Here is a 54,730-nt window from a genome sequence, read left to right as displayed (position 1 = left end):
GGCGTCATGGTGGGCACGAGAACCGGTACGATCGTGGAAAGGCTGGCATTCTGGGGGATCCCGCTCGCCTTCGGCGTCATGGGCCTGAAGATGCTTGCCTGGTGGGTGACGGGCTCGGTGGCGCTGCTTTCCGACGGGATGGAATCGACCGTTAACGTAGTTGCGGCCCTCATTGCCTATTTCCTGATCCGCTATGCCGGGCGGCCTGCCGACGAGGATCACCAGTTCGGCCACCACAAGGCCGAGTACATCTCCGCCGTGGTAGAGGGGGTGCTGATCGTCGTTGCCGCACTGCTGATCGTGCAGGAAGCCTGGGGCGAGCTGCTCGCGCCGGGGCTTCTCGAAGCGCCGGTTCTCGGACTTGCCATCAACGCGGCGGCGGGTGTCATCAACCTGATCTGGGCCCGCGTTCTCATCCGGGCCGGACGGCGACATGCGTCCCCAGCGCTTGCCGCGGACGGGCAACATATCATGTCGGATGTCGTCACGTCCGCCGGAGTCTTCATCGGCCTAGTTCTGGCAGTATCGACCGGCTATGCGATCCTCGATCCGCTGCTGGCGATCGTGGTGGCGATCAACATCCTCTATCAGGGTTACAAGGTGATCTCGCACTCCCTCGGCGGTCTGATGGATCGCGCGGTGACGGCGGAGGAGGAGGAGGCGATCCGTTCCGCAATTACGGCCAATGCGGCGGGGTCGCTTGGGGTGCATGACCTGAGGACGCGGCGGGCCGGTTCGGCCGCTTTCATCGATTTTCATCTGGTGGTGCCGGCGGGCATGCCGGTCGGTGAGGCGCATGAGATCTGCGATCGCCTTGAAGACGCCATCAAGGGCGTCATACCCGGCGCTAGTCTCGCCATCCATGTGGAGCCCGAAGGGGAGCGCGCGCATGGCATCAAGGTCAAGGTAGAAGGAACATAAGAATGAGCATGACGGACGTATCGAGCCTCTCCCAGCTCGGCCGGCAGGTGGAGGCACCGCAGAACCCGGAAGAGGCGGTTCTGGAAAAGGTGCCGAACGGCAATCAGGGGACGGATTACGTCGTGCGCTTCACGGCGCCGGAGTTCACGTCGCTCTGCCCGATGACGGGGCAGCCGGACTTCGCCCATATCGTGATCGACTATATTCCCGACGCGCATCTGGTGGAATCGAAGTCGCTGAAGCTCTTCCTCCACTCCTTCCGCAATCACGGCGCTTTCCACGAGGATTGCTCGGTCTATATCGCCAAGCGGCTGGTGGAACTGCTTCAGCCGAAGTGGCTTCGGATCGGGGCCTACTGGTATCCACGCGGTGGCATTCCGATCGACGTGTTCTGGCAGACGGGAGAGGCGCCGAAGGGTGTGTGGCTGCCGGAGCAGGGTGTCGCGCCCTATCGCGGCCGCGGCTGATCTGCGATCGCGTCGCTAGATCAATAAAGGGCACTGCTTCGGTGCCCTTCATGCCGTGAGGCTCAGCCGAAGGCGAGCGACAGGCCGGCAAGCGCGGCGAGGCCGCCTGCCAGACGGGCTGCCCAGGGGGCGAAGCGGCCGATGCCAAGCCCGAGGGCGATGCCGCCTGCATGCAGAAGGGCGGTTGCGATCACGAAGCCTATGCCAAACTGCAAGGCACCTGCCGAGCCGAGTTCGCTGCCGTGAGCGTGGCCGTGGAAGAGAGCGAAGATGGCGACCACCGCCGCCGAGGCGGTGACCGGCAGTCGCACTGCCATCGCCACCAGCAGGCCGAGCGCCACGACGGACGCAAGGATGGCAGGCTCGACGAAGGGTAGACCCAAGCCAGCGACCGCGGCGAGGAAGCCCAGCGCCATGGTGCCGACAAAGGCTGCCGGGACGATCCAAAGGGCGTTGCGCTTGCTAGAGCCCGCCGCGATCTGGCTGGCCCAGAGCCCGACTGCCACCATGGCGAGGATATGATCGACGCCGAAGAGCGGATGCGAGACGCCGGCCATGATGGAGCCGTGCGCAGTGGGGTCAAGATGTGCAACGGCCGGCGCTGCGGCAGTGACGGAAATGGCTGCGGCGATGGAAAGACGTTTCAACATTTTTTACCCCTCTGTAAGACGCATCGAACCCTCGCGGGCGCCGAGGCTGTAATATCGGCGGCAGGATAGGACAGGGCAGCGGCGCCTGTCCATGGCGGAACAAGGCAGGAGAGGTGCTGCGGCTACGTCATTCACCTTAGTCCGCAGACTGCATTGTTTTACGGCCACGAACGCATTATGTCGGTCAGGACAATTCCATACTGGAGATGCTGATGAACGACGAAAACGACGACGACAAGGTCAAGGAATTGCCGCTCGGCAAGGAAACGGAAGCGAACCTCTTCAAGTCGCGTTCGATCTTCATCTATGGTCCGATCACCCAGGAACTGGCGCAGAAGGTCAACACGCAGCTCGTGGCGCTTGCCGCGGCCAGCGACGAAGACATCCGCATCTACGTCAATTCGCCTGGTGGTCATGTGGAATCGGGTGACTCCATCCACGACATGATCAAGTTCATCAAGCCGAAGGTATGGATGATCGGCACGGGTTGGGTCGCCTCCGCCGGCGCGCTGATTTATGTGGCAGCTCCGAAGGAGCGTCGTATCGCTTTGCCGAACACGCGCTTCCTCTTACACCAACCGTCCGGCGGCACGCGCGGCATGGCCTCCGACATCGAAATCCAGGCGCGCGAGATCATCAAGATGAACGAGCGGCTGATCAAGATCTTCGCCAAGGCCACCGGCCAGACCGAAGAGAAGATCGCCAGGGACATCGACCGGGACTACTGGCTTTCGGCGGAAGAAGGCGTGGCCTATGGCTTGGCTTCCCGCGTCGTCGTGAACCAGTCCGAGATCGGCTGACACTTCTGCCTCAGATGCAGACCTTGGGCTCCGTCGGCCTCCGCTGACGGGGCTTTTCATTTGCCGGTGACCTCACAGCTGACGGAGCCGAACGGCTCGTGAGCCGGGATGACTTGCAAAGGCCCGTCAGCTTTGCTCGATAAGCGTGTTCTTCAATCTCTTTTCCTGAGTCCCTCATGCTCAAAGACCTTTCGCTGCAGAGCTTCTTCATGGGCTGCCTGACGGCCTTCGTCGGCTTTGCCAGTTCCTTTGCGGTGGTTCTCCAAGGGTTGAAAGGCGTCGGTGCCACGGATTACGAGGCGGCCTCAGGGCTGATGGCGCTTTCGGTTTCGATGGGCGTCTGCGCGGTCGTTCTCAGCGCTTGGACGAAGCTGCCGGTGTCGATTGCCTGGTCGACGCCCGGTGCCGCGCTGCTGGTCAGCGCGGGAGGCGTGGAGGGCGGCTTCCCGGCCGCCGTCGGCGCCTTCCTCGTCTGCGCAGCGCTGATCGTCTCTGCCGGCCTGTTCAGGCCGCTCGGCCGGGCTGTGGCGTCCATTCCTGCGCCGCTCGCCAATGCCATGCTTTCCGGCGTCATCCTCGGCCTCTGCTTTGCGCCCTTCAAGGCGATTGCCTTCAATCCGCTTCTCGGGCTGCCGATCCTTGTTGCATGGGCGGTGGTGCTGATGGTGAAGCGGCTCTTTGCCGTTCCGGCAGCGCTTGCAGCCTTCGTCGCGGTGATGGTTTTTGGTGTCGAACTGCCGGAAGGGGCGCTGGCGCAATGGTCGCAATCGCTGGCGCCGCCGATTGAATTCGTGGCGCCGCTCTTCACGCTGCCGGCGCTGATTTCGATCGCGCTGCCGCTCTTCATCGTCACCATGGCGTCGCAGAACATCCCGGGGATCGCGGTGCTGAAGGTCAATCACTACAGCCCTGATCCTGGTCCGCTGTTTGCCGCAACCGGCGCCTTTTCAGCCCTGTCTGCACCGTTCGGTGGGCATGCGGTCAACCTCGCGGCAATCACGGCGGCGATGTGCGCCGGCGAGGATGCGCATCCGGATCCGGCGAGGCGCTACTGGGCGGCCATCATCGGTGGGGCAGGCTACATCGTGCTCGGCTTGCTTGCCGGTGCTGTGACAGCCTTCGTGTCACTGGCGCCGCCGATCCTCATCCAGGCGGTGGCGGGACTGGCTCTGATCGGCGCGTTCTCAGGCTCGGCTGTTGCGGCTTTCAGGGAGCCGGAAACGCGTGAGGCAGCAGCAGTCACCTTCCTAATCACGGCCTCCGGCGTGTCCTTCGCCGGCATCTCCGGCGCCTTTTGGGGACTGGTCGCCGGCGGGCTGATGATGGGGCTGCAGCGGGTGGTGCGCAGAGGGTGAGCGTACGGGCGTACCGCATTGGCTTCGTCAGCCTTGTCACGGCCATACTCTGCGGCTATAGCTTCGATCATGACCATGACAGGCGCGATCATGTCTGACCGTTTTGCCACCCGCTGCACCGCAGCCGGGGCGATGGTTTTCGCGCCTCTCTCGCTTCTTAGCCTCGACCTTACGCGCGGTTGCCGGGTCCGATGAGGAGCGCCCGGCGGCCGAAAAGCCTGCCGGCGTAAGAGCTCCTCTCACAATCGTTCAAGATGAGACCAAGAAGACCTGCTAGGGTCCGCGCCTGCGACGGCAGATCATGCTGTGGCGCGTGAAGCGAGAAGAGACGACGACCATGGACGCAAAGACCTTTTCCTCGAAGAACGGCATGCCCGATGCATCCGTGAAGTACCGGCCCTATCCGCAGATCGACATTTCCGACCGCACCTGGCCGAGCAAAACCATTACCGAAGCACCGATCTGGTGCTCAGTGGACCTGCGCGACGGCAACCAGTCGCTGGTCAACCCGATGGGGCATGATCGTAAGGCGCGCATGTTTCAGCTGCTGCTCGACATGGGTTTCAAAGAAATCGAGATTGGCTTCCCGTCGGCCTCGCAGACCGACTTCGACTTCGCCCGCTGGTGCGTGGAGGAGGGGCGCGTTCCTGCCGATGTCTCGCTGCAGGTGCTGGTGCAGTGCCGGCCGGAGCTGATCACGCGTACCTTCAAGGCGCTGGAGGGTGCTCACCGACCGATCATTCACTTCTACAATTCGACGTCTGAACTGCAGCGCCGAGTGGTGTTCGGCAAGGACGTCCACGGGATCAAGCAGATCGCCGTCGACGCGGCGAAGATGATCACCGACATGGCAGCCAAGGCGGGCGGCGGGTACCGCTTCGAATATTCGCCGGAAAGCTTCACCGGCACCGAGCTGGAAGTGGCGTTGGAGATCTGCAACGCAATCATCGCCGAAGTGAAGCCGACGGCGGACAACAAGCTGGTCCTGAACCTGCCTTCGACCGTCGAGATGTCGACGCCGAACATCTATGCTGACCAGATCGAGTGGATGTGCCGCAATATCGACAACCGCGAGAACGTGATCATCTCGCTTCATCCGCACAATGACCGCGGCACAGGCATCGCTGCCACGGAACTGGGCTTGATGGCGGGTGCGGATCGTGTCGAAGGCACGCTGTTCGGCAATGGCGAACGGACCGGCAATGTCGACATCGTGACGCTGGCGCTCAACATGTACACGCAGGGCGTCGATCCGAAGCTGGACTGTACCAACATCGAGCGGATCAAGGCCGTTTACGAGTACTCCAACGAGATGCTCATCCCGGAGCGTCATCCCTACGTGGGCGAACTGGTCTATACCGCCTTCTCGGGCTCGCACCAGGACGCCATCAACAAGGGCATGAAGGCGATCAGACAAGCCAACTCGCCCGTCTGGGAAGTGCCTTACCTGCCGATTGACCCGCAGGATGTCGGACGCACCTACGAGGCGATCATTCGCATCAACTCGCAGTCCGGAAAGGGCGGCATCGCCTACATCCTGCAGGCCGATTACGGCATCAACCTGCCGCGCAACCTGCAGGTGGAGTTCCGCGAGGACATCCAGCGGATCACGGACGAAGAGGGCGTGGAGCTTCCGTCGAAGCGGATCTACCAGCGCTTCATGGAGCGTTACGTGGAGCAGCCCGGCGCGCGGCTGAAGTTCGTTGACCACCACACCTATCCCGCCGGGACCGAACACAAGGGCGTGCGCGTGGTTGCGGCGGAGATCACCGACCGGGGCGAGACGAGGCGGATCGAAGGCAAAGGGACCGGGCCGATCGACGGCTTCGTGAACGCGCTGTCCAGCTATCTCGAGATTGAGATTTCGGTGGCGGATTATTCGGAGCATTCGCTGCAGCACGGCTCAAATGCCGCGGCAATCGCTTATGTCGAGATGGAGCATCCAGGCGGCAAGCTGTTCGGCGCCGGTGTCAATACCAACATCGTGACGGCGTCGCTCGAAGCAATCGTCTCGGCCGCCAATCGGGTACTCGACGAAAAGAAGGCCTGATCCGTCAGATCAGGCCGGCTGCCTTCGCCGCGACCTCGTCTAAGGAAGCGGCGGAGGAGGGGCCGACGGCGACATAGGTGGCCGTGGCGCTCTTCCAGGAGATTAGAGCGATGTTATCGCGGATCAGCTCGGAGAAACCGTCGTCATCCGGCCGGTTCTTGCGAAACAGGATCGAGATCACTTCGCCTTCCGCCGAAGTGTAGATCAACTCGCCGACCGGCTGGCCGCCGGCGGTAAACAATCTTGCACCCTCGAAGGTGAGGCCGTTCTCGCTCAAATCCGGGATCCGGAAGTTTATGCCGGTGTTGCCGAGAAGCCATTCGACGATGGCGGCTGAATCTGTGGCCGGCATCTCTACGAGGTGGCCAGGCTGGCGGGAGAACATCCGGTAGTGCGCCACTAGGTCGTCCAGCCAATCGCCACTTTCGATCACCAGCGCTTGGCTCGGCATAGAGACCTGCTGACCCGCCATGAAGCCCAATCCGCCGCCCAGCGCCAGAAGCAGGACGCCGCCCAGCACCGCCTGCATGGGGCTCGGGCGGAAGGAAAGGCTGGAGCGCTCCTCTGCCGGCAGCCGGACTGCCTTGCGTGGCGGGGGTGCGGTCTTGATGATGCGGACGAGGTCCAGCGGGACGGGCTCCTTTAACAGGTCGTCGAAGATCTCGCGACCGCGGCTGTTGCCGTGTCCCAGGATGTCATGGGCGGCTCGAGCCTGCGCATCCTCCTTCAAAAGGCCCTCGAGCTCCTGCTGTTCTTCAGGCGGCATTTCGCGGTCGAGCAGCATGCTGAGGCGCATATCGAGCTTGTGGTTGGTGCCGGCCATCAGGCTCTCCGCTCGGCGGTGGGAGCGGCGATGGCGGCAAAATTCGTGCGGGCCTCACACAATCGCGCGACAAGGCTTTCAGAGCTGACGTCGAGGATGTCGGCAGCTTCCGCATAGCTGAAGCCTTCTATCTCCACGAGCAGGAAAGCGCTCGCCTGGCCTGTCGGCAGCCCAAGGACGATCGCCTGCTGCTCGGTCGCAGGTGAGCGAGCGGCATTTGATAAGGCCGGAAGTTTTTTTGGCTTGGCCGTGGTCTCCAAGGCTGCGCTGCGCACGAGCTTGAAAAGCCACGGGGTGACGGGGTGGTCGCTGGAGGGGCACTGGCCCTTTATGATCGCCTTCGTGCAGGCCAGGCGGACAAGTTCATCGGCTGCGTCGACACTGGTGGACAAGGTCAGCGCGAACCGCCGCAGACGCGGCAAGAGCGAAACGAAATCGCGCCGGATATCGAGCGGTGCGCCGGATGTCGTGGTCAAATCAGTAGGCCTTATCGATGATTGGATACTGCCCCTATCGCCAAGGTATGAAGCGAATGTGGCGATTCCACAAGTTTTCGGCCTAAATCATCCGCGCCGCTTCCTGGACTGACAGTGAGCCAGGGTCCTCGCCATAGAAGACGTGGCTATCGTGGAGTTCCACGCCGTCGCCGGCTTCAGTAAGGGCATAGCGGTCGCAGACGAGGTTCCAGGTGCCGGGGCTGCCGGAGACGCGGAACAGGTTGTAGGCCGCCCGCGGCTTGGATCCGCCGGGACCCTGTGATGCGGAGGCAATACCGATCACCGGAACCCGCCCGTGGTGGCTTCTCAGCCAGTAGACGGTGTTGAGATGGGTATGGCCATGTAGCACCAGCTCTGCACCGCCGGTTGAAATCGCTGCAGCGAACCGCCGGATGCCAATCATCCGTTTGTGGGAGGAGGCGGCGCCGCGGATCGGCGGATGGTGGATCAACACGACGCGGAAGAGCCCCTCTTCGCCCGCCTTCTTCAGGAGGTTAACCGTCTCGCGCGCCTGGCGCGGGCTGAAATAGCCGGAGGCGGAAAAGGGAGGGGTGGCGACCGAGGTCGAGCAGCCGATAACGGCAACCGGTCCTCGCCGCCGGATGGTGGGGAAGACTTTTGTTTCGTCGGACCAGTCGCGCGTGCCCTCGTCGCCGATGATGTAGGGGTACCATTCGGCGACTGAGCGTTCATGCGCACCGGGTACATATGCGTCGTGATTTCCGGGCACGACAGTCGTGTCTTCCGGTTCTCCCACCGACTGCAACCATTCACCGGCAAGCTTGGTTTCGATGCTTGTCGCAAGGTTGACGAGATCGCCGGTGATCATCAGGTGATCCGGTTCGCGGGTCTTCATGTCGCTGATCAGGAGGTCGAGCGTGTTGACGAAAAGGTGCTTGCGCCGATTCCTGTGCCAGTTCACAAAGCCGGTGATGCGCTTCGACATCAATTCGCGGAGCGTGAGCTTCGGCAGCGGTCCGAGATGGATATCCGAGATATGGGCAAATTTGAACATGGCGGAGACATAACGCACAAAGCCATGATTGGTTATAGAAAATCCTTCGTGTCCCGGAGCTTTTGCTGATGGCGGCTGGCATTCCCGAGGTCGGGGGCCTGCGCAGCCGCTTGGCCCTATGGATCTTCCACCGCTATTTCATCCTGACGAGAGGGATGACGCTCGGCGTGCGGGCCGCCTGCTTCGATCGGGAAGGCCGGATCTTCCTCGTCCGCCACACCTATGTGCCCGGCTGGTACCTGCCGGGCGGCGGTGTCGAACGGCACGAGACGGTGGGCGAGGCGCTGGAGAAGGAACTGCGGGAAGAAGGCAATCTAGTGATGACGGCGGCGCCGTCGCTGTTTCACGTCTACTTCAACAGCCGCATTAGCAAACGCGACCATGTGGTGCTCTACCGCGTCGAGGTGGAGCAGACGGCGCCGCGCACCTCGGATCGGGAGATCGCCGAAGCGCGGTTCTTCCACCTCGATGATCTTCCGGAGGATACGACGACCGCGACGCTCGCCCGCGTGAAGGAGTTACGGGGCGAGAGCCCACCCTCCGACCTTTGGTAGCTTTCGGCCAATCCGTCAGCCGCCGATATGCTCTCGCCCGTGCGGGGCCTCGAGATCCATCTGAGGTCCAACCGGAACGACGCCGGTGGGATTGATGGTCGGGTGGCTGCGGTAATAGTGCTGCTTGATGTGATCGAACTGCACTGTCTCTGCGACCCCTGCCGTCTGGTACAGGTCGCGTAGATAGCCGCTCAAGTTCGGGTAGTCCGCGATGCGGCGGATGTTGCACTTGAAGTGGCCCACATAAACCGGATCGAAGCGCACCAGCGTGGTGAACAGGCGCCAGTCCGCCTCCGTCTGCCGGTCGCCCACGAGATATCGGCTCCTGCCGAGCCGCTCCTCCAGCATGTCGAGCGTCCGAAAGAGGGCGAGCACGTTCTGCTCGTAGGCTTCTTGCGTGGTGGCGAAGCCGGCCTTGTAGACGCCGTTGTTGACGGTGTCGTAGACAATGGCATTGATCTCGTCGATTTCCTTGCGCAGAGGTGCGGGATAGTAGTCGGCGCTCTCGCCGGTCAATCCGTCGAAGGCGGAATTGAACATGCGGATGATTTCCGCACTTTCGTTGGAGACGATCGTCTGCTGCTGCTTGTCCCACAAGGCGGGCACCGTCACCCGACCGGAATAGTTGGGATCGGCCTTCAGGTAGACTTGATAAAGATAGTCCGAGCCGAACAGGTGATCCTCTGTCGCGCCATCCGTGCCGCCGAACTCCCAGCCGTTCTCCAGCATCAGCGGGTTGACGACCGACACCGAGATAAAATCCTCCAGACGCTTCAGCTTGCGGAAAATGAGCGTGCGGTGCGCCCAGGGGCAGGCATAGGAGACATAAAGGTGGTACCGCCCGGCCTCCGCCTTGAAGCCGCCGTTGCCGCTTGGCCGCGGCGATCCGTCTGCCGTTATCCAGTTTCGGAACTGCGACTGGGATCGCTTGAAGTGACCCTTGGTCGACTTGGTGTCGTACCAGACGTCTTGCCACTTTCCATCGACGAGCATGCCCATGCGGTTCTCCTTTCGACCTGTGCTCTACTTACGGCAGGCGACTGCAAATGCGAGACTGCGATTTTGCGAATACTGCGTTTTTTTGGTTGGCGGCAGATTTCTTTCCTGATAATGCGGCTCAACACCGTGGATTGATTTCATGACCGAAGCACGAGCATTGCGACGACGCTGATCTGACGAAACGATGCCGAACGGCATCGATGAGATCTCATTGTCCTGTCTGCTCTCTTTCTACGGCTTCGGTTCACCATGGCTCCGCAACTTCTCCCCAAGCACGACCTCGTCTACATGACCGAGGATGCCTCGCATGACGACGTCATCGAACTGATCAATGCCGAGGCCTTCGGTCCGGGCCGGCATGCGCGGGCGGCGGCACGTATCCGCGAACAGGGGCCGCACGACCGTAGCCTGTCCTTTGTCTGCGCCGACGATGGGGAGATCATCGCTTCGGTGCGCATGACGCCTGTCATGGCGGGGGAGGTTCGCGGCCATCTGCTGGGCCCGCTAGCTGTCCGGCCGTCCCACAAGAACCAGGGCATCGGGCGGGAACTAGTGCGGATCGCGATCGAGGCGGCGCGACGGGCAAGTTCCGAGGCCGTGATCCTAGTCGGTGACCCGCCGTACTACATGCCGCTCGGCTTCGAGAAGGTCGCCTACAATGCGCTGGCTTTTCCAGGTCCTGTCGACCCGGGGCGGGTTCTGGTGGTGACGCTTGGTCACAATGTGCATCCGCGGATCACTGGAACAATCCACTGGCGCAGCTAGGCCAAGTCCTCTAAGCAGGCGATGGGGTTACCGCCTCTCGGCGGCGTCTTCCTATATCGCGGGGGAAGTGGAATGGCGACAATAACGATCGACGAGGCGCTGGACCGGGCAGGTGCCGGGTCCTACCAGAAGCGACTGATCGGCATCTTCGGGCTTGTGTGGGCCGCTGACGCTATGCAGGTCCTGGCCGTCGGCTTCACCGCTGCCTCGATCGCTGCCTCATTCGGATTAACGGTGCCGCAGGCACTGCAGACCGGGACGCTGTTCTTCCTCGGAATGCTGCTTGGGGCGCTCGGCTTCGGACGTCTTGCGGACAGGATCGGGCGACGCAATGTGCTGATCGTCACCGTGTCGTGCGATGCGGTGTTCGGAATTCTGTCCGTCTTCGCGCCCGACTTCACCATACTCCTGCTGCTGCGCTTTCTTACCGGGGCTGCCGTCGGCGGTACGCTGCCGGTGGACTATGCGATGATGGCGGAGTTCCTGCCGTCGAAGAACCGCGGGCGCTGGCTGGTGCTGCTGGAAGGTTTCTGGGCGGTCGGAACGCTTGTGGTGGCACTTGCCGCCTGGATTACCAGCCTCGCCGGCGTGGAAGACGCGTGGCGTTATATCTTTGCTGTAACCGCCGTCCCCGCCCTGATTGGCGTTGGCTTGCGCTTTCTCGTTCCGGAATCGCCACTCTACCTCGTCCGCTCCGGACGCAGCGATGAGGCGAAATCAATCCTCGACCAGATCCTCGTCGTCAATGGAAAGCTGCCGCTGCCTTCCGGCTACCAGCTGGCATCGCCGCCGCCGATCGACGAGGTGCGCATCTTTTCCGGTGCCTTGCGCCGGCGCAGCCTCATGATCCTTGCGATCTGGTTCCTCGTCTCGGTGTCCTATTACGGCGTCTTCGCCTGGATTCCGCCGCGGCTAGCGGGCGAGGGGTTCGGCTTCGTGCGCGGCTACGGCTTCCTCGTGCTGATCGCACTCGCCCAGCTGCCCGGCTATGCGCTCGCCGCCTACGGAGTGGAGAAATGGGGACGCCGGCCGACGCTGATCGGTTTCTGCCTCTTGTCTGCGGCCGGCTGCACGCTTTTCGTCATCGGCGGGAGCGCTGTCATGGTGGGCGGGGCGTTGCTGCTCATGAGCTTTGCGCTTCTCGGCACCTGGGGCGCTCTCTATGCGTTCACCCCTGAGCTTTATCCCACCGCCTCGCGGGCGACCGGCATGGGGGCCGCGGGCGCAATGGCGCGCTTCGGCGGACTGCTTGCGCCGTCGCTTGTCGGCCTGATCGTCGCGCAGAGCTTCGGGCTCGCCGTCGCCATCTTTGCAGCGCTGCTGGTGCTTGCTGCTATTGCCGGGTTCCTGATCGACACGGAAACGCGGCAGGTGTCGCTGGCGTAACAGCGCCAGCGCGCATGACGGACCTACTTGATCTTCAGCAGGTGGATCTTGCCTGCCATGGTGATTGCGTGCGGCGACTGGTCGGGGTCCAGCTCGGGGTCTACAGGCTGAAGGAAGCCGTGCTGTCGCAGCTCGTTCAGGGTCGCAGTCGTCATTGACTTGATCTTTTGCGGGCGTTCCTTGAAGCGGTCATTGCGGGCATAGGTGACCTGCGCATTAAGATGCGTCCACTTCTTGCCCTCTTGCGGATGGACGTCGCCATCCTTGGCAAGCTTCAGGGCTCTCACCTGCGTCGGCGTCAGTTCTGTCATTTTCGTGTTCCTGGTCGTGGTGTTGTTGCACCGCTCGACTGCGCGGCAGCCGAACGGGCGCCTAGTTTCTAGCGCTGACGTGCCTTGCGGGCCGCATAACGGCGGTCGCGCTCTGCTTTCCGTGCAGCTTCGTCTGCAATGACGCGAGATACGCGGTCCGCGATCTCAGCCTGCCGGGCGTCTGCCTCGGCACGCTGCTCTGCCTCAGCCGCTGCCGCCATTGCAGCCGCCTCTGCGAGGATCCCTTCGCGTTCTGCCTGCTTTTGGGCTTCGCGCTCGGCGCGGCGTGCTTCACGTGCCTGCGCTACGGCTTCCCGCGCAGCGAGCTTCTCCTGCATCTCAGGATCGGTCGGCTTCGGCGCCGATGCGAATTTTTCCAGTAGTTTCCGCTTGGCATCCGCCGCGGCCGTGCGGCGGTCGGCAAAGCCGTTGTCGCTGGGGTGTCTCAATTGGTTTCCTTTAGGATCTGAGGCTGGCCCATAGAGCAGCCAGCGCAACGCAAGAAAGGCCAGACGTTATGCCTGGCCCTTCAGAACTTATCGCCGCAATGCCAGTACATCCGTGGTCATCGGCGGCTGGAAGTGTCAGGCAGCGCGAAGCTGACCGGCGGACATCTTGCCCGACTTTTTGTCGCGCTCCAGTTCAAAGCCAAGCTTCTGGCCTTCGACGATCGAGCTCATGCCGGCGCGTTCGACGGCCGAGATGTGAACGAAAACGTCAGCGCTGCCGTCGTCAGGCTGAATGAAGCCGAAGCCTTTTGTGGTGTTGAACCATTTTACTGTGCCAGTGGTCATAACGAACCCTTTCCTAGCGAGATTGATCACCGCCGGGCGACGCACGGCGGGGTTTCGACTTTTGAAAGAGGGAAGTTCGTCTAGAAGCGCGAGGCGCAGCAAAAACAAATATCGGCAGACAAAGTATCGATGGCACCTGATACGCGATTTATGGCGGGAAGTCAACTTCTTGTTTGGTTCAGCGTCGCTTGCAGCCCATAAGTGGTGACTGCGGAAAAACCGCGCCGCCGCTGTCTGCCCCGTCTAGAGCGAGAATGGCTTCTTCAGCCAGGTGATGGCGTGACCGCCCTCAAGGTCTGCAAGCTCGCCAATGACGCTGTAGCCGAGCTTTATATAGAAGTCGCGCGCCTGCGGGTTCATTGTGTCCAGATAAGCGCCGCGGCAGCCGCGGGCTTTGGCTTCCTGTTCCGCCATGGCGAGGAAGCGGGTCGCGATGCCGTGTTTGCGAAGGTGATCCGGGACGAACAGCATCTGGACATAAAGCCAGCCTCGGTCGGTCCGCCCGATCAAGGCCACCCTCCGGCTCTTCATCCTTGTTGCGCAGGATGATGGCGATGTCCTTGCGGTCCATCGGGCCGAAGCGATCGACGTTATAGGCGACCAGATGGTCGAGGATCGCCTTTTCTTCTTCAGGGGAGCAGGTATCGACGAGTTCGAGTTCTGGATGCATCCCCCTCTCCTTGCTTAAAGAGAGGGAGCGATAACAGGCATGCCGATGTGCGGAAACCCTGCCTAGCGTCCTTCGCGCCACCACATGGCGGCCACGGCAAAGAGAAGCACCGAGAGGCCTGCGAAGCCGGCAAAGAGCGGGATGGTGTTCACGCCGCGCAGCACCGTCTCGTCGGTCAGGCGGATGACCATGCGGTCCGGATCGTTGATGCGCACTTCGCCACGAATTGGCAGGATGTTCGGCAACCGGATGCTATTAACATCTGCGATGCGGGTAACGATTCCCTTCGTGCGTTCCGCATAGGGCGCAAGCGTCTCTTCCGTCGAGATCATGGCGGTGAATTCAGGGGCGTCGACGGCTCCGACATGGACGAGCGTGGTGAAGTCGCCATTTGCGATCTCGAACAAACCCGTTTCTTCCATCCGCCGATCAAGGCGGTAGAGGCCAGGACCTGACTGGGTGAGGGGGACCGTTTCTGTCCGGCCGGACGGGTAGGTGATGGTCGCAGGGCCAGGATCGTCGCCGATCGTCTGACGGGTCACTTCGAGCGTTCGCCCGCTGGCCCGCGCCGTCAGCGCTTCTTCCTCCAGATCCGGCTCCTTCATCAGCCAGTGGGCGATGCGGCGATAAAGCCCCACATGCGGCCCGCCGCCCTCGAAGCCGCGCGCCCAGAGCCAGCCGTGGTCGGAGAGCAGCATGGCCACGCGGCCTTCCCCTTCGCGGTTGAGCACCAGAAGCGGGCGGTTGTCGTCTCCGAGCATGACCGTCTGGCCTTCCGGCTGCGGGACGTCAATAGAACGGAACCAGCGGCCCCAGGCCGGCGGCTCCTGGCCCGACCCATCGAGTCCGCGAGTGACGGGATGCTTCCGACCGTCCTCGGACAGGCGCGGATAGAAGCCTGCATCATGGACCTCCCCTGTGGGGACGGCGGGCAAGACCTGCGCGAGGGGAGTAGTCGCAATTGAGCTTTCGCCGGCATATTCGGGTCCCGCGGCGATCAGCAGCGCCCCGCCCTTCTGCACATATTGCGATATGTAGTCGTAGTAGAGGATCGGCAGCACGTTGCGATGCGTGTAGCGGTCGAAGATGATGAGGTCGAAGTCCTCGATCTTCTCGACAAAGAGTTCACGCGTCGGAAAAGCAATCAGCGATAACTCGTTGATCGGCGTACCGTCCTGCTTCTCCGGGGGGCGCAAAATGGTGAAGTGGACGAGGTCAACGGAAGCGTCCGACTTCAGCAGGTTGCGCCAAGCGCGCTCGCCCGCATGCGGTTCCCCCGAGACGAGCAGGACGCGCAGGTTCTGGCGGATGCCGTCGATGACGTGGACGGCACGGTTGTTGACCGGCGTCACCTCGCCGGGCACCTCGGCTACCGCGAATTCCATTACGTTGTTGCCGCCCCGCGGGACGGTGAAGGAGAAAGGCGTGCCGACGCCCGGGGCTGCCTGCAGTGTTGCCAGCGGTTCGCCGTTCATGCTGACCGCCACTTCGGTCGTGCCTCCGGCGCTGCGGCCGTCGTCAAAGACGCGGAAGGTGAGCTGTTGCTCCTCTCCGACAATGCCGAAGCGAGGGGCTTTGACGATCTGCACCCGGCGGTCGAACTCATCCGGCTGCCCCGTGATGAGCCCGTGCACCGGTGCGTCGAAGCCAAGGTCCTGGTTGACGCCGGGCAGGTCGTGGATCTGTCCGTCCGTCAGGAAGACTGCGCCGCCGATGCGGCCGGGCGGAACGTCAGAGATTGCGGTGGAAAGGGCGGAGAAGAGCTTGGTAGACGGGGTGTCGGTATCGGTATTGTCGTCGACCTCGACCACGCGGGTCTCGATGCGAGGGAAGCGGGAAAAGCGCTCCTCCAGGCCTGCCAGCGCCTGATCGGTCTGAGCACCGCGACCGGCCGTCTCCTGGCTCTGCGAGCGGTCGACGACGATCGGCACGACAGTCGTCAGCTGCTCGCGGTCCTCCTGGGTCAGCAGCGGGTTTGCAAGCGCCAGAAGCATGGCCGCGAGAGCCACCGTGCGAAGAAGTGCGCCGCGCACCCCGCGCCAGAAGCCGAGCGCGGCGAGGATCGCTGCCAGAACGGCAAGAACCGCCATGACGGTCCAGGGAAAGAAGGGTGAAAACTCGATGGTCATGCCGTCGCGTCCTACTGGCCGAGCCGCTCGAGGAGGGCGGGGACATGCACCTGGTCAGCCTTATAGTTGCCAGTCAGCATGTACATCATGATGTTGACGCCCGCGCGGTAGGCGTATTCCCGCTGCATGGCGTCGGAAGGGACGGTCGGCAGGACGGGAGAGCCTTGGGCGTCTATCGCCCATGCCCCGGCGAAGTCGTTGGCGGTGATCAGGAGTGGCGTCACGCCATCGCCGGACGAGGAGAGCTCGCTGCCGGACTGCGTTGCTTCCTGTCGGGCCTCGACCCAAAGCGGGCTTCCGGCGTATCGACCTGGAAAGTCGTTCAGCAGGTAGAACGAGCGGGCGAGCACATGGTCTTCCGGCGTTGGCTCCAGCGGCGGGATGTCGATGTTGGCGAGGATCGCCTGCAGCCGCTCTCCGTTCGGTGTCGTTGCGCCGGAATTGTCGAGGCTGGAGAACTGGTCGCGCGTGTCGAAGAGAACCGTGCCGCCGTTGCGCATATAGGCGTCGATGCGGGAGATCGCAGCGGGCGAAGGCATCGGTGCATCGGCCGAGATCGGCCAATAGATGATTGGATAGAAGGAGAGCTCGTCGGTTGCGATGTCGACGCCGACGGGCTCCCCGGGCTCAAGGGTCGTGCGGTAGGTGAGGAACTGGGTAAGCCCCTGCAGGCCCTGTTCCGAGATCCGGTCAACCTCGTCCTCGCCGGTCACAACATAGGCGAGGTGGGTGGTGTCGAGGCGGTCCATGATCACCTCGTCGCCGGCCTTGGCATCCTGCGCTTGGCTGAGGCCCGGCTGCAGGACGAGGGTAAGGGCAGCGATCGCGGCAATACCTGCGGTCGCTGACTGGCTCGGGCGGGGCAGGCGGGAGAAGGCACCGTTCATGAACAGGACGATGAGGCTGTCGAGAAGGATGAGGGCGAAGGCTGCGGCAAACAGGAACGGGCGCAGGGAACGTGCTTCCTCGCCGATTAAACCCTCGCGCGCCACGTTCATGTCGGCGGCGCTCGCGTCGAACGGCTGCAGCTCTGTTCCCGGTGCCAGAAGATTAACGGCGGTGAAGCCGTCTTCGGTCCCGTAGAGGCCGGGCGGGTGATCGAAGGCGGCCACCGGTGTTTCCCCCGCCTCGATTGCAATCGGCTTGGCGATGCCGGTTTCCGTGGTCAGTGAACCGTCGGCAGTCAGGAGCCGGTAGGGCGGCAGGACGGCTGCACCCTCGGCGCCGTTTGCCGCGCTCGCAGCGCCTCCGGCCCGTGCCATCTGGACGAGCCGGCGCAACATCTCGACGAAGGTTCCGGACAAGGGCATGTTCGACCACGTGGCTTCGGCGCTGGTGTGGAAGAGAACAATGCGCCCGTTCTCCTGTTCCCGCGTGGTGACCAACGGTGTGCCGTCTTCAAGGCTTGCCCATGTGCGTTCGGCCAGATCCGGGGTCGGTTCCGCCAGCACCTGGCGGGCAATGGTGATGTCGTCGGCCGGCGGCAATCCGTTAAATGGGCCGGTCGGCGGGAATGGGGCGAGCGACTGCGGATCGGACCACGACATAGCGCCGCCGAGTGCGCGCTCGCCCTGACGAAGGACCACCGGCACCAGCGGATCGTCGGCGGGCGCTGCGGCAAGGCGAGGACCCGCAAAGCGGATCAGCGTGCCGCCGCGCGAGATCCACTGCTCAAGCGGCTCGTAGACCTCAGCCGGCAGTCGGCCGACATCGGCCATCACCATGGCGGAGGGGTTGCTCTGCAGGATCTGCGGGATCGAGACAGCAAGATCTGCAGTCGTCGGTTCGATGAGGTCGGCATAGGGCTGGAGCGCCCGGCTGATGTAGTAGAGCGGCTGCAGCAGGGGCTGGAAATCGCTGCCGCTGTCGCCGGCGATCAGGGCGACGCGGCGCCGCTTGAAGCCGTCGTCGAGAAGACGCACCGAACCCGCGGTTGCCCTGTCTGCGATCTGCAGGCGGGCGAAATCATTGCGCAGCTCAAAGGGCGCCGAGATCTCGGCCGTCGCCGCGCCGCTGCCGGGGGAGAAGCTGAGGGTGCCGGATGCCAGGGAGCGTCCCTGGGTGTCGACCGCGTTGACAGAAAGACTCTGGGCGGAGGCGGTGTTCAGTCGCGTGGCCATCACGGACATGGAGTCTGCATTGTTGACTGCTCCGCTGAGGGCGACCGTTCCTGCGCCGTCGCCCTCGATGATCCTCATTTCGGCAGGTGCGAGAGAGGAAAGCGAGGCGAGAGCCGCCTCATCCGACGCGCCTGATATGCCATCGGTCAGCAGCACGAGGCTGCCGGGCTGTGTACCGTTCAGCGCTTCCGTCACGGCTGCTGCCGCACGCTGCCGATCGGGAACAAGCGGCTCAGGACGCGCCGCAGCGAGCTTTTCGCGCGCTGCGGCGGCGCTGCCGGGGATGGCGCCGTAGCTTGTCTCTGCCGTGAAGACGATGGAAACGGGAATGCCGGCATCCTCCGCGTCGCCGATCAAGGCTTCCGCCGTGCGGACGCGGCGGTCCCAGTCGGGAGCGGTCGCCCAACTATTGTCGATCACCAGGACGAGGGGACCGGCGGTATTCAGCGAGTTGGCGCGCGGGTTCATTACCGGGTTGGCGATGGCGAGAATGATCGCCGCGGCCAGTGCCATGCGCAGCAGCGTCAGCCACCACGGGCTCTGCGCCGGTGTTTCTTCCCGCTTCAGGACCGTTGCGAGGATACGCAGCGGCGGAAAGACTTCCGTCTTCGGGCGCGGCGGCGTCAGCCGCAGCAGCCACCAGATGATAGGAAGGGCGAGCAGGCCGAGAAGGACGGCGGGGCTTGCGAATGCAAAGGCGCTCATGAGCGGCCTCCGTAGCCTGTGACCGGCATTCCGGAGAGATAGCCGTGGACCGCGACCAGCGCCTCGGAGGCAAGATGATCGGTACGATGGAAGGCGAAGCTCCAGCCGAGGCGCCGCAAGGCTTCGCCCAGTGTCTCACGGCGCAGCAGGTAAGCGCGCCGATACTCCTCCCGCACGGTCTCCGCACGTCCGGAGACGAGCTTTTCGCCGGTTTCGGGGTCGGTAAATTCGGTGCGGCCGGTATAGGGGAAGGTCTCTTCCGCGGGATCGGCGACCTCGACGACATGACCGCGCATCCCGCGGCGGGCGAGCGGTGCGATCCGCTCCATGATGCGGTCGGCCTCGTCAAGGAAGTCGCCGATCAAGACGATATCGCTGTTGCCGCGGATCATCGCCGTGTCCGGCATGCCGCTCGTCTGCGGAGCGTGCATGATCGCCGTCGCTAGCCGTTCTGCGGCATTGCGGGACGATACCGGCTCCATGACGCCTGGGCAGCCGATGCGCTCGCCGGAGCGCGCCAGGATCTCGGCCAGCGCCAGCATCAGGACGAGCGCGCGGCTTTCCTTCGAGACGCTGCCGAAGGTCGACTTGTACATCATGGAGGGGGAAAGATCGGCCCAGAGCCAGACGGTATGGGCCGCTTCCCATTCGCGGTCACGCACATAGGTGTGGTCGTCGCGGGCAGAGCGGCGCCAGTCGATGGCGGCGAAGTTTTCCCCTTCGGCATAGGGGCGGAACTGCCAGAAGTTCTCGCCGATGCCGCGCTTGCGGCGGCCGTGCCAGCCGGCGATGACCGTATTGGCGATGCGCTTGGCCTCGACCATGCAGTCGGGCACCAAGGCTGCGCGCGCTTGCGCACGCGACAGCACCTCGCTGCCTGAAGTCTGCTGCACGATCTGGCCAATGGATGCCACGCAGGGTCCTTTCTAGGGGCGCAGCCGCGTCAGCCGCGGGCCTGTTTGACGAGCCCGCCGATGACGTCGCGCACCGACATGCCTTCGGCACGCGCTGCGAATGTCAGCGCCATGCGGTGCTGCAGCACCGGCTCAGCGAGCGCGTAGACGTCGTCGAGCGACGGCGCCAGGCGGCCCTCGTAGAGCGCACGGGCGCGGGCGGTGAGCATCAGAGACTGCCCGGCGCGGGGACCGGGGCCCCAGGCGACGTTCTTGTCAGTGGTGGCGTTCCCATGGCCGGGGCGGGCGGAGCGGACGAGCGCAAGGATGGCGTCGACCACCTTGTCGCTCACCGGCATCTGGCGCACCAGGGACTGAATTTCCTGTAGCCGATCCGCCGCTATGACCTCCCGTGGCTTCGCCTCGGACCGCCCGGTGGTCTCGAGCAGAATCTGCCGCTCGGCATCCAGCTCCGGGTAAAGCACGTCGACCTGTAGCAGGAAGCGGTCGAGCTGGGCTTCCGGAAGGGGATAGGTGCCTTCCTGCTCCAGCGGGTTCTGTGTGGCTAGCACATGAAAGGGCGCCGGCAGGTCGTAGCGCTGGCCGGCGATTGTCACGTGATATTCCTGCATCGACTGCAGCAAGGCGGACTGCGTGCGCGGCGAGGCGCGGTTGATCTCGTCGGCCATCAGCAGTTGCGCGAAAACCGGACCTTTGACGAAGCGGAACGACCGGCGGCCGCTCTCATCCTGGTCCATCACTTCCGAGCCAAGGATGTCGGACGGCATCAGGTCGGGGGTAAACTGGATGCGGCTGGAGTGCAGGCCGAGCACCGTGCCGAGCGTGGTCACCAGCTTCGTCTTCGCCAATCCCGGAACGCCGACGAGCAGCGCGTGGCCGCCCGACAGCAGGGCGAGCATGGTGTTTTCCACCACCCGCTCCTGGCCGAAGATCACCTTGGCCACTTCGCTGCGCACGGCGGCGACATCGGCAAGCGCACGTTCCGCTGCGGCCACGACGGCCTTTTCGTCGAGAACGGTATCGGTGGAATTCATCAGTCCCATTTCGCGCTCTCCATCAGGCATGGCTCCCGACCTCATGCCGGGACTGCGAATCGCTGCACTGCTGCATACGCTTCTTTCAAACCAACTTATTGCCACCACAGCGGCTGACAAGCACGCTGCGAATGACTATCTCGTGACACAGATGTGCTTAGAGCGGAAGCGGGACTGAAAGATGGCAGAGGACACCATTCAGACAGCGACGGATGCCGCCGGACTGGCTGCCATGATCTCCCGTGCCGCGGAGCAGAAGGCCAGCGGAAAGCCTGGCCTTCCGCCGGTCGAGAAGTGGAACCCACCCTTTTGCGGCGATCTTGACATGAAGATCCGAGCCGACGGGACCTGGTTCTACATGGGAACCCCGATCGGACGGCAGCCGCTGGTGCGGTTGTTTTCAACCGTCCTGCGCAAGGATGAGGACGGAAAGACGTATTTGGTCACGCCTGTGGAAAAGGTCCGAATCGAAGTGGAGGATGCGCCGTTCCTTGCCGTGGAGATGAACGTGTCGGGGCAGAACGGGCAGAAGGTTCTGACCTTCCGGACGAATGTCGGCGATGTCATCGAAGCCGGGCCAGACCATCCGCTTCGCTTCGAAATGGCGGGTGGCCATTCGGAGCTGAAGCCCTATCTCCTGGTGCGCGGAAGGCTGGAGGCGCTGGTTTCGCGAGCGGTGATGTACGATCTGGTGGCGCTAGGTGAAACAGTCAGCATTGACGGAGAGGAAATGTTCGCCGTTCGCTCGGGTGACGAGATCTTCCCGGTGATGCCTGCGCGGGAGCTGGATCAGCTGTCGCAATGAGTGAAACAAGCCCATTTTCCGCCGAGGACTTTCGCACGCGGGCGCTCAATCAGGCTGGGGCGCCGGTGGAGGAGGCATGGCGCGACCATGGCGACCACCTGCTCAATCCGGAATGGATGACGATGATCGAGGGGCTGCATCTGCGCGATGCGGCGGTTTTGGTGCCGGTGATCGATGACGGCGACGAGGCGAAAGTGATTTTCACCCAACGGACGGCGACGCTGCGAAAGCATTCCGCACAGATCGCATTTCCGGGCGGTGCCATAGATCCGGAGGATGGCTCGCCCGAAGAGGCGGCGCTGCGCGAGGCGGAGGAGGAGATTGGCCTGGCACGGCATTTCGTTGAGCCGGTTGGGCGCTTGCCGCAATACCTGGCAGGGACCGGCTTCCGGATCACACCGGTTCTCTCCGTTGTCCGGCGCGGCTTCGACCTTCGGCTAAATCCGCACGAAGTGGACGATGTCTTCGAGGTGCCGCTCTCCTTCCTCATGGAGCCGAAGAACCACCAGCGCGGCAGCCGCATTTGGAACGGTGCGGAGCGGCATTTCTACCAGCTGCCCTATCAGGAGCGGAACATCTGGGGCATCACTGCAAGCATTGTCAGGACGTTGTACGAAAGGCTTTATGCATGACTTCAGTGGCGCAGGAGGCCTGGTTCACTGAGCCGGCACTGACGCGGATCCTCTCCGTGCTCAACAGGGACGGTGGCCAGGCGCGCGTGGTCGGCGGTGCCATCCGCAACACACTGATGGGCCTGCCGGTCGGGGACATCGACATCGCGACCACCCTCCTGCCGCAGGATGTGATCGAACGCGCTAAGGAAGCAGGCGTCAAGGCTGTTCCGACCGGCATCGAGCACGGCACGGTGACGTTGGTCATCGATGGGCGCGGCTATGAGGTGACGACCCTGCGGCGCGACGTCGAGACGGACGGACGGCATGCGCGGGTTGCCTTCGGCACCGACTGGACGGCCGATGCGGAGCGGCGGGACCTAACGATCAACGCGCTCTATGCGAGTGCGGACGGGAATGTGATCGATCTCGTCGGCGGGCTTGCGGATCTCGAGACGCGCACCGTGCGCTTTATCGGGGATGCCGCGACGCGGATCGCAGAGGATTATCTGCGCGTGCTGCGCTTCTTCCGCTTCTTCGCCTATTACGGCAGCGGGCGTCCCGATGCTGATGGCTTGCGGGCATCCGCGAGGGCGAAAGACAAGTTGAACACGCTTTCTGCGGAGCGCATCTGGGCCGAGACGAAAAAGCTTCTGGCCGCAGCGGACCCGTCGCGGGCGCTTCTGTGGATGCGGCAGACCGGCGTGCTGACCGAGATCCTGCCGGAAACGGAAAAGTGGGGCATCGACGCCATCCATGGCCTGGTGCAGACGGAGCAGGCGCTCGGCTGGACGCCGGACCCGCTGCTGCGGCTTGCCGCAATGGTGCCACCGGATGCGGAGCGGCTGGACGGGATGGCGAAGCGGCTGCGGCTCTCGAATGCCGATGCTGCGCGCCTGCAGGAATGGGCAAAAGCGCCGGTACTGCCGGACGAAGTGACCGATGTCGGCTTCGATCGTCTCTTGTACCAGCACGGTGCGACCGGTTTGTCGATGAGGATACGTCTGGCACTCGCCGGGGCGAGGGCCGCAGCCGAAGGCGATCCGCTTGCCATGCGCAAGGTGGCAAGGCTCACCGTCCTGCTTGAGCGGTGCGACCGTTACAGGAAGCCGGTGTTTCCGATGAGCGGCGCAGACGTGCTTGCCGCCGGCGTGCCGGCGGGCAAAAGGGTGGGGGAAGTACTTGCGGCGCTCGAGACGTTCTGGGTGGAACGCAATTTCTCGCTGGACCGGGCGGCACTCACCATCCGGCTCGAGGAACTGGCTCGGAACAACTCTTAGGTGGAGAGATCAGGCTGCGGCTGCGTCGTCGCGGATGCGGGCCTTGATGTTCTCCACCATGTTTTCGCGGATGATGTCTTCCCCATGGGCCGTGCGCATGTGCTCGACGGCACGACGCACCACCTCCGCATCCTCATTGGCCCGCGTGTGCCACGGGCAACCGGGAACAAGGGTACCGCATTCGAAAAGTCTCATTGCATCCTCCTTTGGCGTCACGGGCGAGGATCGTCTGATCCGCGCCCGTCTCGGTTAACAAGAGAGGTCTTGAGGGGTTCCGGCCTTTATTCGCGCATTGCCCAGGCGCGGAACACGGAAGCCGACTGGAGCGGCATTTTGCGCGTTCCAAGGATCTGTTCCCGGGCGGTCGCCCCGGACAATCCGCTTCTTCCGGCCAACTGGCGCCGGACCTGTTCAACATAGACTTCGTGGGGCAGATCCGGATCGCTGCGGAGACGAAGCTCCTTGGCGAGCCTTTCGACCAGTTCAGGCCGGTCGATCCTGCGAGCCCGCTCCGAACCTCCTTCGGGCATGGGCTTTTGAGGCACTGGCATGTCATTCGACGCTATCATCGCGTTCCTCCTCCGGTGCTATGGAAGTGACGCTAGCATCAAAGAACGGACTTGGATATGCCAAATGTTAGCAATGTGACATATTGCGTTACGGGAACTCTCAGGGCCAGCGAACGACGGGCGGTAGAGAGGATAAGATCGACTCAACATTGCCGCCGGTCTTCAGGCCGAAGATCGTCCCGCGATCGTAGAGAAGGTTGAATTCGACGTAGCGTCCGCGGCGGATCAGCTGTTCGTCGCGGTCGGCTTCCGTCCATGTTTCGTTGAGGTTTGAGCGCACGATGCGCGGGTAGACCATGCTGAACGCGCGCCCGACATCCTGCACAAAGGCGAAGTCGGCATCCCAGCCGCCTTGCTCGTCTTCCGAATGCAGCCAGTCGAAGAAAATGCCACCCACGCCGCGTGGCTCGTTGCGGTGCTTCAGGAAGAAGTATTCATCGCACCAGGCCTTGTAGCGGTCGTAATCGGCTACGGCCTCGTGGCGGCGGCAGGTGATCTCCATGGCCCGGTGGAAGAGGGTGGTGTCCGGGTCCGTCTGGGTTCTGCGGCGATCAAGCACCGGCGTGAGATCCGCGCCCCCGCCGAACCACTGACTGGAAGTAACGACCATGCGGGTGTTCATATGCACTGCAGGAACGTTGGGGTTCACCGGGTGCGCGATCAACGAAATGCCGGAGGCCCAGAAGCGGGGATCCTCATCGGCGCCCGGGATCTGGCTGCGGAAATCTGGCGAGAACTCGCCGTGCACCGTCGAGGTGTGGACGCCGACTTTCTCGAAGACGCGGCCGTCCATCATCGACATGCGGCCGCCGCCGCCGATGCCTTCGTCGCGCTGCCAGTCCTTGGCGACGAAACGCCCAGGCGGCTGATCGGAGAGAGGGCCGGCCAGTTCGTCTTCCAGAGCTTCGAACGAGGCGCAGATCGTGTCGCGAAGGCTTTCGAACCAGGCGCGGGCCGTCGCCTTCTTCTCCTCGATGTCGTCCGGCAGGTTCTTTGGCAAAACTGGCCGTTCCATCGTCACGTCACCCCGATCACTGATTCCTGTTGAGAACAAACCTTTAGCAGCAATGGCTTTCGCGGGCCAACCGCAGGAATAGAGATGCGTTCGCTGGCGGAAGTTTGCGACTCGCAAAGCGGGAAATTGCGCACTATCTTCATCGCAGAGAGGTAGAGTGCATGGCGAGATACAGGACGCCGCCGCTCGACGGCTTGAAGCGCAGGATCGACCGGCATCGCCAGGAGAATGCCGGCCGTGCATCCGGCATGTTCGTGCGCGAGACCTTTACCATGCCCCGCGAAGAAGCGCGCAACAAGGCGCGCGAATGGTTCGATGCCTTTCCCAAGGCTGCCTACTGGACCGAGGTCGAAAGCTGGCGCCAACTCGACGGGGACCAGATCGAGTTCACCATGCGGCGCCTGCCGACGGCCGACTAGCCTTACCAGTTGATAGGGTTTCCTCAGGTGCCGGACTTGCTGCGGCGCAGCCGGCTTTCGCGCAGCAGACCGCTGTCATCCAGGATGGGGTAGGCGACCGAGACCAGATGCGCGTTGATGCGCTTGAGATCGCGCAGAATGTCGAGGTGGAGCGAACTGGTCTGCAGGCTCTCCAGCCGGCCATCCCGCAGCCGTTTCAGGTGGCGCGCGGCCGACAGCTTTTCCGCCTTGCGCACACTCACCTTGATCTCCATCAGGTGCGACGCGAGGTTGAGGTCGCCGGTGACGAAGACGGTCTGCGCCGTCCTGAGGTTTTCGATCGTCAGGTCGAAGAGGTTCTTCAGCTCCCGATAGCCGTCTCCCGAGAACTTCAGATTGTGAGAGACCTTCTTGCGAACCTCCTCGCAAAGGCCCTTCTCAACGATGTCGCCGACATGCTCGAGATTGATGACGTAGTCAATGATGGCAATCGACCGGCGACCGTTTTCGCCGTCACCGGCGTCGTGTGCGAGCTTCGAGAGATAGACCTTCACGTCCTGCTGAATGCGATCCACGCGTCTCTCCAGGGTCTCGATCTCTGCCAGAGGAGCGAGGTCGTTATTCTGAAACGCGTGCTCTACCCGGATCAGCATGCGCTCGATCAGGTCCCCGACAGCCAGAACCTCGCGGGTCGCGTTGGCAAGCGCGACGACCGGTATCGAGAGCGCATCCGGATCGAGGTATTGCGGTCCCGTGTTGGCATCCTCTTGCGAAGGGATCAACCGCTTCATGGTCCCGGAAAGGAGGCCGGAGAACGGCCAGGCAAGCAAGGCGAGGGCGATGTTGAAGGCCAGGTGCACGTCGACCGGCAGGCCATTGCGGTCGAGCGGCAGCAGGTCAATGCCGGCTGCGACGTCGCCGGCGAGCGGCAGTACAATGAGGCAGCCGACGGCGCGCACGACCAGGTTGCCGGTGGTGATCCGGCGGGCGGAAGCAGGTCCCGGCAGTGTCGCGAGGACGGGCGGGATTGCGCCGCCGAGGTTGGCGCCGAGGATCAGGACGATGATCAGCGGCGTCGACAGGATGCCGGTGGAGGCGAGGGAAAGTACAAGCACGACCACGGCCAGGCTGGACGAGGAGGCGACGGCCAGTACGGCCGTGAGCGCCATCGCGACCGGCCAGGCGCCGTCGAGCAGCCGGATGAAGGAGGCGAGGGCAGGCGACTCGCGCATAGGTTCCGTGGCGGCGGAAAGCAGATAGAGCGACAGCAGCATGAGGCCGATCCCGACCAGCGCCGCGCCGCCGCCCTTGCCCGCCGTGGAGGCGCCGCGTTGAAGGATGACGCCCGCCAGGATGAGGAGCGGCGACAGCCATTCGATGCCCGTGGCGACGATCCATGCGGTTACGGCGGTACCGACATTGGCGCCGAGCAATACGATCTGCGCCATCCGCGCGCGGATCAGGTCGCGCTCCACAAAAGAGGCCACAGTGAGGGCGGTTGCGGTGGAGCTCTGCAGTGCGACGGTGGCGACGAAGCCGGAGGCGAAGGAGCGCAGGCCGCTTTGGGTGCCGGTGGCAAGGCCTGTGCGCAGCCGCGGGCCGAATGCACGCGTCACGCCATCCTTCACCTGCGCAAGCCCGAAGAGCAGCAGCGCCACGGCGCCAAACAGATTGATGATGACAATCGTCGATTGCATGACGGGTTCCGAAGCGGTCGCGAGAAAGGAGAGGCTAAGATCTCTGCCCGGCTAAGTAAATATGACAGGCGCGGCCGTTGGAAAGGTTTTGCTTTTTTACCTTCTGCGAAGAAACGTTGCGGTCAATGCCAGGCGGTCTGCCGCAATGCTTCGCCAGCGATCATTGCGGCTGACATCGCAACGTTGATGGACCTCTGTCCTTCCGTCATCGGGATCAGGATGCGTGCGTCGGCACCCTGATGCACCTGATCCGGAACGCCGGCGCTCTCGCGGCCGAAGAGGAGCACGTCATCCGGTCGGAAATCGTGCTGGACGTAAGGCAGTGCCGCCTTGGTTGACGCCAGGATCAGCCGGCGGCCACTCCCCGAACGCCAGCTTTCGAAGGCGTTCCAGTCGACATGGCGAACTAGGTCGACGCTCGACAGGTAATCCATGCTGGCCCGCTTCAGGTTCCTGTCCGAGATGTCGAATCCGGCGGGCTCAATGATGTCCACGCCGATGCCGAGGCAGGCGGCGAGCCGGAGGATCGTTCCCGTATTGCCTGGAATATCAGGTTGGTAGAGCGCGATGCGGATATTGGACATGAGCAGGAGACGTGAAGTTCGGAGTTCGTTGTTTGACTACCTACGAAGGCCGTGGCCCCGGTGCAACAGCTAGATCGAGTACAGTAGTTCGCGCGGAATGCGATGTTTCGCCCTTTCCAATTTCGCTGATCCGGGGTAGAAGTTCAGCGTCTTCAACGCCAGCCTCAGGGGGCCTACATGGATATTGCCGTGCGTACCTGCCTTCTGGCCCGGATGCGTCCAGCCTCCGCCTAAGGCGTCTCGCGGTTTCCGCAACTCTTCCTTTTCGTTTCTGAAGTGGCCAAGTGCGGCCACGCGTTCAAGTTTTCCGTGTCCCCGTCCGTTGCTTCCACGGATGCTGCCGTGACGCCGACCATGTGGAGAATATTCAATGTTTTCGTGGTTTGAGCGGCGTGTCGATCCCTATCCCGTCGATCCGCCCAGCCTGCCTCCCAAGGGGCTCTTCGCGTTCTGCTGGCATTATACCAAGCCGACGGCGCCCTGGCTGCTGGTGCTTGGCATCTGCTCCATGGTCATCGCGGTGGCCGAGGTGTTCCTCTACCAGTTTCTCGGCAACATCATCGACTGGCTTTCCGGCGCGGATCCTGCGACCTTCCTGGCGCAGGAAGGGGGGCGGCTTGCCTGGATGGCGGCCGTTCTTCTGCTGGTGCTGCCGCTGACGGGCGCGCTGCATACGCTGACCATGCACCAGGTGCTGGCCGGCAACTTCCCGATGATCGCACGCTGGCAGATGCACCGCTTCCTGTTGCGCCACTCGATGACCTTCTTTGCCAACGAGTTCGCCGGTCGCGTTTCGACCAAGGTCATGCAGACGTCGCTTGCGATCCGCGAAACGGTGATGAAAATCATCGACGTCTTCGTCTATGCGATCAGCTTTTTCATCTCGATGCTGGCGCTGGTGATCGTGGTCGACTGGCGGCTGGTCGTACCGCTGGTGGCATGGTTCGTGATCTACAGCCTAATCCTCTGGCATTTCATTCCGAAGCTTCGGAAGCTTTCCAGCGAGCAGGCGGATGCCCGCTCAATGATGACGGGGCGGATCGTCGACAGCTACACGAATATCGGCACCGTGAAGCTGTTTTCCCATGCCGGCCGCGAGGAAAGCTATGCGCGCGAGGGCATGGACGAGTTTCTAGGCACCGTGCACCGCCAGATGCGGCAGATCTCGCTTCTCAACATCTGCGTCGACCTCAACAACGCCCTGACGATCTTTGCGGTGGCGGCCTCCAGCATCGCCTTCTGGCTGACCGGAGAGGTCTCGGTCGGGTCCGTGGCCGTTGCGATCGGGCTTGCCATGCGCATCAACGGTATGTCGCAGTGGATCATGTGGGAAGTTTCGGCGCTCTTCGAGGCAATCGGCACCGTCTACGACGGTATGTCGATGATGACCAAGCGGCACGAGGTGACGGACGCTCCCGCCGCCCAGCCGCTGCGCACGCAGAAGGGCCATATCCGCTACGACAACGTCCGCTTCCACTACGGCAAGGCAAAGGGCGTAATCGAGGATCTGACGCTCGAGATCGCAGCCGGGGAGAAAGTCGGGCTTGTCGGGCGTTCGGGTGCGGGCAAGACGACGCTGATGAACCTGCTGCTGCGCTTCTATGACCTCGAGGCCGGCCGCATCACGATCGACGGGCAGGACATCTCGACCGTTTCGCAGGAAAGCCTGCGGGCGCTGGTCGGCGTGGTGACACAGGACACGTCGCTGCTGCACCGGTCGATCCGCGATAACATCGCCTACGGCAAGCCGGCGGCGAGTGACGCGGAGATCATCGAAGCCGCCAAGCGGGCGAATGCCTGGGAGTTCATTCAGGGCCTGTCCGACATGCAGGGGCGGGTGGGGCTCGATGCGCATGTCGGCGAACGGGGCGTGAAGCTTTCGGGCGGGCAGCGGCAGCGGATCGCGATCGCGCGCGTCTTCCTCAAGGACGCGCCGATCCTGGTGCTCGACGAGGCGACCTCCGCGCTGGACTCGGAGGTCGAGGCAGCGATTCAGGAGAACCTGTTTGCTCTGATGCAGGGCAAGACTGTGATCGCGATTGCCCACCGCCTGTCGACTCTGACTGAGATGGACCGGCTGATCGTGCTCGACAAGGGCCGCATCATCGAGATGGGAACCCATCAGGAGCTGGCGTCTTCCGGCGGCGTCTATGCCGATCTCTGGAGCCGTCAGTCAGGCGGGTTCCTGGCCGATGACGCAAAAGCGGAAGCGGCGGCGGAATAGCGACGCTACCGGCGAAAGCACAAAACGCGCTCCGGAAACGGGGCGGGCTTTCTGCTGTTAAGCGTCCCCCTCCTCGACTATCCGAGGCTGCGGGAAAGGAGCCACCCGGCGGTAAAGCATTGTTTATGCAAAGCTGTCAGGAACACGATGGTGCCCGGGGCACCTCCCGCCAATTTTTCCTTTCCGGATTTCCATGATGAGAAGCGTTAAGATCAAATCCCTTCTTCCGGCCCTTGTTCGCTGCGGCAGTGGTCGTTGCGGTTCTCCAGGGCGCCCTTGGGGTGCGTTCCGTTCTCGAACTCGAGAGGCAGGCTGGCAATAACGCTGGCCGCCTGGAGCAATCGACGATGATCGCCGATATGGATCGGCAGTTCTCCAACGTCCGCCGGCTTTACTTGATGGCGCTTTCGGCAAGCTCGGCCAGCTGAAAAGAAACAGTCGCTGGAGCAGCTGCAGGAAGCGCGGACGGGCTGGGGGGAGGCGCTGAGTGCCTTCGGTTCTGCGGTCACCGATCCTGCGGCGAAGGCTAAGCTTGCGAGCCTGCAGGCGGTTTCCGCCGAGTACCACATTCTCGGAGAAGAATTCATCAAGCTGATCAGCTCGTCGCGCCTGTACGAGGCACGCGCTGTCGATCAGCCTTTTGGGCCGTTGCAAGCCCCCTTACGGAAATGTAAGAGGCCTTGCCCTTTGCCGCGCTCACCACGCGGCCTATATCGGGGCCATGATCAGAGCCACATTCCGCGCGTTCGAGAACTGGATCCAGCCATTCGACAGGCGGGATGATGTGAAGCCACCGCAGGGGCTGGTATCCTTCGTGTGGTTCTACGTGCGCCAGGCGAAGGCGCCATTCCTCGCGATGCTCGTGCTCGGTGGGCTTGCAGCCGGGGTGGAAGCGGCGATGTTCTGGTTCGTCGGGCGCCTCGTCGACATTCTCGACACGATCCAGCCTTCCGACGGCTGGAGCGGCTTGATGGCCGAGCACGGCCGAGAGCTGCTGCTGATGGCGCTGGTGGTTGGTCTCGGGCGCTTCCTCATCGCCTTTCTGACGGCTCTGGTCGACCAGCAGATCATCACGCCGGGCTTCTACAACCTCGTCCGCTGGCAGTCCTATCTGCATGTGTCCCGGCAGTCGCTGTCGTTTTTCCAGAACGATTTTTCCGGCCGGATCGTCACCAAGGTGTGGTCGGCGGGGCAGGCGACCGGGGACGTGCTGACGACGCTGATGGAAAGCGTTTGGTTCGTGCTCATCTACTCAGTGTCCACCCTGGTGCTGGTGGCGCAGCTCGACCTCAGGATGGCCGGTGTCGTATTGGTCTGGCTTGCTGTGTTTGCCGCGTTGGCGCGCTACTTCGTCCCCAGGATCCGGGAGAACGCCCGGCTTTCTGCAGAAGCTGGTTCGATGATCAACGGCCGTATGGTTGATGCCTATTCCAACATCCAGACGCTGAAGCTTTTTGGCAGCGACGAGGCGAACGACCGCTACATGCGCGGCGGCTTCGAGAGCTTTCAGCAGACGATCCTGCGCTTCACGCGGATGCTGACGGGTGTGCGGGCATCAATGGCGCTCCTCTCCAGCATCATGATTGTGACGATGGCCGGCCTCAGCATTCACCTGTGGCTCGGCGGGCTGATTAGCTCGGGCGCCGTTGCTTTCACGCTGGCGCTGATGCTGAGGCTAAACTTCCTGCTCGGGCGGCTGATGACGCAGCTGAACGGGCTGATGCGCAACATCGGCACCATCCAGAACTCTGCCGATCTGATCTCCCAGCCGATCAATCTCGTCGACGCCCCCGGCGCAAAGGCACTGGCGGTGCGGGTGCCGGAGATCCGCTTCGATAAGGTCAGCTTCGACTACGGCAACGGCAAGGACGTTATTCGTGACCTGTCGCTGGAGATCCGGCCCGGCGAGAAGATCGGCATCGTTGGCCGGTCCGGGGCGGGGAAGTCGACGCTGGTGAACCTCCTCCTGCGCTTCTACGACATCGAGTCCGGCCGAATCCTGATCGACGGGCAGGATATTGCCGAGGTCACGCAGGAATCGCTTCGGGCGCAGATCGGTATGGTGACGCAGGACACATCCCTCCTGCACCGCTCGATCCGCGACAACGTGCTGTTCGGTCGCCCCGATGCGACAGAAGAGCAGTTTCGGCTGGCCGCACAGCGCGCGGAGGCGGACGATTTCATCATGGGGCTGGAGGATCAGCGCGGCCGCAAGGGATATGACGCCCATGTCGGCGAACGTGGGGTGAAGCTTTCGGGCGGGCAGAGGCAGCGGATCGCCATCGCCCGCGTGATGCTGAAGAACGCCCCGATCCTCGTGCTGGATGAGGCCACGTCGGCGCTGGATTCGGAGGTGGAGGCGGTCATCCAGTCGAACCTCGTCCGGCTGATGCAGGGGAAGACGGTTCTGGCGATCGCCCACCGCCTGTCGACCATTGCAGCGCTCGACAGACTGATCGTGATGGACAAGGGCCGCATCGTGGAGCAGGGGACGCACAACGAGCTTGTTGCAGCGAATGGGATCTATGCCGACCTGTGGGCAAGGCAGTCTGGCGGCTTCCTGGCGGCCGATGCGGCGCAGTAGCCTCTAATCCTGCGGAACGGCGATCTGCGCCACGAGCCCATAATGGTTAGAGCCGAGTGAATCCGGCAGGCGCTGGAGCGACGAGATCGCAAGCGGCGGGCGCACGAAGATGTGGTCGATCGCCACACCTGCCCAGCCGAGCTCCGTCGGCCAGGTGGCAGGTTCGTAGTCTGCGGATCTCAGGCCCGTCTGCCGGAGGAAGCGGCGGACATTCGGCGAGATGCTCGAGGCGTTGAAATCTCCCGACAGGATCACGGGGCCCTGAAGTCCGTTCAGCAACTCCGCTGCATTCGCCAATTCGTGCGCCTGGAACCCGTCGAAGTAGGGCTTCGTGGTGTGAATTGCCGCCAGATAGAGAGGCTGTTCAGAAACGGCGACCTGTGCCAGCATCAGCCGCTCTGCGAAGATATCGCTGAGGCTGGCGATTGTTCTCTTTGCGAGGGGAAGCTTGGAGAGCATCATCAGGTCGCAACCGCGGGTCAACTCGCCGCAGCCGATCCGGTACGGATAGACCGTTGCCAATTCCTGCAGATGCGGCCTCAGCGGCTCGGCTTCCATGACATTCACGACGTCTGCCCCGGACGAGAGGATCAGGTCGCGGATGGCTGGTCCATTCTCAAGGTTGTCCATGAGGATGTTGAAGGACATCAGGCGAAGGGAAGCCACCGGAGCCGCGGGGTTGGGCTCCTGCGCAAACTGCCGGCTCATCCAGATGGAGTGTTCAAGGAAGGAGAGCGAAACGAGCAGCAATGCGAACGGAAGGATCCCGCGCCTCAGAAGCAATGCCGCAAGCAGTGCCAGGGAGCATGCGATGGAAAGATGCAGTTGAAGGCTGTGGATGGTCGCGAAGATCCAGATGTCGCTGACGAAGCGCGTGCCCATTGCGAAAAGCACGAGCGACACGATGACGCAGATCGCAACCGATAGAAACTCTCTCATCCAGCCCGTCCCAACGGTCGTCGCCGCAGCGGAGGTATCACAGGCTGCGCCTTGGGACAATCGGAACACAGCGGGCCGGTTAATGCCCCACAAGGTACGACAGCAGCGCTTGCGCTTCCCTTTGAAAGGGGTATCTAGACGATGATCTGGAGCACGCCTTGGAGGCCTCTGGACACTGCATGAATTGCCGCGACAAACTGGGCTCTATGCTCTTGCCAAGGCTGGACATATTTTGCGATCAAGCATAGAAGGCGCCGAATTGCCGGGGAATCTGTGTTCCAATTGTGACCAGAGCGACGAGCCGGCAGGGGGCAGATGCGGTTTTTCGCGAAATGCGTGAGAAGGATGTTTGAGCCGTGAGCGAGCACGAGACACACAGCGAAACACTGGGCGAGCCCACTCGCCGTGATTTCCTTTACCTGACGACGGGCATGGCCGGTGCCGTCGGCGCTGCAGCCGTGGCGTGGCCCTTCATCGACCAGATGCGTCCGGATGCATCCACCCTGGCGCTCGCCTCGATCGAGGTCGACGTGTCGGCGCTCGAGCCGGGCATGTCGCTGACGGTCAAGTGGCGGGGCAAGCCCGTGTTCATCCGCAACCGCACGGAGCAGGAAATCGAAGAAGCGACGGGCGTCGAGCTTGCAGAGCTCAAGGATCCGATCGCTCGTAACGCCAACATCGATGGGGCCGCTCCGGCGACCGATCTTGCGCGCTCTGCCGGCGAGGGCAAGGAGAACTGGATCGTTATGATCGGCTCCTGCACCCATCTCGGCTGCGTACCGCTCGGCCAGGCTGGTGATTTCGGCGGATGGTTCTGTCCATGCCACGGCTCGCATTACGATACGGCAGGCCGTATCCGTAAGGGCCCGGCGCCTCAGAACCTGGCTATTCCGACTTTCGCGTTTACGTCCGACACAGTGATCCAGATCGGGTGAGGGGTTCTTCTAAATGAGCGGTCATTCTACCTATCAACCATCGAGCGGTATCGAGAAATGGATCGACTCGCGGCTGCCCTTGCCGCGGATGCTCCATGACAGCTTCGTTGCCTATCCCGTTCCCCGCAATCTAAACTATACCTACACCTTCGGCGCCATGCTGTCGGTGATGCTGATCGTCCAGATCCTGTCGGGCGTCGTGCTTGCCATGCACTATGCCGCGGAAACAACGGTCGCCTTCAATTCAGTCGAGAAGATCATGCGCGACGTCAACCACGGTTGGCTGCTGCGCTACATGCACGCCAACGGCGCGTCGTTCTTCTTCATTGCCGTCTATCTCCACATTGCCCGTGGCCTCTACTACGGCTCGTACAAGGCGCCGCGCGAAATCCTCTGGATCCTCGGCGTGGTCATCTACCTCCTGATGATGGCGACCGGCTTCATGGGCTACGTTCTGCCCTGGGGTCAGATGTCCTTCTGGGGCGCGACCGTCATCACTGGCTTCTTCTCCGCCTTCCCTCTGGTCGGCGAGTGGATCCAGCAGTTCCTCCTCGGGGGCTTTGCTGTCGACCAGCCGACGCTGAACCGCTTCTTCTCGCTGCACTATCTGCTGCCGTTCATGATCGCGGGCGTCGTCGTCCTGCACATCTGGGCGCTGCACGTCACCGGCCAGACGAACCCGACCGGCGTCGAAGTGAAGACCAAGACAGATACCGTCGCCTTCACGCCCTATGCGACGCTGAAGGACGCTCTTGGCGTGTCGGTCTTCCTGATCGCTTTCGCCTGGTTCATCTTCTACATGCCGAACTATCTCGGCCACCCGGACAACTACATCCCGGCTGACCCGTTGAAGACGCCGGCTCACATCGTTCCGGAATGGTACTACCTGCCGTTCTACGCGATGCTGCGCGCCATCACCTTCAATATCGGCCCGATCGACTCCAAGCTTGGCGGCGTTCTGGTGATGTTCGGCTCGATCATCATCCTGTTCTTCCTGCCGTGGCTGGATACGTCGAAGGTTCGGTCCGCCGTCTACCGTCCGTGGTACAAGCTCTTCTTCTGGCTCTTCGTTGCCGATGCCATTCTGCTTGGCTGGCTGGGCGCCATGCCGGCGGAAGGTATCTACGTCATCCTGTCCCAGCTCGGCACGCTGTACTACTTCGGCTTCTTCCTGGTCATCATGCCGCTGCTCGGCCTCTTCGAGACGCCGCGGCGCATTCCGAACTCGATCACCGAGGCGGTCCTGGCCAAGAAAAACAAGTCCGACATGGAAAAGCTCAAGCCTGGCGAAGCCAGCGCCTGACCGCCGCGACCGAGAGGGATTAAGAGTATGAAAAAGCTTGTTGCAAGCATCCTTTCGCTGGCCTTCGTGGCAGGGCTGGGCGTAGGTGCCGCCGCATTGGCTCAGGATGAGCATGCGGCGGAAGGCGAAGCCCATGCCGAGGGTGCAACGCCGCACTATCCGCTGAAGCACCCGACGGAGCTCGACTGGAGCTTCGCCGGCCCCTTCGGCCACTACGACAAGGGGCAGCTGCAGCGCGGCCTGAAGATCTACACGGAAGTCTGTTCCGCCTGCCACTCCATGACCCTTGTTTCCTTCCGCAGCCTGGAAGAGCTGGGTTACTCGGAAGAGCAGGTGAAGGCTTTTGCGGCGAACTACCAGGTCACTGATGGTCCGAACGATGCCGGCGACATGTATGAGCGCACGGCCGTACCTTCGGACCACTTCCCTGCGCCGTTCGCAAACGCGCAGGCTGCTGCTGCCTCCAACAATGGTGCAGCACCTCCGGACTTCTCGCTGATCGCGAAGGCGCGCGGCGTGACCCGCGGCTTCCCGCAGTTCGTCTTCGACATCTTCACGCAGTATCAGGAAGGCGGGCCGGACTACATCTACTCGCTCCTGACCGGCTATGAAGAGCCGCCGGAAGGTCTGGAAGTGCCGGAGGGCACCTATTACAATCCGCACTTCATCGCCGCGGCCGCGCTCGCCATGGCGCCGCCGCTGTCGGACGGGCAGGTGACTTATGATGACGGCGCACCGGAAACGCTGGACCAGTACGCCAAGGACATCTCGGCGTTCCTGATGTGGGCCGCCGAACCGCATCTCGAAGAGCGCAAGCGTACCGGCTTCATGGTCATGGTGTTCCTGGTGATCTTCACCGGCCTCATCTACCTGACGAAGAAGTCGGTCTACTCGAACAAGGAACATTGAGGCCTCGCCTCGATCCAGAAAAAGGCGGTCCTCGGGCCGCCTTTTTTGTTGGGGAGGTACCTTTCGCTTGCTAGGGTCTCGCCCGATCCCCATCAGTCCAGCCACGGGACCATCATGACCAAGCCAATCGACCTTTCCACCGCCGTCCGTTCGATCCACGATTATCCGAAGCCGGGTATCATCTTCCGTGACATCACGACCCTTCTGGGCGATGCCGTGGCATTCCGCCAGGCGGTGGACGAACTGGTGCGACCCTATACGGGGCTTGGCGTCGACAAGATCGCCGGCGTCGAGGCAAGGGGGTTCATCCTTGGGGGCGCCCTGGCGCACCAGTTGTCAGCCGGTTTCGTGCCAATCCGCAAGAAGGGGAAGCTGCCGCACGCGACGGTGCGCATTGCCTACAGCCTCGAGTATGGCGTCGACGAGATGGAGATGCATGTGGATGCGGTAAAGCCGGGCGAGAAGGTGATCCTGACGGATGACCTGATTGCGACCGGTGGTACGGCGGAGGGTGCGGTGAAGCTGCTGCGCCAGCAGGGAGCCGAGATCGTTTCTGCCTGCTTCGTCATCGATCTGCCGGATCTAGGCGGTCGCCGGAAGCTCGAGGACCTCGGCGTCGAGGTCAGGACGTTGATGGCCTTCTCCGGACACTAAGCCCGGAGCTACCGGTAGCGACGACAGTTCAGCCGAATTCCAGGACGGTGCCCTCGTAGCGCATCACTACCTCGCCATGCTGGTTGACGCCATCGTTCGACGTGATGTTGATCCAGGTGCCCGGCCGCGAGACAACCGGGCGGCTCTCGATCAGTTCGACCGAATAGGTGATGTTGTCTCCGACATAGACTGGCTTCATCCACTGCAGCGTCTTGAAGCCTGCGGAAGGACCGAGTTGCGGGGGCCTTATGCCTTCTTGCGAAAGGCGCTTCATTTCGGCAGTCCAGTACTCCATGAACATCTTCATCCAGCCGGCGCAGGTGTGCCAGCCGGAGGCACAGAGGCTGCCGAAGACGTAGTTCCTCGCCGCTTCGGCATCGACGTGGAAGGGCTGCGGATCGAACTGCTTTGCGAACCGAATGATGTCTTCGGCGGTAAACAGCATAGTGCCAGTGATGACCCTTTTGCCCGGCGGCGACAACTCGATCAGCCTCATGCGCCTGCCTCCAAGTCCGGCCGGCGGCGGATCATGATCGGGTTTTCGCCGCGCATCACCAATATGCCTTTCTGATTTTCGACCTCATGCAGGAAACGGACGAGACCGATGCCCGGCCGCGAGCGCAGAAGGCGGGACGCGGCCACGGTCGATCGCCCGGAAAGAGTGTCTCCGGCGAGGACCGGCTTCTTCCACTCCATGAAATCAATGCCGGGCGAGCCTTCCGATGCCGCTTCGTGCAGCCACCCGTCATACATCATGCGCATGAATAGGCTGGCGGTATGCCAGCCGGAGGCCGAAAGGCCGCCGAGGATGCTCGCCCGGCCGGCCTCTTCCGACAGATGCATAGGCTGCGGGTCGAATTCAGATGCGAAGGTGACGATCTCCTCTGCGGTCACCTGGCGGCTTGCAAGCGGCAAGGAAAGCCCCTCGGAAAAATCCTCGTAGTAATAGCGCGCTTTGACCATGCGCATGGTTCCTCCGACTCTTAGGCCGCACAATGACCAGCAGAGCCAGCAAATTCAAGGAGCTGAAATGAGCGGTTGGCTGAAGAGCGCGGTTTTCCCCGCTTCCCTGGAGAAGGAGGCACGGGCGCTTCTGGAAGGCATTCGCCCCGTGCAGATGCGTCGTGGGACGGTGCTGTTTCGGCCCATAGATCGCTCGCAAGCCTTCATCGTGGTGTTGTCGGGGCGGGTGGACGTCTACCTGACAGGGAGGACTGGCCGTGAAATGCTGCTCTATTCTGTGCCTCCCGGCGAAACCTGCGGGCAGACGACGCTCGGTGTGTTCGCCGACGCCGCCTATACAAGCGAGGCAATCGCCGAAAGCAATCTCGTGATCACGATGGTGCCGGAATCGGCGTTCGAGAAGCTGCTGGCGGGCTCCGCTGCCTTCCGCGCATTCGTGTTCATGGCGCTCGCAGCCCGGCTCAAGGAGATGATGAACCTGCTGGAGCAGGTGGCCTTCACGGGCATTGAGGAGCGGTTGGCGCGTGCGCTTCTCGACCGCTGATGGAGAGTCCGTGCTTGCAACGCATCACGAGCTGGCGATTATCATCGGGTCAGCGAGAGAAGTCGTTTCGCGCCGCCTTGAAGCGCTTGCCGCCAAGGGGATCGTCGCCAACGAGCGCGGACGTGTCCGGATCCTGTCACGCCAGGATCTCTTGCGGCTGGCGCAGGGCGGGGGACAGGGACTGGTGACTTAGTCACCGACTGTGATGGCAGCGCTACCGTGCCCGCGTAGACAAGCCCGAAAGGAGGGTCTCATGTTGGTGAAGAACGTCGGAACGATCGATCGCATCCTGCGCGTCATCGTCGGGATCGCGATCCTGTCGCTATTCTTCCTCTACCCCGATTCCGCCTGGCGCTAATATGCGCTGATCGGCATCATCCCGCTGGCGACCGGCGCCGTGGGCATGTGCCCAATCTACTCGCTGGCCGGCATCTCGACCTGCACAACAAAGCGAGCGTAGCTCACACGGAAAAGGCGCCGCAAACCCCTGCGGCGCCCTTTGATCGCTCGTTTGAGGGATCAGGTGTTGAAGCGGAAGTGGATCACGTCGCCGTCCTGCACGACGTATTCCTTGCCTTCGTCGCGCGCCTTGCCGGCATCCTTGGCGCCATTTTCTCCACCAAAGGCAATAAAGTCGTCATAGGCGATGGTGTTGGCGCGGATGAAGCCACGCTCAAAATCCGAGTGGATGACGCCGGCCGCCTGTGGTGCCTTGGTGCCGCGCTCGATGGTCCAGGCACGCGTCTCCTTCGGCCCGACGGTGAAGTAGGTGATGAGGTCCAGGAGCTTGTATCCGGCGCGGATCAAGCGGTCGAGACCGGCTTCTTCCAAGCCAAGCGAGGAGAGAAATTCCGCGGCTTCCTCATCGGGGAGCTGAGCGACCTCGGACTCGATTGCGGCTGAAATCACGACGATCTCGGCTCCCTGAACCTTGGCCATCGTCTCGACCTTGGCAGTGAACTCGTTGCCCGTGGCGGCATCGCCCTCGGCGACGTTGCAGACGTAGAGGACCGGGTGCGAGGTCAGGAGGTTGAGGCCCTGCAGGATGCGGGTCTCGTCCGCATCGAGGTCCTTCAGCATGGTGCGTACCGGCTTGCCGTCGCGCAGGAGTTCGAGCGAGCGCTCCATGATCGGCAGCTGCGCCATGGATTCCTTGTCCTTGCCGGTCGCACGCTTGCGCGTCTGCTCCGTGCGGCGCTCCAGGCTATCGAGATCGGCGAGCATCAGCTCCGTCTCGATGGTCTCGGCGTCGGCGACCGGATCTATGCGGCCTTCGACATGGGTAATGTCGGAGTCCTCGAAGCAGCGCAGCACGTGGACGACGGCATCCACCTCGCGGATGTTGGCGAGGAACTGATTGCCGAGGCCTTCGCCCTTGGAGGCGCCGCGGACGAGGCCGGCGATGTCGACGAAGGAAATTCGGGTCGGGATGATCTCCTTCGACTTGGCAATGTCGGCAAGCTTCTTCATGCGCGGATCGGGAACCGCGACCTCACCCGTGTTCGGCTCGATGGTGCAGAAGGGATAGTTGGCGGCCTGTGCCGCAGCCGTCTTTGTCAGAGCATTGAAGAGCGTCGACTTGCCGACATTCGGCAGGCCCACGATGCCGCATTTGAAACCCATCGGTAGAAATATCCGTGCTTGAACGATCGTTGCGTTGGCTATGGGATAAACCGGGTGAGGGGTCAAGCCCGGGTAGGACAGGTCACATCGAGCGTCCGCTTGATCGTCGTCAAGGCGGATGCGATAATGATCCTCTCCTGATCACCGTCATCGCGAGGCTTGCATGCCGACCAACGACGACACTGTCCTTCTTCCCACGACAAAGTCCAAGCCGAAGCTGGAGCGGCCCAAGCTCTACAAGGTCATCCTGGTCAACGACGACTATACACCTCGCGAATTCGTGGTGATGGTGCTGAAGTCGGTCTTCAGGATGAGTGAGGAGGCGGGCTATCGTGTGATGCTGACGGCGCACCGGATGGGCACTGCTGTCGTGGTGGTCTGCGCCAAGGATATTGCCGAGACCAAGTCCAAGGAAGCCGTAGATCTCGCCAAGCAGGCGGGCTTTCCCCTGATGTTCACGGCAGAACCTGAGGAGTGATCAGTGCGGCCGGCGAGGGAGGTAGCAGCAGACACTCCACACGGTGCTCAATCGCCCTTGCCGCCGAACATCTTCCTCAGCATCTCCGCCATCGGCCCTGTCGTGGGCAAGGCAGGCTTGGCAGCGCCGCCGCGTGCCTGACGGATGTGGGACTGCTCGGCCGGCTTCTTCATTGGCTTCGCTTTAGGCTCGTCGGCCTTGTCGCCCGTTGCGAGCGCCAGCTTGTTGAGAAACTGCGAGTCCTCGCCGCGAACCAGCATTTCGGCATTGTCGGCAAGCGCATCCAGAAGCGGCTCAAGCCATGCCTGATCCGCCTTGGCGAAGTCGCCAAGCACGTGGTTATGAACCAGCTCCTTCGAACCCGGGTGGCCGATCCCCAGACGCAGGCGCCGGTAGTCCTTGCCGCAATGGGCATCGAGCGACTTCACGCCGTTGTGGCCACCATGACCGCCGCCGGTCTTCAGACGCGCCTTTCCCGGCGCCAGGTCCAGTTCGTCGTAGATGGCGATGATGTTCTCCGGCCCGAGCTTGTAGAAGCGCATGGCTTCGCCGACTGCCTCTCCCGACAGGTTCATGAAGGTCTGCGGCTTCATCAGCAGGACCTTTTCGCCGGCGATCTCTCCCTCGGAAATCTCCGCCTTGAATTTCTTCGACCACGATCCGAAGCTTGCCCGTCGCTGCAAGGCGTCAATTGCCATGAAGCCGATGTTGTGACGGTTGCCGGCATATTTTCCGCCCGGATTGCCGAGGCCCGCGATGATCAGCATGTCGTTCTGTACCCGTTTGCGATGATCCGAAGGTCTCTCCACCCCGAACGGCTGCGGAAGTCAATCCGTTTCAGGGCGTGTCACTTCGGCTGGACGATTCCGTAGGAGGAGAGGATGCGATCCTGTTCGCCGCTGGCAACCAGCCGGTCAAGGACTGCCTGCATCTTCGCGATCAGTGCATCGGACAAGGTCGGGTTGCAGGCGAAACCGAGAGGCTGAAGGTCGAGCGTGGCAACTTCCCTGATCTGCGCGCGCTTGGCGAGCATGTCCGCGAAGATACCTTCCGACATCGGCATCAGCACGATGCGCTTTTCAATCAGCTTGCGGACATTCGTCTCGAAATCGGCGCTGACATCGATGAGGGGAAAGCCGAGGCGCTCCAGCAGGGCCTCCGTGTAGTCGGCGCGGTGCGTGCCGACGAGGTAGCTTTCGGCATCTTCCAAGCTGATGTCGGTCATGGTGAATCCTCTCGCGCCACCAGAATGCTGCGGTTGACGAAGAGCGGGATGACCCACTTGAAGCGCCCTTCGCGCTCCGGCGTGCGGGCTGCGGCGAAGACGCAGTGCATCGGTTGCGTCTCGGCGAGTGCGATAGCCCGGGCCCAGGGCATGATCTGGATATCGTACGGTCGCCCGATCTCCTCAATCATCGCCTTGAGCTGATCGATTCCGCCGCCGCGATTGGTGCCGTCTTGCTCGCGGAAGCTGAAGGGCGGATAGGCTTCGGTCGTGAAGATGAGCGGCTCGTCGGCGTGCGCGCAAGTGGCCGCAGTCAGGCATGCGAAAAGCAGGCTGGCCAATCTCGTCATGTTTGTGCGTCCCCGTCCACTGACAGTATCGCCGACGAAACTGTCACGATCAAGCGGTGCCGGCGAAGGACTGGCGGGCGGCTGACGTGCCGAGCAGCAGGTGCAGGTCTTCTATGGGCAGCGGCTTGGAGAAGAGATAACCCTGTCCGCAGTCCACACCCATGTGATGAAGTGCATCCTTCTGAGCAGCCGTCTCGACGCCTTCGGCAATGACCTTGCAGTTCATCTTCTGGGAGATTGCGGTGATGCCTTCGATCAGCAGTCTGTTCTTGCCGCCGACCTCGTCGCCGCCTTCGGTAGAGCGGATGAAGGACTGGTCGATCTTCACGATGTCGACTGGGAAGCGGCTCAGATAGCTCAATGAAGAATAGCCGGTTCCGAAGTCATCCAGAGCGATGCGGCAGCCGAAGGAGTGGATCTCGTTGAGGATTCTGCGAACTTCCGGGTTGTCGTGCATCAGGACGGCTTCGGTGATCTCCAACACCAGACGGTTTGGTCTGATGCCGTACTGGCCGAGCAGGCTGGCAAGCCGCGTCGGCAGAGAGCATTCAAACTGCAGGGGCGAGAGGTTGACCGCGACATAGGCGTCCATAAGGCCGATCTCTTGCGAGACGCGGGCAAGGTTCGCAACAGCGCTCTCGAGGATCAGGTTGCCGATCGCGCCGACGGTCCCGTTTTCTTCAGCCACCTCGATGATGGCGGCAGGCAAGAGCATGCCCTTGACCGGATGGCGCATGCGCATCAGCGCTTCAAAGCCGATGATGGGGCCTGCCTTCAGGTCCACGATCGGCTGGAAATGGGCCTCGAACCAGCCGCCGGTAACGGCATCGTCGATGTCTTTCTCTATCTCTGCGCGCTTGCGCGTTTTCTCAAGGATCGCGGGATCGAAGATCTGCGCGCCGTTCTTGCCGTCGCGCTTGCGCGCATACATCGCGAGGTCGGACTTGTGCAGGAGATCTGCAGCTCCCGAGGCGTGGTCGGGATAAATGGCGACACCAACGCTGGCGCTAAGGCGGACCGGGTGTCCTACCACCAGGAACGGGTTTTCGAACAGGGCGACGATCTTCTTGCAGAGTTCGTTTGCCGATTCCTGCACGTCGCCGCTCGTCAGCAGGAAGGCGAATTCGTCACCGCCCAGGCGCGATGCGGTATCCCCCTCGCGCAACAAGGGTAGAACCCGGCTCACGAACTGGCGCAGCAACTCGTCGCCTGCGGCGTGGCCCAAGTTGTCGTTGACAGACTTGAAGCGGTCGAGATCCACAAAAAGGCAGGCGAGGCGATCCTTGGTTTCATCGGCATCGCGCAGCTTCTGATCAAGGATCGCCTCAAAACCCTGCCGGTTGATCAGCCCGGTCAGGTGATCGGTGATCGCCTGCTGACGGACACGCTGTTCCGAACGCTTGAGCTCGGTGATGTCCGTCATGACGTTGAGTGATCCGGTGCCGCCCAGTCGCTGGTCGAGCTCCCGCTCGATAATCAGGACGTCAATGACGTCGCCACTGCGGCAGACAAAGCGGACGGTTGCCTCCACGGACTGCCCGCCGGGTCGCCGCCTGCTTCGGCGGTTGGCGAAGATTGCACGGTCCGCTGGCGCGACGAAATCAACGAAGGGCCGGGCGACGACTTCATCGCGCCTGTAGCCCGTGGCCAGCAGCCAATAGTCGCTGACGGCGGCGATCAAGTCGTTCTGGTCGAGCGAAAAGAGCATTGCCGGAGTGCGGTTATAGAGCTCCGTCGCCTGCTGGTGGGCCTTCTTGAGTTCCTGCTCGTCCCGTTCGAGTTGCGTCTGCATCTCGTTGAAGGATTCTGCCAGCTGGCCCATCTCGTCCGTCGACTGCCAGTCGACGTGGTGGCGGGAGCCGAGCTTGCGCGTTGCTTCGATGGCGGCCGTCAAGCGCATCAGCGGCGTTATGACCATCAGCCGGTTACCCACAAGAGCCGCCAGGAATACCGTCAGTACCGCAAGGGCGAATATGAAGATGAAGGCCATCTCCGTTTCATGAAGCGCGGCGAACCAGCCCGGCGATTCGACATAGGCAGTAATATCGCCAACGGTTACTTCACCCTGTAGTGATTTGTAAATGATTGGAAGCGAGATCCTTTCCAGATCAACAGGACGAGCTGACGTGGCGGCGGTTTTGATAACCTTCAGCTTGCCCAATCGGTCGTCAACCCGGATCGAGCGAACGGCCGGATCTGAGACCATTCCGAGAACCGTCTGCCTGACCGTATCCTTGTCCAGGTCCCATACGGGCTTCCCGAGGGCCTTCGCATTTGTTGAGAGTAGGAGCTCGATCTGGGATCGCAGGGCGCTGTTTGCCTGTTGTGACGAAAGCGCCAGGAAAAGCGTAAACAGAGGCACGACCACGCAAAGGAGCGTTGCCGATACAATGGTGATGAACCGAGTTTCCACCGAACGCTTCATGCGCCTGCTGCTCCACCGGCCTGATTGACGTGAGGTGTCAGCACACCCGCATCGTTGCGGCTAAGAATAGCCGCAACTGTTTAATCTTCACTGACATCATGAATGCCGGTGTCGTACATCGGCCAGCAAAGGCGCCAAGGCAAGCTGAAAGGCAGGCTCGTCCGAGGTGGAGTTGAAACAAAGAAAACAAACTGCAAACAAAAAACCCGCCTTCGGGAGGCGGGTTTTTTTTGAACTATCTAAAGTTCTTATTCGGAAGCGGGCGTTTCTTCCTGCTGTTCTTCTTCTTCAACGCCAGCGGCCGGTGCAACGATGGTTGCGATGGTGAAGTCGCGGTCAGCAATCACCGGCTTCACGCCCTTAGGCAGGGTGACGCTGGAGATGTGGATGCTGTCGCCGATCTTGAAGCCGGCGAGGTCCACGGTGATGGAGTCCGGGATGGCGTTTGCCGGGCAGTTGAACTCGACCGTGTGGCGGACGATGTTCAGAACGCCGCCGATCTTCACGCCGGACTTTTCTTCGTTGATGAAGTGCACCGGAACGTCAACGGTGACCGCGGTGTTTTCGGAAACGCGCAGGAAGTCGACGTGCATGGTGAAGTCGCGAACCGGATCCAGCTGGTAGTCCTTCGGCAGGACCTGAATCTTGTTTCCGTCGACGTCGATCGTGGCGATCGTCGTCATGAAGCCGCCGGCGTGGATACGCTTGGTCACTTCATTAGTCGACAGAGCGATGGCAATTGGGGCCTGCTTGTCACCATAGATGACAGCGGGAATCAAACCGTTGCGGCGAAGTTCACGGGCGGACCCCTTACCAACCCGTTCGCGCGCCTCGGCCTTGAGCTCGTAAGATGCTTGGCTCATGGCATATCCTTTCGAGGTTATTTGGAGGACCCGCAGAGCGATGAGCGCTATCTTCGGGTCGGGAGGGCATCTCGCGACGCGCTCCATCCGCGTTGCCTCCAAGGGTGTCTACGCGGACTGGCGGCCTATAGTACAAGCGGCTCCCAATATCAAGCAGCACGGGGCGAAACGGTCGGAGAAGCTTGTTTACCATCTTGGCGAACCATTCGCACAGAGGTTGGGTGTTAGCACATGCATGTCTTCTAGTGCACGGACGCTCTCATGGAACGTATCCTCTCCTGCCTCGCTCTCGACCACGACCTTCGCTATGTTGCCGGTGCGGTCCTGGTTTGTGCGCTCGGGTCTGCCTTGACGATGCGTCTCTTCTCCAGGGTCAGACGCGCCAAGGGCCTGGAACGTGGGTTACGGCTCTTCCTTGCGGCTTTCATCGGTGGCTCGACAACCTGGGCAACCCATTTCCTGGCGATGCTCGGCTATTCTGTCGTAGGCACCGCCGGCTACGACCCGTTGTTGACGCTACTATCATTCGCGATCGCGGTTGTGTCGGCAATGGCCGGTTTATGCGTTACCGCCTATGGAGGGCGATCCGTATTGCTGGAGGCAGGCGGCGTGATTGTTGGGCTCGGCATCGCTGCCATGCATTACCTCGGCATGGCTGCCTACGAGGTGCAGGGTGTCATTGTCTGGGAGTGGCGCTATGTGGCAGCCTCCCTCGTTGCGGCAGGCGTCTTCGGGGGGCTTGCCACCAACCGTATCGGCCGACCGATCGGACGGGTTTGCCAATATGGATCTGTGGCTGCCCTGGTCCTCGCCATCGCGTCGGCCCATTTTCTCGGCATGGCGGCCGTCGACGTTGTGCTCGATGGCAATCTTCCCATACCGGCCACCGTTCTGCCCCCCGTGATGTTGGCACTCGGCGTGTTCTTCCTCATGCTGGCGCTCCTCGCTATGGCTGCGGCGACCTACCTAATCGATTCCAGCACAACGCAGGATGCGTTCGAGCGTTACCGCCATCTTTCTCTGCACGACCCTTTGACCGGATTACCGAACAGAACCTCGTTCACGGAAGAGCTGGCGCTGGCCGCCGGCCGCATTGGCGGCAATGCGCAGATTGCGGTGCTGTCGTTCGACCTTGATCGCTTCAAGGAGGTCAACGACGTCCATGGTCATGCCGCCGGGGATGCTGTTTTGAGGGCTATCGGCGGACGGTTGAGCACAGTCACCGGTGACGACGAATTCATCGCCCGCGTGGGCGGCGACGAATTTGTCGCAATGACGCGGCGTTACTACGTCAAGGCCGACGCTTACCGCTACGCGCAACGGATCATCAACGAGATCTGCAAGCCGATCGAGTGGCAGGGCAGCACGCTGACCGTCGGGACAAGCGTCGGGATCGCAGTGCTTGCAGACGGCGCTTCCCCAGATGATCTGCTGGCCCAGGCGGATGTCGCGATGTACCGCGCCAAGGCGAGCGGCAACAATGCCGTCTGCTTCTATGACGCTTCCATGGACCTCGCAGCGCGCGAAAGAAACGTTCTCGCAATGGACATGCGGGCCGGGCTGCGCGAAGGCCAGTTCGAGCTGTACTATCAGCGGCAGAACGACACCTTCACCGGTGAGGTGGTCGGCTTCGAGGCGCTGCTTCGCTGGAACCATCCGAATCGCGGCGTGGTGCCACCGTCCGACTTCATCCCGATTGCCGAAAGCAGCGGCTTCATCATCGAGCTCGGCGTCTGGGTCCTACGTGAGGCCTGTCGGGAAGCGGCGAGCTGGCTGAACCCTCTGCCGATCGCTGTCAACGTGGCAACGCAGCAGCTCTCCGACCGCAATTTTCCCGCGATGGTGCAGGAGGCACTTCAGGAAACGGGCCTTGCACCCGCAAGGCTCGAGCTGGAGATCACCGAAAGCGGTATCGTTGCCGACCATCAGCGGGCGCTTCAGACCATCCGCCACCTCAAGAGCCTCGGCGTTCGGATCGCAATGGACGATTACGGAACCGGCTATTCCTCGCTATCGATGCTGCTGACCTTTCCCTTCGACAAGATCAAGATCGACCGGCAGTTCGTTGATGGAGTCGCCACCAACTCCCAGTCGGCAGCCATTGTGCGGTCGACGCTGATCCTTGCCTCAAGCCTCGACATCCCGGTTCTCGCTGAAGGCGTAGAGACCGACGCTCATATAGAATTCCTGCGTAAAGAAGGATGCGTGCAGGTCCAGGGCTTCTTGTTCGGCAAGCCGGGACCCAGGGAAGGTATCGACGCGATCGTCAATCGCGAGCCAAAGAGCGGCGCCTCGGGCGGGACCAAAGCCGCCTGAAGTGGCTCTCTGGCTGCGCCAGTTCAGCGTGGCTCGCCACCCGGCGGATAGGCGGTTTTTTGCTCGAAACGAAACTTGTGCCCGCATTGGCAGCGGACCATATACTTGCGGGGATCGGACGAGGGGAACTCTGCAGAGAAGCCCGTCGGCATCTCGTCGATCTTGAAGTCGCGATTGCCGCCGCGGCGTTCTTCGCTTTCGGAAACCTCTGCAAAGCCCGAATTGCCGCACTGCGAACATTCCAGCTTTCTCGAATAGCGGTCGCGCGCTGCCATCTCTCACTCCGTCTCATTTGTCTGCTGCGCAGAACTAGCTCCGGCGTCTCCAGATGCAAGACAAAAGAAAAAGCGCCGGCTCAAGATTTGGCCGGCGCTTCGAGTTTGGCAGCTCTAGGTGGTCGGCGCGTCCTTACGCCGCGCGGCGCGCCGTGTCTGCACCGCCTTCGCTGACGGAGAAGTGGCTAATCTGCTCGTTCAGCACTTCCGCTTCGTTGGCGAGAGAGTGGGCCGAGGCGGATGTTTCCTCGACCATGGCCGCGTTCTGCTGCGTGACCTGATCGAGGCCGCTGACGGCGGAGTTGATCTCGCCGAGGCGTGCAGACTGCTCGCGGGAAGAGCTCACGATTGCGCCAATATGCTCATTGATGGACTGGATGTTGCCCTGGATATGCTCCAAGCTCTCACCGGTCTTCAGGACGAGGGCCACGCCGTTTTCGACGTCGCTTGCCGATGCGGTGATCAACTGGCCAATATCGCGAGCAGCGGTGGCCGACTTCTGGGCAAGTTCGCGAACTTCCTGCGCCACGACGGCAAAGCCCTTGCCAGCCTCGCCCGCGCGAGCGGCTTCAACACCTGCGTTGAGGGCGAGCAGGTTGGTCTGGAAGGCGATCTGATCGATCACGTCGATGATCTGGCGGATCTTCGACGACGAGCTTTCGATGCGCTCCATGGCCTGGATCGCGTTCTGAACGACGTCGGTGGACGTGTGAGCGCCCTTCAGCGTATCGGCAGCCACGTCGACAGCCGTCTCGCAGCGGGTGAGGGCGCCGTTGACGGAGCCGGTCATCTCGGCGAGGGCTGCAGCGGCTTCCTCGAGTGCGGCAGCCTGACGTTCGGTGCGGCGCGAGAGATCGTCCGAAGCCATCTTCAGTTCGCCGGAACCGGCGCGGATAGTAGTGACGCTATTGCCGATGGAGGCGATCGTCGACTCCAGGCCCGCAAGGGAGTTGTTGAAGTCATGCCGCAGGTGATCGAGCGATGGCGCAAAGGCCTTGGTGATCCGCTGATCGAGTTTCCCGCGCGAGAGGGCTGCAAGGCCGGTGGCGAGGGCAGAGACTGCCTCTTCGATTTCTCTGCTGCTGGCAGCTTTTTCCGCCTCGCGCTGCTGGCGCTCTTCGTCCAGCTCTTCAGACTTACGCGATGCTTCTTCCTCCATGCGCTCCTTGTCCAGCGCACCCTGGCGGAAGGATTCAAGCGCGCGGGCCATGACGCCAACTTCGTCACCCCGCTTGGTGTGTTCGACGACGATCGTCTTGTCGCCGTCGTTGAGACGGTTCATCAGCCTGGCCAGTTCGGTCAGCGGACGGGTGAGACGGGCGGCGATATAGGTGCCGGCGGCGCCCATGATGGCGAGCACGGCAAGCGTTGCAAGGATTGCCCACATCGCGAGGTCGCGCGCGGAGGCCAGGACCTGTGCCTCAGCCTGTCCCATCGCCAGCAAGTGCTTGTCGCCAAACAGCGTCACCGGCTGGTAGGCGAAGAAGAGCGGATGATCGCCGACGGTGGCGAATGCCGAGCCGGCCGACTGGCTGACGGAGGCTTCGGCCAGGGCGGCGGGGATTTCGTGAGACTGCCCGGCGACAAAGGCGCCGCTGCGATAAACGCCCTTGCCGTCGAGCAGCAAGGCTTCGTCGATGGACTTGCCGAATTCGTCCGGCGTGACCGCCCGCGTCAGCTGCTCAGAGGAGATGCGGAAGATCACGGTACCTTTGGTGACCATCTTACCCCAGGAGGCGACGGCAAGCTGCTTGCCGATCAAGGCCGACGGCTTACCCCCATCCGCTTCATAGGGGGCGAACGGGGATGTCTGCACCTCTTCGGCGGAACCTGCCTGGATGCGGGCGACAAGATCGCCGATGGCAGGCACTGCCGACACGTTCTGCAGCAGTTCGCTGCCCTTGGTGACGGAGTAGACGATCGTGCCGTTGAGGTCGGTGACGTAGATGTCGCTGACCCGGGCGTTCTTCCAAGCGCTGGCGATCGTTCCATGGATCGAGCTGTGGTGGATCGCGTAGAGCAGCTTGAGGCCTGCGCCGTCGAAGGCCGCGCGGTCCTCGACCGACTTGCCCGCCTTCTGGTACTCCGCCTTGATGCTCTCTCCCTCGCTCGGGATGACGTTCGTCATTGTCTCGACGGCCTGACCGATTGCCGTGTTCTGCGCGAGGTCGGCGAGCGATTGCGAGATACGGTCCTGATAGTTCTGGAGCGCCTTGGCCTGGTTTCCAGCAACCGACTCGAGCCGGAGCTTGCTTGCTTCGATCAGTCCGTCCTTGCCGATCTGATAGCTCAGCAACCCGACGGACAGGCACGAGACGAAGGTCGCCCCGACCACCAGACCCGCAAATTTAGCCTTGATAGACAAAGATCTGCCGGCGCCGGCAGAACTCGATGACCGCGACATGGCGTGTTTCCCCCACACATACAACAATGGTGGCGAAATCTTTGTCAGACATTCATTGCGGCAATCTTAATGTCCGACTCCCGTATACTGCCGTCGAAAAAGGTCAGTCGAAGAGGCTGGACACCGATTCTTCGAGCGCTGTCCGATTGATCGCTTCGCCGAGCAGATTGGCGGTGGTGACCACGCGGATGTTGGGCGCAGACTGAACCGCCGTCGTCGGCTGGATCGAATCGGTAATCACCAGTTCGCGCAGCTTCGAGGATGTGATGCGGGCTACGGCGCCGCCGGAAAGCACGCCATGCGTGATGTAGGCAGTGACGCTCGTGGCGCCATTTTTCAGAAGCGCTTCCGCCGCATTGCAAAGAGTGCCGCCGGAATCGACGATGTCGTCGATGAGCAGGCAGTCGCGGCCAGCCACGTCGCCGATGACATTCATCACTTCCGATTCACCGGCACGCTCGCGGCGCTTGTCGACGATGGCAAGCGGACAATCGATGCGCTTTGCCAGCGAACGGGCGCGGACGACGCCGCCGACATCAGGGGAGACTACCATAACGTTCTTGACGTCATAGTTCTCCTTCACGTCGCGGGCGAGGATCGGCACGGCGAAGAGGTTGTCGGTCGGGATGTCAAAGAAGCCCTGGATCTGGCCTGCATGAAGGTCGAGCGTCAGGACGCGATCGGCACCGGCCTCGGTGATCAAATTGGCGACCAGTTTGGCGGAAATCGGCGTGCGCGGGCCGGCCTTTCGGTCTTGCCGGGCATAGCCGAAATAGGGAAGAACTGCGGTGATGCGCTTTGCGGACGACCGCCGGAACGCATCGATCATGATCAGCAGCTCCATCAGGTGGTCGTTGGCGGGAAACGACGTCGACTGGATGACGAAGACATCCTCGCCACGCACGTTCTCCTGAATCTCCACGAAGATTTCCTGGTCTGCGAAGCGTCGTACCGTAGCTTTCCCGACTGGAAGATTGAGATAGTTGCAGATCGCATCGGCGAGTTGCCGGTTCGAATTGCCTGCGAAAACCTTCATTTCGGCCCGCCCGTTGTGACGCTGAATGGGCGCCTTTTACCGCCGCACTGAGCGAATGCAAGAGCGTTTCCCGTATGGCCGAGAATTTTATGAACAATCTGTGACCCGGAGCCTCAGCCGGTCTGCGACTGCTTCCATGCCACGTACTCGTTGATCGTCTTGGTGGCGATCGTCTCCATCGTCGAGGGAGGAACCGCTGCCCAGGGATCCTTTGCCGATGTGGGGACCTGCACCTGTCCCTGCAGACGGTGCAGCCGCGCACCGCTGTTGTCGAGGATATCCCAGACATAGACGACGGTGACGGCGCTGGCGTCGCCGAAGGCGGAGAAATAGCCCTTAAGGATGTGGTCGGCGGTGACGTCCCCTGAGGCGCGGATGCTGAGGCCTGCCGCTCGCGCCTGAGCGCCCAGTTGGCGCGACAGTGGCGTCACCGACTGTACCGGCGCCCCGATGATGGGAAGGAAGCGGATCGTGCCGGCAGCCGTTGAGGGGAGTGAGGCGACCTGTGACGGCGAAGCTGCAGCTGGTGCTGGGGGCGGGGCGGCGGCAGCCGAACGAGAGAGCGGGGCGAAGGCTTCAGGACCCGAGGCAGACGGCGATGTCTGCCCAGCTTCCAGAGCCTGCGCCTGTGCTTCCAGAGTGTTTTGCGGCGGGCGGAGATGGCGCGGCTGTTCGACACTCTCGCTCTGATAGGCAACCTGACGATCCGCGCCAGCCAGCACATCTGCTTCCGCTTGGGTGACGGGAGTGGAGGGGCGGAGTCCGCCGCCGACGTCCACCTGTGGTGTCAGGGCGTCAGTCGTGTTGCAGGCGGTCAGCGCGAGCGAAAACAAAGTGGCGCACAGTGCCGTTGCCGATCCTCGCATCTCCACCTCCGTCACTCAGTCCGCCGGTCGAGACCTTATGTGCCACCTTTCCTGCAAGTCAATTCTCCGTTCTGACACAGAGGTCAGTGGACAATGAGGTCGAGCCCATGTCGGGACAGGGCCTGTGGCGCATCCTCCGTGGTGAGATAGGTATGGCCAAGGGTCATCGCGGCGCCGGTGTCGGAATCCATGATGATCATGTGAACGAAGAGGCTCATGTCGGGCAGGATTTCCTGCGGATTGCCGACATGGAACATCTGATGCTCCATCCAGGAGGGCGAGAAGCGGGCGCCGAGCGAGTAACCGCAGGCGTTCAGCCGGTGGCGGGTGAGCCCCCGCTCGTCGAGGATGCGGGCGTGGGTGTCGAAGACATCGCCGAAGGTATTGCCCGGACGAAGCACGCCTTCGATGGCCGTAATGGTCTCCAGGCATGCCCGGTAGAGCTCGCGGTGCCGCGGCGTGGGCTCGCCGATGATCACGGTCCGCATCATGGCCGCATGGTAGTGCGCGCTCGCCCCGGCCCATTCGAGCGTCAGCTGGTCATTTGCATCCAGCGTTCTGCGTCCAGCCTTGTAGCGGCAGAGAAGGGCATCCGGCCCGGAGCCGATGATGAATTCGTTTGCCGGATAGTCGCCGCCGCCGGCAAAGACTGCGCCCTGCATGGCGGCAAGGACAACGGCTTCGCTACCGCCCGCCTTGATCAGCGGCAGGGCAGCATCCAGCGCATCGTCCGCCAATTCGGCGGCGCGACGGACATAGGCGATCTCCGCCCGGCTCTTTCTCAGCCGCAGTCCGCTGACGAGGTAGGAGGCATCGACGATCTGGCCGAAAGAGGACAGCTGGTTGTCGAGGAGCTGTGCGGTGCGACCTGTCATGCCGTGCGTGTCGTATTCGACGCCGATTCGAGACCCCAGCAGGTCCATGTCGTTGAGCAGGTTCTTCAGGTCGAGCGTCGGGTCGGCATTCACCCGGTCCACCCATACGACCACATTCTCGATGATTGAGGTGTGCTTTGCCTGCCGAAGGTCTGCGGAGCGGGTGAGGAGGGTCATCGTGCCGTCCGACTTCACCACCAGCGTCTGAAAGAAGCAGTAGCCGAAGGTGTCGTAGCCGGTCAGCCAGTACATGCTCTCCTGAGCAAAGAGCAGCATAGCCTCCAGCTTTTCCTCGCGCATCCTATTAAGGAGGCGCGTGAGCCTGTCGGAATACTCGCTCCGTTCGAAATGAAGGGCCATCTTAGTCCTCCCTTAGTGCAATTGCAGAAATCTGTCGGCCGTAGTCCGGCTCGCCGCGATGGGTCGTCCGGCGGTAGGAAAAGAACCGCTTTTCGTCGGGATAGGTATCGATGCCCAGGCTGACCGCCTCGACGCCTGCCTCCCGCAGACGACGCACCGTCAGGCCCTGAAGGTCGAAATAGGCCTGCCCCGGCTTTGAGGATGGCGAGAAGAAATGTTCGTACGACGCATCGAAGGATCTGAACCGTTCGACGAACTCCGGCCCGACCTCGTAGCTTTCCGGCCCGATCGATGGGCCAAGGCACGCCAGGATCGAGGATCTTTGTGCGCCGAGGGAGACCATGGCGTCGATCGTGCTTTCCAGGACCCCTCCCAACGCACCTTTCCAGCCGGCATGGGCTGCGCCGATGACGCCGTTCTCGCCATCGCAGAAGAGGATCGGGCCGCAATCGGCGGACAGGACGCCGATAACCACGTCCGGCGACGCCGTCACCATGGCGTCGGCTTTTGGGCGGTCGCCGTCATAGGTGCCATCAACTACCACGACATCGCGCGAGTGGATCTGGTGGACGGTTGCGAGCTTCTCCAACGGCACGCCGAACCAGGCGGCCACGCGACTGCGATTCTCCCTCACGTGCTCGGCACTGTCGTTGGAGCCGAT

Annotated in this window: 55 protein-coding genes and 2 pseudogenes (1 of these 57 cut by a window edge); 23 read left to right on the top strand and 34 right to left on the bottom strand. The window is 62.3% G+C overall.

What is annotated here, in order from left to right; all coding sequences use genetic code 11:
- The first annotated feature begins 6 nt into the window (after window positions 1–6).
- Both MUU54_RS11270 and queF read left to right on the top strand, forming a co-directional pair.
- Window positions 7–921: a cation diffusion facilitator family transporter gene (locus tag MUU54_RS11270; protein WP_247244245.1), complete on the top strand. Its 915-nt coding sequence runs from the start codon at window positions 7–9 to the stop codon at window positions 919–921.
- Between the two features lie 2 nt (window positions 922–923).
- Entirely contained in the window at window positions 924–1,388 is a 465-nt protein-coding gene (gene queF, locus MUU54_RS11265; protein ID WP_247244118.1) for a preQ(1) synthase, read from the top strand.
- A gap of 62 nt (window positions 1,389–1,450) precedes the next feature.
- On the opposite strand, the gene MUU54_RS11260 is transcribed toward queF, so the two are convergent.
- A complete protein-coding gene (locus MUU54_RS11260) occupies window positions 1,451–2,038 on the bottom strand; it encodes a HupE/UreJ family protein (RefSeq protein WP_247244117.1) in 588 nt (195 codons plus the stop codon).
- A gap of 212 nt (window positions 2,039–2,250) precedes the next feature.
- On the opposite strand from MUU54_RS11260, the gene MUU54_RS11255 reads away from it, so the two are divergent.
- The 3 genes from MUU54_RS11255 to leuA all read left to right on the top strand — a co-directional run bounded on the left by MUU54_RS11255 (window position 2,251) and on the right by leuA (window position 6,243).
- Window positions 2,251–2,838, top strand: coding sequence for an ATP-dependent Clp protease proteolytic subunit (locus tag MUU54_RS11255; RefSeq protein ID WP_247244116.1), 588 nt, complete (start codon window positions 2,251–2,253; stop codon window positions 2,836–2,838).
- A 176-nt stretch (window positions 2,839–3,014) separates the two neighbouring features.
- Window positions 3,015–4,193, top strand: coding sequence for a benzoate/H(+) symporter BenE family transporter (locus MUU54_RS11250; RefSeq protein WP_247244115.1), 1,179 nt, complete (start codon window positions 3,015–3,017; stop codon window positions 4,191–4,193).
- A 337-nt stretch (window positions 4,194–4,530) separates the two neighbouring features.
- Entirely contained in the window at window positions 4,531–6,243 is a 1,713-nt protein-coding gene (leuA, locus tag MUU54_RS11245) for a 2-isopropylmalate synthase (RefSeq protein WP_247244114.1), read from the top strand.
- Window positions 6,244–6,247: 4 nt separating this feature from the next.
- Here the strand turns inward: leuA and MUU54_RS11240 are convergent, their stop codons facing one another.
- The 3 genes from MUU54_RS11240 to MUU54_RS11230 all read right to left on the bottom strand — a co-directional run bounded on the left by MUU54_RS11240 (window position 6,248) and on the right by MUU54_RS11230 (window position 8,578).
- Window positions 6,248–7,066: an anti-sigma factor family protein gene (locus MUU54_RS11240; RefSeq protein WP_247244113.1), complete on the bottom strand. Its 819-nt coding sequence runs from the start codon at window positions 7,064–7,066 to the stop codon at window positions 6,248–6,250.
- The gene (locus MUU54_RS11235; protein ID WP_247244112.1) at window positions 7,066–7,542 is read right to left on the bottom strand and encodes an RNA polymerase sigma factor; all 477 of its coding nucleotides are present in this window, start codon (window positions 7,540–7,542) and stop codon (window positions 7,066–7,068) included. The genes MUU54_RS11240 and MUU54_RS11235 overlap by 1 nt, the downstream gene beginning before the upstream one ends.
- Window positions 7,543–7,624: 82 nt before the next feature.
- On the bottom strand, window positions 7,625–8,578 hold the full coding sequence (locus MUU54_RS11230) for a metallophosphoesterase family protein (protein WP_247244111.1): 954 nt from the start codon (window positions 8,576–8,578) through the stop codon (window positions 7,625–7,627).
- 68 nt (window positions 8,579–8,646) lie between these two features.
- Between MUU54_RS11230 and MUU54_RS11225 the strand changes: the two genes are divergently transcribed.
- Complete coding sequence (locus MUU54_RS11225; RefSeq protein ID WP_247244110.1) at window positions 8,647–9,132, top strand: NUDIX domain-containing protein; 486 nt, start codon at window positions 8,647–8,649, stop codon at window positions 9,130–9,132.
- A 15-nt stretch (window positions 9,133–9,147) separates the two neighbouring features.
- On the opposite strand, the gene MUU54_RS11220 is transcribed toward MUU54_RS11225, so the two are convergent.
- Both MUU54_RS11220 and MUU54_RS11215 read right to left on the bottom strand, forming a co-directional pair.
- Entirely contained in the window at window positions 9,148–10,131 is a 984-nt protein-coding gene (locus MUU54_RS11220) for a glutathione S-transferase family protein (protein ID WP_247244109.1), read from the bottom strand.
- Window positions 10,132–10,155: 24 nt separating this feature from the next.
- Complete coding sequence (locus MUU54_RS11215) at window positions 10,156–10,329, bottom strand: hypothetical protein (RefSeq protein ID WP_247244108.1); 174 nt, start codon at window positions 10,327–10,329, stop codon at window positions 10,156–10,158.
- Between the two features lie 51 nt (window positions 10,330–10,380).
- Here MUU54_RS11215 and MUU54_RS11210 point away from each other — a divergent pair, with 51 nt between their 5' ends.
- Entirely contained in the window at window positions 10,381–10,896 is a 516-nt protein-coding gene (locus MUU54_RS11210) for a GNAT family N-acetyltransferase (RefSeq protein WP_247244107.1), read from the top strand.
- 72 nt (window positions 10,897–10,968) lie between these two features.
- The gene (locus MUU54_RS11205; RefSeq protein ID WP_247244106.1) at window positions 10,969–12,282 is read left to right on the top strand and encodes an MFS transporter; all 1,314 of its coding nucleotides are present in this window, start codon (window positions 10,969–10,971) and stop codon (window positions 12,280–12,282) included.
- A gap of 23 nt (window positions 12,283–12,305) precedes the next feature.
- Here MUU54_RS11205 and MUU54_RS11200 read toward each other — a convergent pair whose 3' ends face one another.
- From MUU54_RS11200 to MUU54_RS11165, 8 genes and pseudogenes are all read right to left on the bottom strand, one after another.
- A complete protein-coding gene (locus MUU54_RS11200) occupies window positions 12,306–12,593 on the bottom strand; it encodes a hypothetical protein (RefSeq protein WP_247244105.1) in 288 nt (95 codons plus the stop codon).
- Between the two features lie 68 nt (window positions 12,594–12,661).
- Window positions 12,662–13,042, bottom strand: coding sequence for a DUF6481 family protein (locus MUU54_RS11195; protein WP_247244104.1), 381 nt, complete (start codon window positions 13,040–13,042; stop codon window positions 12,662–12,664).
- Window positions 13,043–13,177: 135 nt separating this feature from the next.
- On the bottom strand, window positions 13,178–13,387 hold the full coding sequence (locus MUU54_RS11190; protein ID WP_247244103.1) for a cold-shock protein: 210 nt from the start codon (window positions 13,385–13,387) through the stop codon (window positions 13,178–13,180).
- A gap of 243 nt (window positions 13,388–13,630) precedes the next feature.
- Window positions 13,631–14,057, bottom strand: a pseudogene (locus MUU54_RS24985) (GNAT family N-acetyltransferase).
- Between the two features lie 62 nt (window positions 14,058–14,119).
- Window positions 14,120–16,186, bottom strand: a complete 2,067-nt coding sequence (locus MUU54_RS11180) for a hypothetical protein (protein ID WP_247244101.1) — start codon at window positions 16,184–16,186, stop codon at window positions 14,120–14,122.
- Window positions 16,187–16,197: 11 nt separating this feature from the next.
- Window positions 16,198–19,011 carry a DUF4159 domain-containing protein gene (locus MUU54_RS11175; protein WP_247244100.1) on the bottom strand — a complete coding sequence of 938 codons (2,814 nt, stop codon included), beginning with the start codon at window positions 19,009–19,011 and terminating at the stop codon, window positions 16,198–16,200.
- Window positions 19,008–19,925, bottom strand: coding sequence for a DUF58 domain-containing protein (locus MUU54_RS11170; protein WP_247244099.1), 918 nt, complete (start codon window positions 19,923–19,925; stop codon window positions 19,008–19,010). Before MUU54_RS11170 ends, MUU54_RS11175 begins: the two co-directional genes overlap by 4 nt.
- A 29-nt stretch (window positions 19,926–19,954) precedes the next feature.
- Complete coding sequence (locus tag MUU54_RS11165) at window positions 19,955–20,968, bottom strand: AAA family ATPase (protein WP_247244098.1); 1,014 nt, start codon at window positions 20,966–20,968, stop codon at window positions 19,955–19,957.
- A gap of 172 nt (window positions 20,969–21,140) precedes the next feature.
- Between MUU54_RS11165 and MUU54_RS11160 the strand changes: the two genes are divergently transcribed.
- From MUU54_RS11160 to MUU54_RS11150, 3 genes are read left to right on the top strand one after another with little or no spacing between them, the layout of a single operon-like run.
- On the top strand, window positions 21,141–21,764 hold the full coding sequence (locus MUU54_RS11160; protein ID WP_247244097.1) for a DUF1285 domain-containing protein: 624 nt from the start codon (window positions 21,141–21,143) through the stop codon (window positions 21,762–21,764).
- Complete coding sequence (locus tag MUU54_RS11155; RefSeq protein WP_247244096.1) at window positions 21,761–22,396, top strand: CoA pyrophosphatase; 636 nt, start codon at window positions 21,761–21,763, stop codon at window positions 22,394–22,396. The genes MUU54_RS11160 and MUU54_RS11155 overlap by 4 nt, the downstream gene beginning before the upstream one ends.
- On the top strand, window positions 22,393–23,655 hold the full coding sequence (locus tag MUU54_RS11150; RefSeq protein WP_247244095.1) for a CCA tRNA nucleotidyltransferase: 1,263 nt from the start codon (window positions 22,393–22,395) through the stop codon (window positions 23,653–23,655). The genes MUU54_RS11155 and MUU54_RS11150 overlap by 4 nt, the downstream gene beginning before the upstream one ends.
- A gap of 9 nt (window positions 23,656–23,664) precedes the next feature.
- On the opposite strand, the gene MUU54_RS11145 is transcribed toward MUU54_RS11150, so the two are convergent.
- The 3 genes from MUU54_RS11145 to hemF form a co-directional block, all read right to left on the bottom strand.
- Window positions 23,665–23,850: a DUF1059 domain-containing protein gene (locus MUU54_RS11145; protein WP_247244094.1), complete on the bottom strand. Its 186-nt coding sequence runs from the start codon at window positions 23,848–23,850 to the stop codon at window positions 23,665–23,667.
- Between the two features lie 86 nt (window positions 23,851–23,936).
- A complete protein-coding gene (locus MUU54_RS11140; protein WP_247244093.1) occupies window positions 23,937–24,224 on the bottom strand; it encodes a hypothetical protein in 288 nt (95 codons plus the stop codon).
- Between the two features lie 100 nt (window positions 24,225–24,324).
- On the bottom strand, window positions 24,325–25,239 hold the full coding sequence (gene hemF, locus MUU54_RS11135) for an oxygen-dependent coproporphyrinogen oxidase (protein ID WP_247244092.1): 915 nt from the start codon (window positions 25,237–25,239) through the stop codon (window positions 24,325–24,327).
- A 161-nt stretch (window positions 25,240–25,400) separates the two neighbouring features.
- Here hemF and MUU54_RS11130 point away from each other — a divergent pair, with 161 nt between their 5' ends.
- A complete protein-coding gene (locus MUU54_RS11130; RefSeq protein ID WP_247244091.1) occupies window positions 25,401–25,658 on the top strand; it encodes a hypothetical protein in 258 nt (85 codons plus the stop codon).
- Between the two features lie 23 nt (window positions 25,659–25,681).
- Here the strand turns inward: MUU54_RS11130 and MUU54_RS11125 are convergent, their stop codons facing one another.
- Together MUU54_RS11125 and MUU54_RS11120 are read right to left on the bottom strand one after the other, a co-directional pair.
- Window positions 25,682–27,334, bottom strand: a complete 1,653-nt coding sequence (locus MUU54_RS11125; protein ID WP_247244090.1) for a Na/Pi cotransporter family protein — start codon at window positions 27,332–27,334, stop codon at window positions 25,682–25,684.
- A 122-nt stretch (window positions 27,335–27,456) separates the two neighbouring features.
- A complete protein-coding gene (locus MUU54_RS11120) occupies window positions 27,457–27,918 on the bottom strand; it encodes a tRNA (cytidine(34)-2'-O)-methyltransferase (RefSeq protein WP_247244089.1) in 462 nt (153 codons plus the stop codon).
- A 370-nt stretch (window positions 27,919–28,288) separates the two neighbouring features.
- Here MUU54_RS11120 and MUU54_RS11115 point away from each other — a divergent pair, with 370 nt between their 5' ends.
- Both MUU54_RS11115 and MUU54_RS11110 read left to right on the top strand, forming a co-directional pair.
- The gene (locus MUU54_RS11115; RefSeq protein WP_247244088.1) at window positions 28,289–30,142 is read left to right on the top strand and encodes an ABC transporter ATP-binding protein; all 1,854 of its coding nucleotides are present in this window, start codon (window positions 28,289–28,291) and stop codon (window positions 30,140–30,142) included.
- Window positions 30,143–30,863: 721 nt separating this feature from the next.
- Window positions 30,864–32,726, top strand: a complete 1,863-nt coding sequence (locus MUU54_RS11110) for an ABC transporter ATP-binding protein (protein ID WP_247244087.1) — start codon at window positions 30,864–30,866, stop codon at window positions 32,724–32,726.
- Window positions 32,727–32,729: 3 nt separating this feature from the next.
- Here MUU54_RS11110 and MUU54_RS11105 read toward each other — a convergent pair whose 3' ends face one another.
- Window positions 32,730–33,665: an endonuclease/exonuclease/phosphatase family protein gene (locus tag MUU54_RS11105; RefSeq protein WP_247244086.1), complete on the bottom strand. Its 936-nt coding sequence runs from the start codon at window positions 33,663–33,665 to the stop codon at window positions 32,730–32,732.
- A 356-nt stretch (window positions 33,666–34,021) separates the two neighbouring features.
- On the opposite strand from MUU54_RS11105, the gene petA reads away from it, so the two are divergent.
- The 4 genes from petA to MUU54_RS11085 all read left to right on the top strand — a co-directional run bounded on the left by petA (window position 34,022) and on the right by MUU54_RS11085 (window position 37,466).
- Window positions 34,022–34,600: a ubiquinol-cytochrome c reductase iron-sulfur subunit gene (gene petA, locus MUU54_RS11100; RefSeq protein ID WP_247244085.1), complete on the top strand. Its 579-nt coding sequence runs from the start codon at window positions 34,022–34,024 to the stop codon at window positions 34,598–34,600.
- A 13-nt stretch (window positions 34,601–34,613) separates the two neighbouring features.
- Window positions 34,614–35,903 carry a cytochrome b gene (locus tag MUU54_RS11095; RefSeq protein ID WP_247244084.1) on the top strand — a complete coding sequence of 430 codons (1,290 nt, stop codon included), beginning with the start codon at window positions 34,614–34,616 and terminating at the stop codon, window positions 35,901–35,903.
- Between the two features lie 27 nt (window positions 35,904–35,930).
- Window positions 35,931–36,812, top strand: a complete 882-nt coding sequence (locus MUU54_RS11090) for a cytochrome c1 (RefSeq protein ID WP_247244083.1) — start codon at window positions 35,931–35,933, stop codon at window positions 36,810–36,812.
- Window positions 36,813–36,926: 114 nt separating this feature from the next.
- Window positions 36,927–37,466 (top strand): adenine phosphoribosyltransferase, encoded by a 540-nt coding sequence (locus MUU54_RS11085; protein WP_247244082.1) that lies wholly within the window; start codon window positions 36,927–36,929, stop codon window positions 37,464–37,466.
- A 28-nt stretch (window positions 37,467–37,494) separates the two neighbouring features.
- Here the strand turns inward: MUU54_RS11085 and MUU54_RS11080 are convergent, their stop codons facing one another.
- Together MUU54_RS11080 and MUU54_RS11075 are read right to left on the bottom strand one after the other, a co-directional pair.
- Entirely contained in the window at window positions 37,495–37,962 is a 468-nt protein-coding gene (locus MUU54_RS11080) for a MaoC family dehydratase (RefSeq protein WP_247244081.1), read from the bottom strand.
- Complete coding sequence (locus MUU54_RS11075) at window positions 37,959–38,429, bottom strand: MaoC family dehydratase (protein WP_376742087.1); 471 nt, start codon at window positions 38,427–38,429, stop codon at window positions 37,959–37,961. Before MUU54_RS11075 ends, MUU54_RS11080 begins: the two co-directional genes overlap by 4 nt.
- A 67-nt stretch (window positions 38,430–38,496) precedes the next feature.
- On the opposite strand from MUU54_RS11075, the gene MUU54_RS11070 reads away from it, so the two are divergent.
- From MUU54_RS11070 to MUU54_RS11060, 3 genes and pseudogenes are all read left to right on the top strand, one after another.
- Entirely contained in the window at window positions 38,497–38,973 is a 477-nt protein-coding gene (locus tag MUU54_RS11070) for a Crp/Fnr family transcriptional regulator (protein WP_247244079.1), read from the top strand.
- 10 nt (window positions 38,974–38,983) lie between these two features.
- The gene (locus MUU54_RS11065) at window positions 38,984–39,166 is read left to right on the top strand and encodes a helix-turn-helix domain-containing protein (protein WP_247244078.1); all 183 of its coding nucleotides are present in this window, start codon (window positions 38,984–38,986) and stop codon (window positions 39,164–39,166) included.
- 12 nt (window positions 39,167–39,178) lie between these two features.
- Window positions 39,179–39,433: pseudogene (locus MUU54_RS11060) on the top strand (YgaP family membrane protein).
- A gap of 59 nt (window positions 39,434–39,492) precedes the next feature.
- Here the strand turns inward: MUU54_RS11060 and ychF are convergent.
- Window positions 39,493–40,596, bottom strand: a complete 1,104-nt coding sequence (gene ychF / locus MUU54_RS11055) for a redox-regulated ATPase YchF (RefSeq protein WP_247244077.1) — start codon at window positions 40,594–40,596, stop codon at window positions 39,493–39,495.
- 163 nt (window positions 40,597–40,759) lie between these two features.
- Between ychF and clpS the strand changes: the two genes are divergently transcribed.
- A complete protein-coding gene (gene clpS / locus MUU54_RS11050) occupies window positions 40,760–41,074 on the top strand; it encodes an ATP-dependent Clp protease adapter ClpS (protein WP_247244076.1) in 315 nt (104 codons plus the stop codon).
- Between the two features lie 47 nt (window positions 41,075–41,121).
- Here the strand turns inward: clpS and pth are convergent, their stop codons facing one another.
- The 5 genes from pth to MUU54_RS11025 form a co-directional block, all read right to left on the bottom strand.
- A complete protein-coding gene (pth, locus tag MUU54_RS11045) occupies window positions 41,122–41,841 on the bottom strand; it encodes an aminoacyl-tRNA hydrolase (protein ID WP_247244075.1) in 720 nt (239 codons plus the stop codon).
- Between the two features lie 80 nt (window positions 41,842–41,921).
- A complete protein-coding gene (locus MUU54_RS11040; protein ID WP_247244074.1) occupies window positions 41,922–42,299 on the bottom strand; it encodes a transporter substrate-binding domain-containing protein in 378 nt (125 codons plus the stop codon).
- Window positions 42,296–42,649 (bottom strand): substrate-binding periplasmic protein, encoded by a 354-nt coding sequence (locus tag MUU54_RS11035; protein ID WP_247244073.1) that lies wholly within the window; start codon window positions 42,647–42,649, stop codon window positions 42,296–42,298. The genes MUU54_RS11040 and MUU54_RS11035 overlap by 4 nt, the downstream gene beginning before the upstream one ends.
- 49 nt (window positions 42,650–42,698) lie before the next feature.
- Window positions 42,699–45,074 (bottom strand): EAL domain-containing protein, encoded by a 2,376-nt coding sequence (locus tag MUU54_RS11030; RefSeq protein WP_247244072.1) that lies wholly within the window; start codon window positions 45,072–45,074, stop codon window positions 42,699–42,701.
- 248 nt (window positions 45,075–45,322) lie between these two features.
- Window positions 45,323–45,937, bottom strand: a complete 615-nt coding sequence (locus MUU54_RS11025) for a 50S ribosomal protein L25/general stress protein Ctc (RefSeq protein WP_247244071.1) — start codon at window positions 45,935–45,937, stop codon at window positions 45,323–45,325.
- Between the two features lie 261 nt (window positions 45,938–46,198).
- Here MUU54_RS11025 and MUU54_RS11020 point away from each other — a divergent pair, with 261 nt between their 5' ends.
- Window positions 46,199–48,253 (top strand): putative bifunctional diguanylate cyclase/phosphodiesterase, encoded by a 2,055-nt coding sequence (locus MUU54_RS11020; protein ID WP_247244070.1) that lies wholly within the window; start codon window positions 46,199–46,201, stop codon window positions 48,251–48,253.
- 23 nt (window positions 48,254–48,276) lie between these two features.
- Here the strand turns inward: MUU54_RS11020 and MUU54_RS11015 are convergent, their stop codons facing one another.
- The 6 genes from MUU54_RS11015 to pgeF form a co-directional block, all read right to left on the bottom strand.
- A complete protein-coding gene (locus MUU54_RS11015; RefSeq protein WP_247244069.1) occupies window positions 48,277–48,528 on the bottom strand; it encodes a hypothetical protein in 252 nt (83 codons plus the stop codon).
- 133 nt (window positions 48,529–48,661) lie between these two features.
- Window positions 48,662–50,932, bottom strand: coding sequence for a methyl-accepting chemotaxis protein (locus MUU54_RS11010; protein WP_247244068.1), 2,271 nt, complete (start codon window positions 50,930–50,932; stop codon window positions 48,662–48,664).
- A 103-nt stretch (window positions 50,933–51,035) separates the two neighbouring features.
- Complete coding sequence (locus MUU54_RS11005) at window positions 51,036–51,968, bottom strand: ribose-phosphate pyrophosphokinase (RefSeq protein WP_247244067.1); 933 nt, start codon at window positions 51,966–51,968, stop codon at window positions 51,036–51,038.
- Between the two features lie 113 nt (window positions 51,969–52,081).
- Window positions 52,082–52,834, bottom strand: a complete 753-nt coding sequence (locus MUU54_RS11000; RefSeq protein ID WP_247244066.1) for a hypothetical protein — start codon at window positions 52,832–52,834, stop codon at window positions 52,082–52,084.
- An 83-nt stretch (window positions 52,835–52,917) separates the two neighbouring features.
- Window positions 52,918–54,069 (bottom strand): M24 family metallopeptidase, encoded by a 1,152-nt coding sequence (locus MUU54_RS10995; protein WP_247244065.1) that lies wholly within the window; start codon window positions 54,067–54,069, stop codon window positions 52,918–52,920.
- 1 nt (window position 54,070) lies between these two features.
- On the bottom strand, window positions 54,071–54,730 hold the 3' portion of the coding sequence (gene pgeF, locus MUU54_RS10990) for a peptidoglycan editing factor PgeF (RefSeq protein WP_247244064.1). The gene runs 135 nt beyond the window's last position; the window shows 660 of its 795 coding nt (coding positions 136–795); its start codon lies off the right edge, out of view; it ends in the stop codon at window positions 54,071–54,073.

This window comes from Pseudorhizobium tarimense, assembly GCF_022968135.1.
GTDB lineage: Bacteria > Pseudomonadota > Alphaproteobacteria > Rhizobiales > Rhizobiaceae > Neorhizobium > Neorhizobium tarimense.
Note: the sequence above shows the minus strand (reverse complement) of the source record. Positions and strands in the feature narration are given on the sequence as shown.

What these genes read in the sequence shown, in the direction of transcription:
- MUU54_RS11270 (WP_247244245.1), top strand. Translation starts at nt 7, where the DNA reads ATGGTGGGCACGAGAACCGGTACGATCGTGGAAAGGCTGGCATTCTGG.
- queF (WP_247244118.1), top strand. Translation starts at nt 924, where the DNA reads ATGAGCATGACGGACGTATCGAGCCTCTCCCAGCTCGGCCGGCAGGTG.
- MUU54_RS11260 (WP_247244117.1), bottom strand. Translation starts at nt 2,038, where the DNA reads ATGTTGAAACGTCTTTCCATCGCCGCAGCCATTTCCGTCACTGCCGCA.
- MUU54_RS11255 (WP_247244116.1), top strand. Translation starts at nt 2,251, where the DNA reads ATGAACGACGAAAACGACGACGACAAGGTCAAGGAATTGCCGCTCGGC.
- MUU54_RS11250 (WP_247244115.1), top strand. Translation starts at nt 3,015, where the DNA reads ATGCTCAAAGACCTTTCGCTGCAGAGCTTCTTCATGGGCTGCCTGACG.
- leuA (WP_247244114.1), top strand. Translation starts at nt 4,531, where the DNA reads ATGGACGCAAAGACCTTTTCCTCGAAGAACGGCATGCCCGATGCATCC.
- MUU54_RS11240 (WP_247244113.1), bottom strand. Translation starts at nt 7,066, where the DNA reads ATGGCCGGCACCAACCACAAGCTCGATATGCGCCTCAGCATGCTGCTC.
- MUU54_RS11230 (WP_247244111.1), bottom strand. Translation starts at nt 8,578, where the DNA reads ATGTTCAAATTTGCCCATATCTCGGATATCCATCTCGGACCGCTGCCG.
- MUU54_RS11225 (WP_247244110.1), top strand. Translation starts at nt 8,647, where the DNA reads ATGGCGGCTGGCATTCCCGAGGTCGGGGGCCTGCGCAGCCGCTTGGCC.
- MUU54_RS11220 (WP_247244109.1), bottom strand. Translation starts at nt 10,131, where the DNA reads ATGGGCATGCTCGTCGATGGAAAGTGGCAAGACGTCTGGTACGACACC.
- MUU54_RS11215 (WP_247244108.1), bottom strand. Translation starts at nt 10,329, where the DNA reads ATGCCGTTCGGCATCGTTTCGTCAGATCAGCGTCGTCGCAATGCTCGT.
- MUU54_RS11210 (WP_247244107.1), top strand. Translation starts at nt 10,381, where the DNA reads ATGGCTCCGCAACTTCTCCCCAAGCACGACCTCGTCTACATGACCGAG.
- MUU54_RS11205 (WP_247244106.1), top strand. Translation starts at nt 10,969, where the DNA reads ATGGCGACAATAACGATCGACGAGGCGCTGGACCGGGCAGGTGCCGGG.
- MUU54_RS11200 (WP_247244105.1), bottom strand. Translation starts at nt 12,593, where the DNA reads ATGACAGAACTGACGCCGACGCAGGTGAGAGCCCTGAAGCTTGCCAAG.
- MUU54_RS11190 (WP_247244103.1), bottom strand. Translation starts at nt 13,387, where the DNA reads ATGACCACTGGCACAGTAAAATGGTTCAACACCACAAAAGGCTTCGGC.
- MUU54_RS11180 (WP_247244101.1), bottom strand. Translation starts at nt 16,186, where the DNA reads ATGACCATCGAGTTTTCACCCTTCTTTCCCTGGACCGTCATGGCGGTT.
- MUU54_RS11175 (WP_247244100.1), bottom strand. Translation starts at nt 19,011, where the DNA reads ATGAGCGCCTTTGCATTCGCAAGCCCCGCCGTCCTTCTCGGCCTGCTC.
- MUU54_RS11165 (WP_247244098.1), bottom strand. Translation starts at nt 20,968, where the DNA reads ATGGGACTGATGAATTCCACCGATACCGTTCTCGACGAAAAGGCCGTC.
- MUU54_RS11160 (WP_247244097.1), top strand. Translation starts at nt 21,141, where the DNA reads ATGGCAGAGGACACCATTCAGACAGCGACGGATGCCGCCGGACTGGCT.
- MUU54_RS11155 (WP_247244096.1), top strand. Translation starts at nt 21,761, where the DNA reads ATGAGTGAAACAAGCCCATTTTCCGCCGAGGACTTTCGCACGCGGGCG.
- MUU54_RS11150 (WP_247244095.1), top strand. Translation starts at nt 22,393, where the DNA reads ATGACTTCAGTGGCGCAGGAGGCCTGGTTCACTGAGCCGGCACTGACG.
- MUU54_RS11145 (WP_247244094.1), bottom strand. Translation starts at nt 23,850, where the DNA reads ATGAGACTTTTCGAATGCGGTACCCTTGTTCCCGGTTGCCCGTGGCAC.
- MUU54_RS11140 (WP_247244093.1), bottom strand. Translation starts at nt 24,224, where the DNA reads ATGATAGCGTCGAATGACATGCCAGTGCCTCAAAAGCCCATGCCCGAA.
- hemF (WP_247244092.1), bottom strand. Translation starts at nt 25,239, where the DNA reads ATGGAACGGCCAGTTTTGCCAAAGAACCTGCCGGACGACATCGAGGAG.
- MUU54_RS11130 (WP_247244091.1), top strand. Translation starts at nt 25,401, where the DNA reads ATGGCGAGATACAGGACGCCGCCGCTCGACGGCTTGAAGCGCAGGATC.
- MUU54_RS11125 (WP_247244090.1), bottom strand. Translation starts at nt 27,334, where the DNA reads ATGCAATCGACGATTGTCATCATCAATCTGTTTGGCGCCGTGGCGCTG.
- MUU54_RS11120 (WP_247244089.1), bottom strand. Translation starts at nt 27,918, where the DNA reads ATGTCCAATATCCGCATCGCGCTCTACCAACCTGATATTCCAGGCAAT.
- MUU54_RS11115 (WP_247244088.1), top strand. Translation starts at nt 28,289, where the DNA reads ATGTTTTCGTGGTTTGAGCGGCGTGTCGATCCCTATCCCGTCGATCCG.
- MUU54_RS11110 (WP_247244087.1), top strand. Translation starts at nt 30,864, where the DNA reads ATGATCAGAGCCACATTCCGCGCGTTCGAGAACTGGATCCAGCCATTC.
- MUU54_RS11105 (WP_247244086.1), bottom strand. Translation starts at nt 33,665, where the DNA reads ATGAGAGAGTTTCTATCGGTTGCGATCTGCGTCATCGTGTCGCTCGTG.
- MUU54_RS11095 (WP_247244084.1), top strand. Translation starts at nt 34,614, where the DNA reads ATGAGCGGTCATTCTACCTATCAACCATCGAGCGGTATCGAGAAATGG.
- MUU54_RS11090 (WP_247244083.1), top strand. Translation starts at nt 35,931, where the DNA reads ATGAAAAAGCTTGTTGCAAGCATCCTTTCGCTGGCCTTCGTGGCAGGG.
- MUU54_RS11085 (WP_247244082.1), top strand. Translation starts at nt 36,927, where the DNA reads ATGACCAAGCCAATCGACCTTTCCACCGCCGTCCGTTCGATCCACGAT.
- MUU54_RS11080 (WP_247244081.1), bottom strand. Translation starts at nt 37,962, where the DNA reads ATGAGGCTGATCGAGTTGTCGCCGCCGGGCAAAAGGGTCATCACTGGC.
- MUU54_RS11075 (WP_376742087.1), bottom strand. Translation starts at nt 38,429, where the DNA reads ATGGTCAAAGCGCGCTATTACTACGAGGATTTTTCCGAGGGGCTTTCC.
- MUU54_RS11070 (WP_247244079.1), top strand. Translation starts at nt 38,497, where the DNA reads ATGAGCGGTTGGCTGAAGAGCGCGGTTTTCCCCGCTTCCCTGGAGAAG.
- ychF (WP_247244077.1), bottom strand. Translation starts at nt 40,596, where the DNA reads ATGGGTTTCAAATGCGGCATCGTGGGCCTGCCGAATGTCGGCAAGTCG.
- clpS (WP_247244076.1), top strand. Translation starts at nt 40,760, where the DNA reads ATGCCGACCAACGACGACACTGTCCTTCTTCCCACGACAAAGTCCAAG.
- pth (WP_247244075.1), bottom strand. Translation starts at nt 41,841, where the DNA reads ATGCTGATCATCGCGGGCCTCGGCAATCCGGGCGGAAAATATGCCGGC.
- MUU54_RS11040 (WP_247244074.1), bottom strand. Translation starts at nt 42,299, where the DNA reads ATGACCGACATCAGCTTGGAAGATGCCGAAAGCTACCTCGTCGGCACG.
- MUU54_RS11035 (WP_247244073.1), bottom strand. Translation starts at nt 42,649, where the DNA reads ATGACGAGATTGGCCAGCCTGCTTTTCGCATGCCTGACTGCGGCCACT.
- MUU54_RS11030 (WP_247244072.1), bottom strand. Translation starts at nt 45,074, where the DNA reads ATGAAGCGTTCGGTGGAAACTCGGTTCATCACCATTGTATCGGCAACG.
- MUU54_RS11025 (WP_247244071.1), bottom strand. Translation starts at nt 45,937, where the DNA reads ATGAGCCAAGCATCTTACGAGCTCAAGGCCGAGGCGCGCGAACGGGTT.
- MUU54_RS11020 (WP_247244070.1), top strand. Translation starts at nt 46,199, where the DNA reads ATGGAACGTATCCTCTCCTGCCTCGCTCTCGACCACGACCTTCGCTAT.
- MUU54_RS11015 (WP_247244069.1), bottom strand. Translation starts at nt 48,528, where the DNA reads ATGGCAGCGCGCGACCGCTATTCGAGAAAGCTGGAATGTTCGCAGTGC.
- MUU54_RS11010 (WP_247244068.1), bottom strand. Translation starts at nt 50,932, where the DNA reads ATGTCGCGGTCATCGAGTTCTGCCGGCGCCGGCAGATCTTTGTCTATC.
- MUU54_RS11005 (WP_247244067.1), bottom strand. Translation starts at nt 51,968, where the DNA reads ATGAAGGTTTTCGCAGGCAATTCGAACCGGCAACTCGCCGATGCGATC.
- MUU54_RS11000 (WP_247244066.1), bottom strand. Translation starts at nt 52,834, where the DNA reads ATGCGAGGATCGGCAACGGCACTGTGCGCCACTTTGTTTTCGCTCGCG.
- MUU54_RS10995 (WP_247244065.1), bottom strand. Translation starts at nt 54,069, where the DNA reads ATGGCCCTTCATTTCGAACGGAGCGAGTATTCCGACAGGCTCACGCGC.